52 protein-coding genes and 2 tRNA genes (1 of these 54 only partly in view) are annotated in these 55,111 nt (G+C 73.6%); 27 read left to right on the top strand and 27 right to left on the bottom strand.

Annotated elements, in window-relative coordinates:
- Positions 1-260: the 3' portion of a PadR family transcriptional regulator gene (locus ACF3NH_RS05195; protein WP_232477323.1), read on the top strand. 244 nt of this gene lie to the left of the window's left edge; only the last 260 of its 504 coding nucleotides appear in the window; its start codon lies beyond the left edge, outside the window; it ends in the stop codon at positions 258-260.
- Between the two features lie 109 nt (positions 261-369).
- Complete coding sequence (locus ACF3NH_RS05190) at positions 370-1,128, top strand: HpcH/HpaI aldolase family protein (RefSeq protein WP_422922087.1); 759 nt, start codon at positions 370-372, stop codon at positions 1,126-1,128.
- Between the two features lie 96 nt (positions 1,129-1,224).
- Here ACF3NH_RS05190 and kdgD read toward each other — a convergent pair whose 3' ends face one another.
- The 3 genes from kdgD to ACF3NH_RS05175 all read right to left on the bottom strand — a co-directional run bounded on the left by kdgD (position 1,225) and on the right by ACF3NH_RS05175 (position 4,019).
- A complete protein-coding gene (gene kdgD / locus ACF3NH_RS05185; RefSeq protein ID WP_198367621.1) occupies positions 1,225-2,157 on the bottom strand; it encodes a 5-dehydro-4-deoxyglucarate dehydratase in 933 nt (310 codons plus the stop codon).
- Positions 2,158-2,254: 97 nt separating this feature from the next.
- Entirely contained in the window at positions 2,255-3,196 is a 942-nt protein-coding gene (locus tag ACF3NH_RS05180) for an ROK family protein (RefSeq protein WP_422922086.1), read from the bottom strand.
- Positions 3,180-4,019 carry a shikimate 5-dehydrogenase gene (locus ACF3NH_RS05175; protein ID WP_422922085.1) on the bottom strand — a complete coding sequence of 280 codons (840 nt, stop codon included), beginning with the start codon at positions 4,017-4,019 and terminating at the stop codon, positions 3,180-3,182. The genes ACF3NH_RS05180 and ACF3NH_RS05175 overlap by 17 nt, the downstream gene beginning before the upstream one ends.
- Positions 4,020-4,221: 202 nt before the next feature.
- On the opposite strand from ACF3NH_RS05175, the gene ACF3NH_RS05170 reads away from it, so the two are divergent.
- From ACF3NH_RS05170 to ACF3NH_RS05140, 7 genes are read left to right on the top strand one after another with little or no spacing between them, the layout of a single operon-like run.
- Positions 4,222-4,464, top strand: a complete 243-nt coding sequence (locus ACF3NH_RS05170; protein WP_198367618.1) for a sulfurtransferase TusA family protein — start codon at positions 4,222-4,224, stop codon at positions 4,462-4,464.
- Complete coding sequence (locus ACF3NH_RS05165) at positions 4,461-5,390, top strand: histone deacetylase family protein (RefSeq protein WP_422922084.1); 930 nt, start codon at positions 4,461-4,463, stop codon at positions 5,388-5,390. The genes ACF3NH_RS05170 and ACF3NH_RS05165 overlap by 4 nt, the downstream gene beginning before the upstream one ends.
- A gap of 26 nt (positions 5,391-5,416) precedes the next feature.
- On the top strand, positions 5,417-5,665 hold the full coding sequence (locus ACF3NH_RS05160; protein ID WP_198367616.1) for an exodeoxyribonuclease VII small subunit: 249 nt from the start codon (positions 5,417-5,419) through the stop codon (positions 5,663-5,665).
- 4 nt (positions 5,666-5,669) lie between these two features.
- Complete coding sequence (locus ACF3NH_RS05155; RefSeq protein ID WP_422922083.1) at positions 5,670-6,593, top strand: polyprenyl synthetase family protein; 924 nt, start codon at positions 5,670-5,672, stop codon at positions 6,591-6,593.
- On the top strand, positions 6,593-8,563 hold the full coding sequence (gene dxs, locus ACF3NH_RS05150) for a 1-deoxy-D-xylulose-5-phosphate synthase (protein ID WP_422922081.1): 1,971 nt from the start codon (positions 6,593-6,595) through the stop codon (positions 8,561-8,563). The genes ACF3NH_RS05155 and dxs overlap by 1 nt, the downstream gene beginning before the upstream one ends.
- Before the next feature lie 43 nt (positions 8,564-8,606).
- Entirely contained in the window at positions 8,607-11,201 is a 2,595-nt protein-coding gene (locus ACF3NH_RS05145; RefSeq protein ID WP_422922080.1) for an MMPL family transporter, read from the top strand.
- Positions 11,198-11,926 (top strand): MlaA family lipoprotein, encoded by a 729-nt coding sequence (locus ACF3NH_RS05140; RefSeq protein WP_422922079.1) that lies wholly within the window; start codon positions 11,198-11,200, stop codon positions 11,924-11,926. Before ACF3NH_RS05145 ends, ACF3NH_RS05140 begins: the two co-directional genes overlap by 4 nt.
- 27 nt (positions 11,927-11,953) lie before the next feature.
- Here ACF3NH_RS05140 and ACF3NH_RS05135 read toward each other — a convergent pair whose 3' ends face one another.
- Positions 11,954-12,619 (bottom strand): ABC transporter substrate-binding protein, encoded by a 666-nt coding sequence (locus ACF3NH_RS05135; RefSeq protein WP_422922078.1) that lies wholly within the window; start codon positions 12,617-12,619, stop codon positions 11,954-11,956.
- Between the two features lie 198 nt (positions 12,620-12,817).
- Between ACF3NH_RS05135 and hpnA the strand changes: the two genes are divergently transcribed.
- From hpnA to ACF3NH_RS05105, 6 genes are all read left to right on the top strand, one after another.
- Positions 12,818-13,861 (top strand): hopanoid-associated sugar epimerase, encoded by a 1,044-nt coding sequence (hpnA, locus tag ACF3NH_RS05130; RefSeq protein WP_422922077.1) that lies wholly within the window; start codon positions 12,818-12,820, stop codon positions 13,859-13,861.
- Complete coding sequence (locus ACF3NH_RS05125) at positions 13,858-15,036, top strand: glycosyltransferase (RefSeq protein ID WP_422922076.1); 1,179 nt, start codon at positions 13,858-13,860, stop codon at positions 15,034-15,036. The genes hpnA and ACF3NH_RS05125 overlap by 4 nt, the downstream gene beginning before the upstream one ends.
- Positions 15,033-15,920 carry a squalene synthase HpnC gene (gene hpnC / locus ACF3NH_RS05120; protein WP_422922075.1) on the top strand — a complete coding sequence of 296 codons (888 nt, stop codon included), beginning with the start codon at positions 15,033-15,035 and terminating at the stop codon, positions 15,918-15,920. Before ACF3NH_RS05125 ends, hpnC begins: the two co-directional genes overlap by 4 nt.
- A complete protein-coding gene (gene hpnD, locus ACF3NH_RS05115; RefSeq protein ID WP_422922074.1) occupies positions 15,917-16,783 on the top strand; it encodes a presqualene diphosphate synthase HpnD in 867 nt (288 codons plus the stop codon). Before hpnC ends, hpnD begins: the two co-directional genes overlap by 4 nt.
- Positions 16,784-16,869: 86 nt before the next feature.
- Positions 16,870-18,828, top strand: a complete 1,959-nt coding sequence (gene shc, locus ACF3NH_RS05110; protein ID WP_198367606.1) for a squalene--hopene cyclase — start codon at positions 16,870-16,872, stop codon at positions 18,826-18,828.
- Positions 18,829-18,855: 27 nt separating this feature from the next.
- A complete protein-coding gene (locus tag ACF3NH_RS05105) occupies positions 18,856-19,524 on the top strand; it encodes a phosphorylase family protein (RefSeq protein ID WP_422922073.1) in 669 nt (222 codons plus the stop codon).
- On the opposite strand, the gene hpnH is transcribed toward ACF3NH_RS05105, so the two are convergent.
- Both hpnH and ispH read right to left on the bottom strand, forming a co-directional pair.
- Positions 19,465-20,697 carry an adenosyl-hopene transferase HpnH gene (gene hpnH / locus ACF3NH_RS05100; protein ID WP_198367604.1) on the bottom strand — a complete coding sequence of 411 codons (1,233 nt, stop codon included), beginning with the start codon at positions 20,695-20,697 and terminating at the stop codon, positions 19,465-19,467. The genes ACF3NH_RS05105 and hpnH overlap by 60 nt on opposite strands.
- A gap of 83 nt (positions 20,698-20,780) precedes the next feature.
- On the bottom strand, positions 20,781-21,794 hold the full coding sequence (gene ispH / locus ACF3NH_RS05095) for a 4-hydroxy-3-methylbut-2-enyl diphosphate reductase (protein ID WP_198367603.1): 1,014 nt from the start codon (positions 21,792-21,794) through the stop codon (positions 20,781-20,783).
- 276 nt (positions 21,795-22,070) lie between these two features.
- On the opposite strand from ispH, the gene ACF3NH_RS05090 reads away from it, so the two are divergent.
- Positions 22,071-22,811: a TlyA family RNA methyltransferase gene (locus ACF3NH_RS05090; RefSeq protein WP_198367602.1), complete on the top strand. Its 741-nt coding sequence runs from the start codon at positions 22,071-22,073 to the stop codon at positions 22,809-22,811.
- A gap of 126 nt (positions 22,812-22,937) precedes the next feature.
- Here ACF3NH_RS05090 and ACF3NH_RS05085 read toward each other — a convergent pair whose 3' ends face one another.
- From ACF3NH_RS05085 to fabI, 5 genes are all read right to left on the bottom strand, one after another.
- Positions 22,938-23,087, bottom strand: coding sequence for a peptide chain release factor 1 (locus tag ACF3NH_RS05085; RefSeq protein ID WP_198367601.1), 150 nt, complete (start codon positions 23,085-23,087; stop codon positions 22,938-22,940).
- Between the two features lie 145 nt (positions 23,088-23,232).
- Positions 23,233-24,480: a hypothetical protein gene (locus tag ACF3NH_RS05080; RefSeq protein ID WP_198367600.1), complete on the bottom strand. Its 1,248-nt coding sequence runs from the start codon at positions 24,478-24,480 to the stop codon at positions 23,233-23,235.
- 137 nt (positions 24,481-24,617) lie between these two features.
- On the bottom strand, positions 24,618-25,724 hold the full coding sequence (gene aroC / locus ACF3NH_RS05075) for a chorismate synthase (RefSeq protein WP_198367599.1): 1,107 nt from the start codon (positions 25,722-25,724) through the stop codon (positions 24,618-24,620).
- 109 nt (positions 25,725-25,833) lie between these two features.
- Positions 25,834-26,010 (bottom strand): hypothetical protein, encoded by a 177-nt coding sequence (locus ACF3NH_RS05070; protein ID WP_198367598.1) that lies wholly within the window; start codon positions 26,008-26,010, stop codon positions 25,834-25,836.
- Between the two features lie 89 nt (positions 26,011-26,099).
- Positions 26,100-26,948, bottom strand: coding sequence for an enoyl-ACP reductase FabI (gene fabI, locus ACF3NH_RS05065; protein WP_198367597.1), 849 nt, complete (start codon positions 26,946-26,948; stop codon positions 26,100-26,102).
- 119 nt (positions 26,949-27,067) lie between these two features.
- On the opposite strand from fabI, the gene pdxH reads away from it, so the two are divergent.
- The 3 genes from pdxH (at position 27,068) to ACF3NH_RS05050 (ending at position 30,187) form a co-directional block, all read left to right on the top strand.
- On the top strand, positions 27,068-27,676 hold the full coding sequence (gene pdxH / locus ACF3NH_RS05060; RefSeq protein ID WP_198367596.1) for a pyridoxamine 5'-phosphate oxidase: 609 nt from the start codon (positions 27,068-27,070) through the stop codon (positions 27,674-27,676).
- A 42-nt stretch (positions 27,677-27,718) separates the two neighbouring features.
- On the top strand, positions 27,719-29,191 hold the full coding sequence (locus ACF3NH_RS05055) for a bifunctional aminoglycoside phosphotransferase/ATP-binding protein (RefSeq protein ID WP_422922072.1): 1,473 nt from the start codon (positions 27,719-27,721) through the stop codon (positions 29,189-29,191).
- Positions 29,192-29,311: 120 nt separating this feature from the next.
- Positions 29,312-30,187, top strand: a complete 876-nt coding sequence (locus ACF3NH_RS05050; RefSeq protein ID WP_198367594.1) for a universal stress protein — start codon at positions 29,312-29,314, stop codon at positions 30,185-30,187.
- A gap of 49 nt (positions 30,188-30,236) precedes the next feature.
- Here ACF3NH_RS05050 and hpf read toward each other — a convergent pair whose 3' ends face one another.
- From hpf to guaD, 10 genes are all read right to left on the bottom strand, one after another.
- Positions 30,237-30,914 (bottom strand): ribosome hibernation-promoting factor, HPF/YfiA family, encoded by a 678-nt coding sequence (hpf, locus tag ACF3NH_RS05045; RefSeq protein WP_198367593.1) that lies wholly within the window; start codon positions 30,912-30,914, stop codon positions 30,237-30,239.
- Positions 30,915-30,979: 65 nt separating this feature from the next.
- Complete coding sequence (gene rpoN / locus ACF3NH_RS05040) at positions 30,980-32,512, bottom strand: RNA polymerase factor sigma-54 (RefSeq protein WP_422922071.1); 1,533 nt, start codon at positions 32,510-32,512, stop codon at positions 30,980-30,982.
- A 68-nt stretch (positions 32,513-32,580) separates the two neighbouring features.
- Positions 32,581-33,333 (bottom strand): LPS export ABC transporter ATP-binding protein, encoded by a 753-nt coding sequence (gene lptB, locus ACF3NH_RS05035; RefSeq protein WP_198367591.1) that lies wholly within the window; start codon positions 33,331-33,333, stop codon positions 32,581-32,583.
- Positions 33,330-34,325 (bottom strand): LptA/OstA family protein, encoded by a 996-nt coding sequence (locus tag ACF3NH_RS05030; RefSeq protein ID WP_422922070.1) that lies wholly within the window; start codon positions 34,323-34,325, stop codon positions 33,330-33,332. The genes lptB and ACF3NH_RS05030 overlap by 4 nt, the downstream gene beginning before the upstream one ends.
- On the bottom strand, positions 34,325-35,023 hold the full coding sequence (gene lptC, locus ACF3NH_RS05025; RefSeq protein WP_370592061.1) for an LPS export ABC transporter periplasmic protein LptC: 699 nt from the start codon (positions 35,021-35,023) through the stop codon (positions 34,325-34,327). The genes ACF3NH_RS05030 and lptC overlap by 1 nt, the downstream gene beginning before the upstream one ends.
- A 221-nt stretch (positions 35,024-35,244) precedes the next feature.
- Complete coding sequence (locus ACF3NH_RS05020) at positions 35,245-35,904, bottom strand: ribonuclease D (RefSeq protein WP_422922069.1); 660 nt, start codon at positions 35,902-35,904, stop codon at positions 35,245-35,247.
- A 47-nt stretch (positions 35,905-35,951) separates the two neighbouring features.
- Positions 35,952-36,035: transfer RNA gene (locus ACF3NH_RS05015), tRNA-Leu, on the bottom strand.
- Positions 36,036-36,135: 100 nt separating this feature from the next.
- The gene (locus ACF3NH_RS05010; protein WP_422922068.1) at positions 36,136-36,906 is read right to left on the bottom strand and encodes a DUF305 domain-containing protein; all 771 of its coding nucleotides are present in this window, start codon (positions 36,904-36,906) and stop codon (positions 36,136-36,138) included.
- Positions 36,907-37,134: 228 nt separating this feature from the next.
- On the bottom strand, positions 37,135-37,389 hold the full coding sequence (locus tag ACF3NH_RS05005) for a GlsB/YeaQ/YmgE family stress response membrane protein (RefSeq protein WP_198367587.1): 255 nt from the start codon (positions 37,387-37,389) through the stop codon (positions 37,135-37,137).
- Positions 37,390-37,501: 112 nt separating this feature from the next.
- The gene (gene guaD, locus ACF3NH_RS05000) at positions 37,502-38,881 is read right to left on the bottom strand and encodes a guanine deaminase (protein WP_422922067.1); all 1,380 of its coding nucleotides are present in this window, start codon (positions 38,879-38,881) and stop codon (positions 37,502-37,504) included.
- Positions 38,882-39,098: 217 nt separating this feature from the next.
- On the opposite strand from guaD, the gene ACF3NH_RS04995 reads away from it, so the two are divergent.
- The 6 genes from ACF3NH_RS04995 to ACF3NH_RS04970 all read left to right on the top strand — a co-directional run bounded on the left by ACF3NH_RS04995 (position 39,099) and on the right by ACF3NH_RS04970 (position 44,331).
- Positions 39,099-41,651, top strand: coding sequence for a cation:proton antiporter (locus ACF3NH_RS04995; RefSeq protein ID WP_198367585.1), 2,553 nt, complete (start codon positions 39,099-39,101; stop codon positions 41,649-41,651).
- A 62-nt stretch (positions 41,652-41,713) separates the two neighbouring features.
- Positions 41,714-42,214 (top strand): molybdopterin-guanine dinucleotide biosynthesis protein B, encoded by a 501-nt coding sequence (gene mobB, locus ACF3NH_RS04990; protein ID WP_422922065.1) that lies wholly within the window; start codon positions 41,714-41,716, stop codon positions 42,212-42,214.
- The gene (locus tag ACF3NH_RS04985; RefSeq protein ID WP_198367583.1) at positions 42,202-43,470 is read left to right on the top strand and encodes a molybdopterin molybdotransferase MoeA; all 1,269 of its coding nucleotides are present in this window, start codon (positions 42,202-42,204) and stop codon (positions 43,468-43,470) included. The genes mobB and ACF3NH_RS04985 overlap by 13 nt, the downstream gene beginning before the upstream one ends.
- Positions 43,471-43,534: 64 nt before the next feature.
- Complete coding sequence (locus ACF3NH_RS04980; RefSeq protein ID WP_422922064.1) at positions 43,535-43,858, top strand: antibiotic biosynthesis monooxygenase family protein; 324 nt, start codon at positions 43,535-43,537, stop codon at positions 43,856-43,858.
- Positions 43,859-43,934: 76 nt separating this feature from the next.
- Positions 43,935-44,018 (top strand) — tRNA-Thr (locus ACF3NH_RS04975).
- A gap of 166 nt (positions 44,019-44,184) precedes the next feature.
- Positions 44,185-44,331, top strand: a complete 147-nt coding sequence (locus ACF3NH_RS04970) for a hypothetical protein (RefSeq protein ID WP_422922063.1) — start codon at positions 44,185-44,187, stop codon at positions 44,329-44,331.
- 48 nt (positions 44,332-44,379) lie between these two features.
- Here ACF3NH_RS04970 and ACF3NH_RS04965 read toward each other — a convergent pair whose 3' ends face one another.
- Genes ACF3NH_RS04965 through ACF3NH_RS04945 form a run of 5 tightly spaced genes read right to left on the bottom strand, consistent with a single transcriptional unit; the run spans position 44,380 to position 49,178 of the window.
- Positions 44,380-45,159 carry a Crp/Fnr family transcriptional regulator gene (locus tag ACF3NH_RS04965; RefSeq protein ID WP_370592059.1) on the bottom strand — a complete coding sequence of 260 codons (780 nt, stop codon included), beginning with the start codon at positions 45,157-45,159 and terminating at the stop codon, positions 44,380-44,382.
- A gap of 9 nt (positions 45,160-45,168) precedes the next feature.
- Positions 45,169-45,774: a hypothetical protein gene (locus ACF3NH_RS04960; protein WP_198367580.1), complete on the bottom strand. Its 606-nt coding sequence runs from the start codon at positions 45,772-45,774 to the stop codon at positions 45,169-45,171.
- Complete coding sequence (locus ACF3NH_RS04955; RefSeq protein ID WP_198367579.1) at positions 45,771-46,010, bottom strand: hypothetical protein; 240 nt, start codon at positions 46,008-46,010, stop codon at positions 45,771-45,773. Before ACF3NH_RS04955 ends, ACF3NH_RS04960 begins: the two co-directional genes overlap by 4 nt.
- A 16-nt stretch (positions 46,011-46,026) precedes the next feature.
- Complete coding sequence (locus ACF3NH_RS04950) at positions 46,027-47,088, bottom strand: radical SAM protein (protein ID WP_422922061.1); 1,062 nt, start codon at positions 47,086-47,088, stop codon at positions 46,027-46,029.
- On the bottom strand, positions 47,085-49,178 hold the full coding sequence (locus tag ACF3NH_RS04945) for a S8 family serine peptidase (protein WP_422922060.1): 2,094 nt from the start codon (positions 49,176-49,178) through the stop codon (positions 47,085-47,087). Before ACF3NH_RS04945 ends, ACF3NH_RS04950 begins: the two co-directional genes overlap by 4 nt.
- Positions 49,179-49,332: 154 nt before the next feature.
- Between ACF3NH_RS04945 and ACF3NH_RS04940 the strand changes: the two genes are divergently transcribed.
- Positions 49,333-52,674 (top strand): ATP-binding protein, encoded by a 3,342-nt coding sequence (locus ACF3NH_RS04940; RefSeq protein ID WP_422922059.1) that lies wholly within the window; start codon positions 49,333-49,335, stop codon positions 52,672-52,674.
- Between the two features lie 119 nt (positions 52,675-52,793).
- A complete protein-coding gene (locus ACF3NH_RS04935; protein ID WP_422922058.1) occupies positions 52,794-54,431 on the top strand; it encodes a hypothetical protein in 1,638 nt (545 codons plus the stop codon).
- Positions 54,432-54,482: 51 nt separating this feature from the next.
- Here ACF3NH_RS04935 and ACF3NH_RS04930 read toward each other — a convergent pair whose 3' ends face one another.
- Positions 54,483-54,794, bottom strand: coding sequence for a hypothetical protein (locus ACF3NH_RS04930; RefSeq protein WP_198367574.1), 312 nt, complete (start codon positions 54,792-54,794; stop codon positions 54,483-54,485).
- Between the last annotated feature and the right edge of the window lie 317 nt (positions 54,795-55,111).

Raw genomic sequence — 55,111 nt, 5'->3', positions numbered from 1 at the left:
CCCTGACCGAGGCCGGCCGGGCCGAACTGTCCTCGGAGGCGGCGGCCCTGGCGGCGCTGCGCCAGCGGCTGGCCGCGCGCCGGGCCGGCGGACCTCCGGCGCCGCTGCTGCGCGCCATGGAGAACCTGCGCCTGGCGCTGCGCCTGCGCATGGCCCAGGGGGAGTTGTCGGGGGCGCTGCCGGAGACCGAGGTGGCGCGGCTGGTGGCGTTGCTGGACGCGGCGGCGCGGGCGGTGGAAAGCGGCGAAACCCCGGCCTGACCGGTCTCGCGCCCGCCGGCCCGGCGCCGCGTTGACGCTTCCCGGTGAGGGGCCTAGCGTCGATCCTCTCCGCTCGGCGTGAGACAACGGAAAGGAAACGAATCCCAACATGGCGAACAAGTTGAAGGACGCCTGGGCGCAGGGCCGCGCCTTTGTCAACGGATGGCTGGCCATCCCCAACGGCTACAGCGCCGAGGTCATGGCCCAGGCCGGCTTCGACAGCCTCACCGTCGACATGCAGCACGGCGTGCAGGACTATCTCTCCGCCGTGAGCTGCTTCCAGGGCATGCAGCCGCACGGCGTGACGCCCATGGCCCGCGTGCCATGGAACGAGCCCGGCATCGTCGGCAAGATCCTTGATGCCGGCGCCATGGGCGTGATCTGCCCGATGGTCAACACGCCGGAGCAGGCGCGCCAGCTGGTCTCCTCCTGCCGCTACCCGCCGGAGGGCACGCGCTCCTTCGGCCCGATCCGCGCCGGGATCTATGGCGAGGCGGGCACCTATTTCGACACCGCGAACAAGGACATCGCGGTGATCCCGATGATCGAGACCAAGGAGGCGATCGACAACCTCCCGGCGATCCTCGACGTGCCGGGTGTCGATGGCGTCTATATCGGCCCCTCGGACCTCGGCCTGTCCTACGGGCTGGCGCCGCGGCTGGACCGCGAGGAGCCGGAGATCCTCAGGATCTACGAGCGCGTGCTGGAGGAGTGCGGCAAGCGCAACATCGCCGTCGGCCTGCACAACGGCACCGCGGCCTATGCCCGGAAGATGATCGGCATGGGCTTCAAGCTCGTCACCATCTCCAACGACAGCGGCATCCTGCTGACGGCGGCGAAGGCGGCGGTGGCGACGGCGAAGGGCTGAGCGGGGGCCGGGGCCTCTCCCCGGCCATCCTGTCGGCGAAGGCGGCCGCGAGGGGAAGGGCCGCGCCTTTCCCCTTGGGCCATCCCCGGAGCCGCCTCAGGCGGCGCGGGCCAGGCTCTTCGGCAGCCGGGCGATCAGCGCCTCCAGCTTCTCCATCTCCGCCGCGTCGAGATCGGTGAGCGGCGGGCGCACGGGACCGGCGGGGCGGCCCACGGCGGCGCAGCCGGCCTTGACGATGGAGACGGCATAGCCCTTCCGCCGGTTGCGCAGGGCGATGTAGGGCAGCACGAAGTCGCGCAGGCCCTGATACACCGCCGCCGCGTCCTTGCGCCGCACCGCCGCGTAGAAGTCGTTGGCGAAGTCCGGCACGAAGTTGAAGATCGCCGAGGAATAGGTGGTCACGCCCATCTCCAGATAGGGCAGGGCGAAGGTCTCGGCGGTGGGCAGGCCGCCGACATAGGTCAGCCGCTCGCCCATCCTGGCGTAGATGCGCGTCATCAACTCGATGTCGCCGACACCATCCTTGAAACCGACCAGGTTCGGGCAGCGCTCGCAAAGCCGCGCCAGCGTGTCCTCGTTCAGGATGGCATTGTCGCGGTTGTAGACGATGACGCCGAGCCGGGTGCTCCGGCACACCGCCTCGACATGCGCGGCGAGACCATCCTGCTCGGAATTCACCAGATAGTTCGGCAGCAGCAGCAGGCCGTCCGCGCCGGCCGCCTCGGCCGAGGCGGCGAGTTCCTGCGCGATGGCGGTGCCCATGCCGGCCGGCGCGATGACGGGAACCTTGCCGCCCACCTCGCTCACGGCGGCCTTCACCACAGTGGCGATCTCGCCCGGGGAGAGGTTGAAGAACTCGCCCGTGCCCCCGGCGGCGAAGAGCCCGGCCGGGCCATGGCCGAGCATCCAGCCGACATGCGCGCGGTAGGGCGCCTCGTCGAAGGCGAGCTCGGGCGTGAAGTGGGTGACCGGGAAGGACAGCAGGCCGCTGCCGATCCGCTGCGCCATCTCCTGGGGGCTCATGGACATGGAGGATTCCTTCAAAATGCGCTCCTCTCATCATGTCATCGTACATTTAATTGTCGAGAGGAAATCTGCCGTCGCCCGGCCCGGCGGGCCGCCGGCCTCAGCCGGCCCCGTCCCAGAGCCGCGCCGCGCCGAGGACGCCGGAGGAATCGCCATGCCGCGCCGGGACCAGCCGCATCCGCGCGACATCGCCGAAGACATGCGCGGCGGCCCGCGCCGGCACCTCGGCATAGAGCCGCGACAGGCCGGACAGGCCGCCGCCCAGCACGATGACCTCGGGGTCCAGCAGGTTGACCACGGCGGCCAGGCTCCGCGCCAGCCGGCCCACGTAGCGCTCCAGCGCGGCTGCGGCGGCGGCATCGCCCGCGGCGGCGGCGGCCTCGATGCCGGTGGCATCGCGCGCCCCGGCACCCTTCCAGTCGGCGGCGAGGGCGGGGCCGCAGAGCAGCGTCTCCAGGCAGCCCTGCTGGCCGCACCAGCAGCGCGGTCCGGGGAACTCGCCGGGCGTCATCCAGGGCAGGGGGGTGTGGCCCCATTCACCGCCGACCCTGTTGAGCCCTTCCAGCAGGCGCCCGCCCACCACCACCCCGCCGCCGACACCGGTGCCGAGGATGACGGCGAAGACCACCGCGTGCCCGGCCCCGGCGCCATCGGCGGCCTCGCTCAGCGCCAGGCAGTTGGCGTCGTTCGACAGCCGCACCGGGCGGCCGAGCCGCGCCTCCAGGTCGCGATCCAGGGCGCGGCCGTTCAGGCACTGCGTGTTGGCGTTGCGCACCAGGCCGGTGGCCGGGCTGAGGCTGCCGGGGATGCCGAGGCCGAGGCTGGCGCCGCCCTGGTCCAGCTCCGCCTCCGCCGCCCGCACCAGCCCGGCGATGGCGTCGAGGATGCCACCATAATCCGGCGGCGTGGCGATGCGGCGGCGCAGCCGGACCGCGCCACCCGGGTCCAGCGCCACGATCTCCGTCTTGGTGCCGCCGAGGTCGATGCCGAGCCGGTGGCCCGCGCGCGGCCCGCCCGCCACCGGATCAGCCGGCCCGGGCATAGGCCGCCGCCGCCGCCACCTGCTCCGCCTCCGGCGTGACGCCGGTGTAGAGCACGAACTGCCGCAGGGCCTGCAGCACGATCACCTCCGCGCCGGTGATCACCGCCTTGCCCGCCGCGCGGGCGGCGCGGATCAGCGGCGTCTCGGGCGGCAGGGCCACCACGTCGAAGACGATGCGGGCGGCGGCGATGGCCTCCCCGGGGAAGGCCAGGCCTTCGGCCTCCGGGCCGCCCTGCATGCCGATGGGGGTGATGTTGACCAGCATCTCCGCCGGTTCCCCCGACATCCCGTCCGGCCCGGCCCGCCAGTCATAGCCGCAGCCCTCCGCCAGGGCGCGCCCCGCCTCGGCGTTCCGCGCGATGACGGTGCCCTGGCGGAAGCCGCTGTCGCGCAGCGCCGAGACCACCGCCTTGGCCATGCCGCCGCTGCCGCGCGCCGCGAAGCGGGTCTCCGGCGCCACGCCGTGCCGCTGCAGCAGCTCGGCCACCGCCGCGTAGTCGGTGTTGTGCCCGACCAGGTGGCCATCGGTGTTGACGATGGTGTTGACCGACATGATCGCCGCCGCCGAGGGCGCCAGCGCGTCCAGCAGGGGGATGCAGGCCTCCTTGAAGGGCATCGACACGGCGCAGCCGCGGATGCCGAGCGCCCGGATGCCGCCGATGGCCCCCGGCAGGTCGCGGGTGGTGAAGGCCTTGTAGAGGTAGTCGAGTCCCAGCGCCGCGTAGAGGTGGTTGTGGAAGCGGGTGCCGAAATTGCCCGGCCGCGCCGCCAGGGACATGCAGAGCGTGGTATCCTTGCCGATGCGGTTGACGGTGCGGAGCATTGAGGGCCTCCGTGGCGCGTTGCGGCCACGGGACTGCCCCGCCGGCCTATCCCTTCGGCCTTATCACCGGTCGGGCGGCCTGGGGAGGAATCCCGTGTCCGGAGGATGGGCGGCGTTGACAGGGATTTGAAGGCCGGCGGAGGCGTCGGGACTTCACGCGGCGGCGCTTGCTTCCGCCCGGCTCCGGTGGTCCAGTCCCGGCATGAGCGAAACCACCCTCGACGTGCAGGGCCTGACCTGCCCCCTGCCGGTGCTGAAGGCCAACAAGGTGCTGCGCGGCCTGCCGCCCGGGGCGCGGCTGACGGTGCTCGCCTCCGACCCCGCCAGCGTGAAGGATTTCCAGGCCTATAGCCGCGAGACGGGCCATGCCCTGGTCTCCTTCAGCGAGGCGGCCGGGCTCTACCGCTTCACGCTGCGCAAGCGGGAGGATAAGGCATCCGGATGAGCCTCCTGCTCGTCACCCATCGGGCCTGCCTGGACCATTCCAACGGTCCCGACCATCCGGAATGCGCGGACCGGCTACGCGCCGTGCTGACCGCGCTGGAGGCCGAGGAGTTCGCCGGGCTGATCCGCGAGGAGGCGCCCCCCGCGACCGCCGCCCAGCTCGGCCTGGTTCACCCGCAGGACTACATCCGCGCCATCCTGGCCATCCGGCCGGCCGGGGAGGAGATCGTCCCCCTCGACGGCGACACCGGCATGAGCGCTGGCAGCGCCGAGGCCGCGCTGCGCGCCGCCGGGGCCGGGATCGCGGCGGTGGACGCGGTCTGCCGCGGCGAGGTGAAGCGCGCCTTCTGCGCCGTGCGGCCGCCCGGACACCATGCCGAGCCGCGCCGGCCGATGGGCTTCTGCCTCTTCGCCAATGCCGCCATCGCCGCCCGCCACGCCCAGGCCGCGCATGGTGTGGAGCGCGTCGCCATCCTGGATTTCGACGTGCATCACGGCAATGGAACGCAATCGGCGGTGGCGGAGGACCCCAGCATTCTCTTCGCCTCCAGCCACCAGTTCCCCTGCTATCCCGGCAGCGGCGCGGAGGGGGAACGCGGCGTGGGGAACGTCTTCAACGCCGAGCTGGCGCCGGGTTCGGACGGTGCCGCCTTCCGCGCCGCCTGGGCGGAACGGCTGCTGCCGGCGGTGGACGCCTTCCGGCCCGGGCTGATCGTGATCTCCGCCGGCTTCGACGCCCATGCCCGCGATCCGCTGGCGCAACTCCGCGTCCGCGAGGCCGATTTCGCCTGGCTGACCGGGGAAATCTGCCGCCTCGCCGACCGCCATGCCGGTGGGCGGGTCGTCTCGACGCTCGAAGGCGGCTATGATCTGCCGGCGCTGGCCTCCTGCACCGCCGGCCACCTGCGTGCGTTGATGCACGACTGACACCAGTACCCCGAGGTTCCTGCCCCATGTCCGATACGTCGTCTGAGCCGCCGGAGGTCGCCTCCCTGTCCTTCGAGGCCGCCCTGGCCGAGCTGGATGCCATCGTGAAGCGGTTGGAGGGCGGTCAGGCGAGGCTGGAGGAAGCCATCGCCGATTACGAGCGCGGCGCCGCCCTGCGCCGCCATTGCGAGGCCCGGCTGGCCGAGGCGGAGCAGAAGGTGCAGGCCATCGTCGCCGGGCCGAACGGCGCCGCCAGCCTGCGCGACATGGCCTGAGCCCATGTCCTCCGGTCTCTCCGCACCCAATGTCGCCGCCGGCCTGCCCGCGCTCCTGAAGGCCGCCGCCACCGAGATCGAGCACGCGCTGGACACGCTGCTACCGGCCGAGGAGGGGGCGGAGGCCCGCCTCTATGCCGCCATGCGCTATGCCGCGCTCGGCGGCGGCAAACGGATGCGCGGCTTCCTGGTGCTGGAGGGGGCGGCGCAGTTCGGCGTCTCGCGCACCTCGGCGCTGCGCGTCGCCGCCGCCATCGAGATGCTGCACGCCTATTCCCTGGTGCATGACGACCTGCCGGCGATGGACGACGACGACCTGCGCCGCGGCAAGCCCACCACCCACCGCGCCTTCGACGAGGCCACCGCCATCCTGGCCGGCGACGCGCTGCAGGCGCAGGCCTTCGCCGTGCTGGCGCATGAGGACACGCATTCCGACCCCGCCGTGCGCGCCGAGCTCTGCCTGCGCCTGGCCCAGGCCGCCGGCCCGCGCGGCATGTGCGGCGGCCAGATGCTGGACATGCTGGCCGAGGAGAGCCAGGAGCCACCGAGCGAGGCCGCGATCGGCCGGCTGCAGCTGCTGAAGACCGGCAAGCTGATCGAGGTCTCGGCCGAGGCCGGGGCCATCCTCGGCAAGGCGCCGCCGCAGCAGCGGCACGCCCTCTGCGCCTATGGGCGGGAGCTCGGCGCCGCCTTCCAGATCGCCGACGACATCCTGGACGCGACGGCCAGCGCCGAGGAGGCCGGCAAGGCCACCGGCAAGGACGCGGCGGCGGGCAAGGCGACGCTGGTCGGCCTGCTCGGCCTCGACCGCGCCCGCGCCCAGGCCGAGCGCCTGGCCGACCAGGCGCGGGCGCATCTCGACAGCTTCGGCGAGCGCGCCGATTCCCTGCGCTCGCTGGCCAGCTACACCATCGCCCGGAGGTCGTGATGACGAAAGCCCCGGCTTCCCCCGCCGCTCCCGCCGCGAACCAGCCGCCGAAGACGCCGCTGCTGGACCGCGTGCGGGTGCCCGCGGACCTGAAGAACTTCTCGGCCGATCAGCTCCGCCAGGTCGCCGACGAGCTGCGCGCCGAGACCATCCACGCGGTCAGCCAGACGGGCGGCCATCTCGGTGCCAGCCTCGGCGTGGTCGAGCTGACGGTCGCCATCCATGCCATCTTCGACACGCCGCGCGACCGGCTGCTCTGGGATGTCGGCCACCAGGCCTATCCGCACAAGATCCTGACCGGGCGGCGCGACCGCATCCGCACCCTGCGCCAGGGCGGCGGCCTCTCCGGCTTCACCCGCCGCAGCGAGAGCGAATACGATCCCTTCGGCGCGGCGCATTCCTCGACGTCGATCTCCGCCGGCCTCGGCATGGCGGTGGCGCGCGACCTCAAGCGCAAGGGCGGCCAGCGCGACGACCGCCACGTCATCGCGGTGATCGGTGACGGCGCCATGAGCGCCGGCATGGCCTACGAGGCGATGAACAATGCCGGGGCGATCAAGTCCCGCCTGATCGTGGTGCTGAACGACAACGACATGTCGATCGCGCCGCCGGTCGGCGCCATGTCCGCCTATCTGTCGCGGCTGATCTCGTCGCGCCCCTTCCTCAGCCTGCGCGAGGTGATGGCCAAGCTGGCCCGCCGCTTCCCCGCGCCGCTCGAGCGCGCCGCCCGCCGCGCCGACGAGTTCGCCCGCGGCATGCTGACCGGCGGCACCCTCTTCGAGGAGATGGGCTTCTACTATGTCGGCCCGATCGACGGGCACAACATGGACCACCTGCTGCCGCTGCTGCGCAACCTGCGCGATGCGGAGGAGGGCGCGCCGGTGCTGCTGCACGTGGTGACGCAGAAGGGCAAGGGCTACGCCCCGGCCGAGGCGGCCAGCGACAAGTACCACGCCGTCTCCAAGTTCAACGTCGTCACCGGCACCCAGGCCAAGGCGCCGCCCGGCCCACCGACCTATACCAAGGTCTTCGCGCAGTCGCTGATCGCCGAGGCCGAGGCGGACGAGCGCATCCTGGCGATCACCGCCGCCATGCCCTCCGGCACCGGGCTCGACCTGTTCGAGAAGCGCTTCCCGCGCCGCACCTTCGATGTCGGCATCGCCGAGCAGCACGCCGTCACCTTCGCCGCCGGCCTGGCGACGGAGGGCATGAAGCCCTTCTGCGCCATCTACTCGACCTTCCTGCAGCGCGCCTACGACCAGGTGGTGCACGACGTGGCGCTGCAGAACCTGCCGGTGCGCTTCGCGCTCGACCGCGCCGGGCTGGTCGGCGCCGATGGCGCGACCCATGCCGGGGCCTATGACATCGCCTATCTCGGCTGCATCCCGCAGATGGTGCTGATGGCCTCGGCCGACGAGGTGGAGCTGGCGCACATGGTCGCCACCGCCGCCGCCTTCGACGAGGGGCCGATCGCCCTGCGCTTCCCGCGCGGCGAGGGCTTCGGGCTGGAGCCGGTGCCGGCGCGCGGCACGCCGATGGAGATCGGCCGTGGCCGCGTGCTGCGCGAGGGCGGCAAGCTGGCCATCCTGAGCTATGGCGCGCGGTTGCAGGAATGCCTGAGGGCGGCGGAGGATCTGGCCGCGCGCGGGCTGCCCTGCACCGTCGCCGATGCCCGCTTCGCCAAGCCGCTGGACACCGTGCTGGTCGAGCGCCTGGCGCGCGGGCACGAGGTGCTGATCACCATCGAGGAAGGCTCCATCTGCGGCTTCGGGGCGCTGGTGATGCAGCACCTGGCCTGGCGCGGCCTGCTCGATGGCGGGCTGCGCATCCGGCCGATGGCCCTGCCGGATGCCTTCATCGATCATGACAGCCCGAAGAAGCAGTATGAGGGCGTCGGCCTCGCCGCGCGCGACATCGTCGAGACCGCACTCCGGGCGCTGGGCGAGGATCAGGCGGCGGCGCGGGCCTGAGCGCCCCGCCGCGCATCGCATCCGCAGCTGAGGCTTTCCCGCCTTGAGGCACTCCCGCCCCGCCCGGGCCTCGCGCATCGGCCGCGTCGTCGCCGCCAGCGCGCGGCACCCGTGGCTCGTGCTCCTGGCCGCCGTCCTGCTGGCCCTGGCGGCCGCCGCCTATGCCGCGCGGCATTTCGCGCTGACCGCCGACACGGCCGAGCTGATCTCGACCGACCTCGACTGGCGCCAGCGCGAGCTGGACTATGCCGCCGCCTTCCCGCAGCTGCAGAACCTCGTCGTCGTGGTGATCGACGGCGCCACGCCGGAGCTGGCGGAGGCGGCGGCGCGCCGGCTGGAGCCTGCCCTGCGGCGGAACGCGCTGCTGGCCAGCGTCCGCGATCCGGAGGGCGATGACTTCTTCGTCCGCAACGGCGTGCTGCTGCTGCCCCTGCCGGAGGTCGAGGCGGCGATGCAGGGGCTGATCCGGGCCCAGCCCTTCCTCGGGCCGCTGGCGGCGGACCCCACGCTGCACGGCGTGGCCGGCCTGGTCGCCACGCTGGCCCAGGGCCTGCAGCAGGGCGGGATGCCGCAAGGGGCGGCGCTTCCGCTCCTCCGGCGCCTCGCCGCCGCCTTCGAGTCGGTGCTGGCGGGGCGGCCGGCCTTCTTCTCCTGGCGCGCCCTGCTCGACCAAGCGCCGCCCGGCCCGCGCCAGACGCGGCGGGTGCTGCTGGTGCAGCCGGTGCTGGACTATGCGGCGCTGCAGCCCGGCGCCGCGGCGACGGCGGCGATCCGCGACACGGCGCGCGACCTCGGCATCGACGCCGCGCACGGGCTGAGCCTGCGCCTGACCGGCCCGGTCCCGATGGCCGACGAGGAGTTCGCGACCCTCGCCGAGGATGCCTGGCTGCTCACCGGCACCATGCTGGCGGCGCTGGTCGGCATCCTCTGGCTGGCGGTGCGCTCCATCCGCATCGCCGCCGCCATCCTGGGAACCACCCTGCTCGGGCTGGTGATCACCGCCGGGCTCGGCCTGCTGGCGGCGGGGCGCTTCAACCTGATCTCGGTCGCCTTCATCCCCCTCTTCGTCGGGCTGGGGATCGATTTCAGCATCCAGTTCAGCGTCCGCTACCGCGCCGAGCGGCTCGGCCACGCCCGGGACGAGGCGGCGCTGGCGGCGGCGGGGCGCGGCGTGGGCCGCGCGCTGCTGCTCTCGGCGGCCGCCATCGGCGCCGGCTTCTTCGCCTTCCTGCCGACCAGCTACATCGGCCTGGCCGAGCTGGGCCTCATCGCCGGTCTCGGCATGATGATCGCCTTCGCGCTCAGCATCACCCTGCTGCCGGCCCTGCTGGTGCTGCTGCGGCCGCGCCGTGCCGGGCGGGCGGAGGCGGGCTTCGCCAGCCTGGCGCCGGTCGAGGCCTTCCTGCGCCGCCGGCGCCGTGGCGTGCTGGGCGCGGCCCTGGCCCTCGCCGCGCTGTCCCTCGCCCTGCTGCCCCTGCTGCGCTTCGATTTCAACCCGCTGCACCTGCGCAGCGAGCGGGTAGAATCCATGGCGACCCTGCGCGACCTGGAAGCCGACCCGGACCGCACGCCGAACACGATCAGCGTCCTGCGCCCCTCGCTGGCCGAGGCCCGGGCGCTGGGCGAGCGGCTGGCGCGGCTGCCCGAGGTGTCCCGCACCCTGACGCTGGCCGACTTCGTGCCGGCGCGGCAGGACGAGAAGCTGGCGTTGATCGCGGATGCGGCGATGTTCCTGGGGCCAGCGCTGGAGGCCCCGCCGGTGCCGCCGGCGACGGATGCGGCCCTGCGGGCGCGCCTGGAATCGGCCGCGGCGGCCTTGCGGCGGGGAGAGGCCAGTGGCGAGGCGGGCGAGGCCGCGCGCCGCCTCGCCGCCGCGCTGGAGCGCCTGGCGGCGGCCACGCCCGAGATGCGCGGGCGGGCGGAGGCGGCGGTGGCCGGACCGCTGCCCCTCCTGCTGGATCAGATCCGCGGCCTGCTGCAGGCGGGGCCGGTGACGGTGGAAAGCCTGCCGCCCGCCCTGGCCGCCGACTGGATCGCCCGCGACGGGCGCTACCGCGTGGAGGCCCACCCCCGGCCCGGGGTGGAGGACAATGCCGCGCTGATCGCCTTCTCCGACGCGGTCCAGCGCGTCGCGCCGGATGCGACGGGGGTGCCGATCTCGATCCGCGAGGCGGGGGCCAGCATCGTCACGGCCTTCCTCCAGGCCGGGCTCTTCTCCGCCCTGGCGGTGGTGGCGCTGCTGGCGCTGGCGCTGCGGCGCGCGCGCGACGTGACACTGACCATGCTGCCGGTGCTGCTGAGCGGGCTGCTGACCTTCGCCACCTGCGCGGCGCTCGGCCTGCCGCTGAACTTCGCCAACATCATCGCCCTGCCGCTGCTCTTCGGCGTGGGCGTGGCCTTCAACATCTATTTCGTCATGGCCTGGCGCGCCGGCGAGACCGACCTGCTGCAATCGAGCCTGACCCGGGCGGTGGTGTTCAGCGCCCTCACCACGGCGGTCGCCTTCGGCGCGCTCTGGCTGTCGAGCCATCCCGGCACCGCCAGCATGGGGCGGCTGCTGATGATCTCGCTCGGCTGGGAGCTGCTCGTCACCCTCTTCGTCCGCCCGGCGCTGCTGGCCCGGCCGCCCGCCGCATGAGGGCCGGCGCCGCGCTGCTGCTGCTCGGCCTCGGCGCCTGCGCCGCCGGCGGCACCGGGGGCGATCCGCTGGAGGCGACGAACCGTCGGGTCTTCGCGGTCAACGAGGCGGTGGACCGCGCGGCGATCCTACCCCTGGCCGAGGGCTACCGCGCCGTCACGCCGGCGCCGGTCCGGCAGGCGGTGCACAACGCGCTCGGAAACCTGCAGGAGCCGCGTGTCTTCGTGAACACGCTGCTGCAGGCGCGCCTCGCCGATGCCGGCCACACGGCGATGCGCTTCGTCCTCAATTCCACGCTGGGCCTGGTGGGGCTGTTCGAGGTCGCGGCGCCGCTCGGCCTGCCGCGGCGCCAGGGCGATTTCGGGCAGACCCTGCACAGCTGGGGGATAGGCGACGGACCCTATCTGATGCTGCCGCTGCTCGGCCCCTCGAACGCGCGTGACGCGGTGGGGCAGGCGGGCGATGTGCTGACCAATCCGCTGAACTGGCTGGTGCCGCTGGAATGGACCCTGGCGCGCGGTGGCGCCGAGGGGCTCGATCAGCGCGAGCGCAACATCGAGGCGCTGCGGGAGGTGCGCGAAGGCTCGCTCGACCCCTATGCCCGGCTGCGCAGCCTGTGGCAGCAGAACCGCGCCGCCGAACTCGGCGGGGATGGCGCAGGCGAGGGGGCGATGCCGGCGGTGCTGGACGATCCCGGGCTGGACGATCCCGGCGCCGCGCCTTGACGGCGCCGCCGGGGAGGCGGATCCGTTCTACCCGCCCAGCATCCGCGCCGTGCGGGCGCGCAGCTCCGCCGCCAGCCGGTCGGGTCCGCCCTCGGCCAGCAGGGCGCCGAATTCCGAGCGGCGGGAGGCCAGCTCGCTGATGCTGCCGGTGAGATAGACATCGACGATGCGCCAGCCGCCGCCGGATTCGCGCATCAGGTAGCCCAGCTCCACCGGCGCCTCGCGCGGGCGGTCGATGCGGGTGCGCAGCATGCGGTCGCCATTGCGCAGCGCGCTCTCGCCCAGGACCGAGAAGCTTTCGCCCGACCAGCCGTTGAAGCGGCTGGCATAGGTCGCCACCGACCAGTCCGAGAAGGCCTCGGTCAGCGCCGCCTGCTGCGCCGGGGTCATGCGGCTCCAGCCCGGCCCGATGGCGATGCGGGTCATCGCCGGCAGGTCGAAGGCCGCCTCCATCGCCGGCTTCAGCCGGGCCTGGCGGCCCCGCGGGCCCAGCCGGTCGGCCTGCCGCATCACCTCCAGCAGGGCGGCGTGATAGCGCTCGACCACCGCCGCCGGCGATCCTCCCTGCGCCAGGGCCGGCCGGGCCAGGGGCGGGGCCAGGGCCAGGGCCAGGGCCAGGCCCGGCGCGGCGGCCAGCAGCCCCCGGCGGCCAGGGGCGGGGCCGGGAGACATCGGCGGGGCGCGGCGCGGCATGGGCGATCCTTCCGGCGGTCGGGTGGGTTCCCGCCCAGGTGGCGCGGCCGGCCGGCGGCCGCAAGCCGGGCGGCTCGATTGACGAAAGCGGTGGCATGCCGTTTAGAGGTCCTGTCGCGCCTCGCGCCGCCAAGGGGCGACCGGGGGGCGACCCGCCCGCGGCGGCGAAGGCCCTGAAGGCGCCGGAGGTCCGACACGATGCATGCCCCCCCCGCGCCCAACCCTGCCAACCCCATTCTTCTCGCGCCCGGCGACACGGTGCTGGTCACCGGGGCGACCGGCTTCCTCGGCTCGGCGGTGCTGCGCGCGGTGGCCGCGCGGGGCGTCCGGCCCCGCGTCCTGGCCCGCCCCGGCAGCCCGCGGGCCAATCTCGATCAGGTCGATTGCGAGGTGGTGCTGGGCGACCTGGGCGATCCGGCCTCCCTCGCCGCGGCGCTGCGCGGCGTGCGCCACCTGTTCCATGTCGCCGCCGACTACCGCCTCTGGGCACGCGACCCGGCGGAGATCCTGCGCGCCAATGTCGAGGGCACCGGCCACCTGATGCGGATGGCGCTGGCGGCGGGCGTGGAGCGGATCGTCCATACCAGCAGCGTGGCGGCGCTGAAGGTGGCGGGCGCGGCCGCGCCGGTGGACGAGACGGCGCCGCTCCGGCCGGAGGAGGCGATCGGCGCCTACAAGCGCAGCAAGACCCTGGCCGAGCGGCTGGTCGAGACCATGGTGGCGCGGGACGGCCTGCCGGCGGTCATCGTCAATCCCTCCACGCCGATCGGGCCGCGCGACATCCGGCCGACGCCGACCGGCCGCATCATCCTCGACGCCGCGCGCGGGCGCATTCCCGCCTTCGTGGACACCGGGCTGAACTTCGCCCATGTCGACGATATCGCCGAGGGGCACGTGCTGGCGCTGGAGCGGGGGCGGATCGGCGAGCGCTACATCCTGGGCGGCGAGAACCTGTCGCTGCGCGAGTTCCTGGCGGGCGTCGCCGGCCTCACCGGGCGGCGTGCGCCGCGCATCGGCCTGCCGCGCGCGCCGCTCTACCCGCTGGCCCTCGGCGCCGAGGCCATGGCGCGGCTGACCGGCCGGGAGCCGCTGCTGACCCTGGACGGGCTGCGCATGTCGCGCCACCGCATGTTCTTCACCTCGGCCCGGGCGGAGCGGGAGCTGGGCTACCGCCATCGCCCGTGGCGGCAGGGCGTGGCCGATGCCCTGGCCTGGTTCCGCGCCGCCGGCTACCTCGCATGAGCCCCGCCCTCCTCCTCGGCCTGCTGAGCCTGGCGATCTGGATCGGGCTGCTGCTGGCGCGCGGCGGCTTCTGGCGGGCGCGTCAGCGCGACGACCGTGGCGCCGCCGCGCCGCCGCCCGCCTCCTGGCCCGGGGTTGTCGCCGTGGTGCCGGCGCGGGACGAGGCGGATGTCATCGCGCGCGCGGTGGCGGGCCTGCTGCGGCAGGACTACCCGGGACCGTTCCGGGTGGTGCTGGTCGATGACGGCAGCAGCGACGGCACGGCGGCGGTGGCGCGGCAGGCGGCGGCGGCCACGCCCCGGCCGGAGCGGCTCGTCCTGATCGGGGGCGCGCCGCCGCCGCCGGGCTGGACCGGCAAGATCTGGGCCCAGCACCAGGGAATCGCCCAGGGCGTCATGAGGGGCATCGCGGAGACCGGGGAGGCGCCGCGCTATCTCTGGCTGACCGATGCCGATATCGGCCATGCGCCCGACACGCTGCGCGCCCTGGTGGCGCGGGCGGAGCGGGACGGGTTGAGCCTGGTGTCGCTGATGGCGCGGCTGTCCTGCGTCACCCCGGCCGAGCGCTTCCTGATCCCGGCCTTCGTCTTCTTCTTCCAGATGCTCTACCCCTTCGAATGGGTCTCGCGGCCCGGCCGGGTGGCGGCGGCGGCGGGCGGCTGCATGCTGGTGCGGCGCGAGGCGCTGGAGCGCGCGGGCGGCATCGCCGCCATCCGGGGCGAGATCATCGACGACTGCGCGCTCGGCCGGGCGCTGAAGCGGCAGGGGCCCATCTGGCTCGGCCTGACCGACCGCGCGCGCAGCCTCCGCCCCTATGGCGGCATCGGCGAGATCGGGCGGATGGTATCGCGCTCGGCCTATGCCCAACTCGGCTATTCGCCTTGGCTGCTGGCGGCTACGCTGCTCGGCATGGTGCTCACCTATCTGGCGCCGCCGCTGCTGGCGCTGGCCGGGGCGGGGCTGCCCCGCCTGCTGGGCCTGGCCGCCTGGCTGCTCATGGCCCTCGCCTTCCAGCCGATGCTGCGCTTCTACCGCGTCTCGCCGCTCTGGGGCCTGGCCCTGCCGGCGATCGGCGCCGCCTACGCGCTCTTCACCCTGCGATCGGCGATCGACGTCTGGCGCGGCCGGGGCGGCCTGTGGAAGGGGCGGGCGCAGGCCATGGCGGGGCGGGCATGAGCGGCGGCGGCGACTTCGCCTCGGGCAAGGGCAGCGGGGACGAGAACTTCCCCGTCGCCTCCCGGCTGGTGCGGCCGGAGCTGCGCCCGGCGATCCTGGCCTTCTACCGCTTCGCCCGCGCCGCCGACGACATCGCCGACCACCCGGAGGCGGGGGAGGCGGAGAAGCTCGCCGCGCTGGCGCGGATGGAGGCCGGGCTGAGGGGCGAGGAGGCCGCGAGCCCCGAGGGCGCGGCGCTGCGGCGGGCGCTGGCGCCGCGCGGCCTCTCCCCGCAGCACGCGCTGGATCTGCTGGTGGCCTTCCGCCGCGACGTGACGCAGCGGCGCTACGCGGACTGGGCGGAGCTGATGGACTACTGCCGCTGGTCCGCCGCGCCCGTCGGGCGCTTCGTGCTCGATCTGCACGGCGAGTCGCGCCACCTCTGGCCGGCCAACGACGCGCTCTGCGCCGCGCTCCAGGTCATCAACCACCTGCAGGATTGCGGCAAGGATTACCGGACGCTGGACCGCGTCTACCTGCCGGCCGATGCCCTGGCGGCGGCGGGCGCGCCGGTCGGGGATCTCGCGCTGGCCCAGGCCAGCCCGGCGCTGCGCCTGGCCCTCGCCGGGCTGGCGGAGCGCGCGCAGGGCCTGCTGGCCGGCGCGCGCGGCTTCGCCGCCGGCATCGCCGACCGGCGGCTGGCGCTGGAGGTGGGTGTCATCCAGACCCTGGCGGAGGATCTGGCCGCGCGGCTGCGGCGGCGCGATCCGCTGGGCGAGCGGGTGCATCACCGCAAGGCCGAGGCCGCGGCCCTCGCCGCCCGTGGCGCGCTCGGCGTGCTGGCGGGGCGCCTGGCGCGGCGGCTGGGCCCCGCCCTCCCCGGCCCGCGGGCGCGGCCCGAATGAGCGCCGGGGGCGGTGCCCTGCCGCTGCAGGCGGTGCCGGAGGCCGAGGCGTTGCGCGCCCAGGTCAGCGGCAGCTCCTTCTACGCCGCCATGCGGCTGATGCCCCGGCGCGAGCGCGAGGCGATGTTCGCCATCTACGCCTTCTGCCGGCAGGTGGACGACATCGCCGATGACGGCACCCGCCCGCGCGCCCTCCGCGCCAGGGAGCTCGACCGCTGGCGCGCCGATCTGGCGGCGCTCTACGCAGGGGCGCCGGCGGGGCGCGCCGCCTTCCTGACCCCGGCGGTGCGCGACTTCGGGCTGCGGCAGGCCGACTTCCTGGCGGTGATCGATGGCATGGCGATGGATGTCGAGGCCGATCTCCGCGCCCCGGACGAGGCCACGCTCGACCTCTACTGCGACCGCGTGGCCAGCGCCGTCGGCCGCCTCTCCACCCGCGTCTTCGGCATGGAGGAGGCGCCGGGCCTGGCCCTGGCGCGGGATCTCGGCCGGGCGCTGCAGCTCACCAATATCCTGCGCGACCTCGACGAGGACGCCGCCATCGGCCGCCTCTACCTGCCGGCCGAGCTTCTGCGGCAGGCGGGTATCGAGTCGGACGACCCCGCCACGGTGCTCGCCGATGCCCGGGTGGAGGCCGCTTGCCGCGTCCTCGCCGGGCGCGCCGAAGCGTATTTCGCCGCCGCCGACCGGCTGCTGCGCGGCCGCCCGCGCGGCCGGCTGCTGGCGCCGCGGCTGATGCAGGCGGTCTACAGCGCCCTGCTGCGGGACATGCGCGCCGCCGGCTGGGCGCCGCCGCGCCGCCGCGTCCGCATCGGCAAGCCGCGCCTGCTCGCGCTGGTGGCGCGCTGCTGGCTGATGCGGTGACGCGTGCGGAATGACCCGGGCTTGATCGCCAGGCGTGGGCTTCGCCGCTTGCCCGGCGGCGCACAGGGGCGGAGAATGGCGGCACCATGAACGACGCCGTCTTTGCATGTGCCGCCGCCCGGGAGCCGGATGCGCTGGAGGCGGAGATCCAGGACGCGGCGGAGGCCCTGCTGCGGCAGCAGCGCGCCGATGGCCACTGGATCTTCGAGCTGGAGGCCGATGCCACCATCCCCTCGGAGTACGTCCTGCTGCGCCACTACCTCGGCGAGGCGGAGGATCGTGATCTCGAGCGCCGCATCGGCAACTACCTTCGCCGCATCCAGGGCGAGGATGGCGGCTGGCCGCTGTTCCATGGCGGGGCGTTCGATGTCAGCGCCTCGGTGAAGGCCTATTTCTGCCTGAAGATGATCGGCGACAGCCCGGAGGCGCCGCACATGGCGCGCGCGCGCGCGGCGATCCTCGCCGCCGGGGGCGCCGGGGCCAGCAATGTCTTCACCCATATCCTGCTGGCGCAGTACGGCGAGATCCCGTGGTCGCGCGTGCCGGTCATGCCGGTCGAGCTGATCCTGGCGCCACGCTGGTTCCCGGTTCACCTCTCGCGCATGTCCTACTGGGCGCGCACCGTCGTCGCGCCGCTGCTGGTGCTGGCGGCGCTGCGCCGGAAGGCGCGCAATCCCCGCGGCGTGCATGTGCCGGAGCTCTTCGCCGAGGGGCGGGCGGCGCGGCGCTGGGTGGCGGAGCACCAGCACCGGGGCTGGGCGCTGTTCTTCAACGGGCTCGACCGCGCGCTGCGCTCGGCCGAGCCGCTCTGGCCCCGGGTGCTGCGCCGCCGGGCCATCGCCCGCTGCCTGGACTTCGTGCGCGAGCGACTGAACGGCGAGGACGGGCTGGGCGCCATCTACCCCGCCATGGCCAACGCGGTGATGATGTACGACGCGCTGGGCTATCCGCCGGAGCACCCCGAGCGCGCCACCGCCCGCCGCGCCATCGAGAAGCTGCTCGTGATCCGCGGGGAGGAGGCCTATTGCCAGCCCTGCGTCTCGCCGGTCTGGGACACCGCCCTGGCCAGCCACGCGCTGATGGAGGTCGGCGGCCCGGCCGCCGAGGCCGCCGCCACGCGGGGCCTCGCCTGGCTGAAGCCGCTGCAGGAGCTGGAGGTGAGGGGGGACTGGGCCGAGCGGAGGCCGGGGGTCCGGCCCGGCGGCTGGGCCTTCCAGTACCGCAACGCCCATTATCCCGACCTCGACGACACCGCCGTGGTCGTCATGGCGCTCGACCGGGCCCGCCGGCGGGACGGCACGGCGGCGCATGACACGGCGATCGAGCGCGCCGTCGAGTGGACGGCGGGGCTGCAGAGCCGCAATGGCGGCTGGGGCGCCTTCGATGCCGACAACACGCACCACCACCTGAACAACATCCCCTTCGCCGACCACGGCGCCCTGCTCGACCCGCCCACGGCCGATGTCACCGCCCGCTGCGTCAGCATGCTGGCGCAACTCGGCGAGCCGGCCGACAGCCCGCGGATGCGCGCCGCCCTGGCCTGCCTGGAGGGCGAGCAGGAGGCGGATGGCAGCTGGTTCGGGCGCTGGGGCGTGAACTACATCTACGGCACCTGGTCGGCGCTCTGCGCCCTGAACGCCGCCGGCCTGGCGCCGGAGGCCGCGCCCGTGCGGCGCGCGGCGGACTGGCTGGCCGCCATCCAGAATCCGGATGGCGGCTGGGGCGAGGATTGCCGCAGCTACAGGCTGGACTATCGGGGCTACGAGCCGGCGCCCTCGGCGGCCTCGCAGACGGCCTGGGCCCTGCTGGGCCTGATGGCGGCGGGGCGGGTGGACGATCCGGCGGTGGCGCGCGGCATCGGCTGGCTGCAGCGGAACCGCGACGCCGGCGGGCTCTGGCCGGAGGAGAGCTACACCGGCGGCGGCTTTCCGCGGGTCTTCTACCTGCGCTACCACGGCTACCCGAAGTTCTTCCCCCTCTGGGCCCTGGCGCGCTACCGCAACCTGCGCGGCAGCAACACGCGGCGCGTGGCGCAGGGCATGTAGGGGCGCGCCCGCGCATCCCTGACCGCCATGACCCTGCTCATCCTCACCGGCCTGCGGCGTGAGGCGCGCATCCTGGCGGCGCCCGGCCACCTCGTCCTGACCGGCGGCGGCGACGCGGTGGCACTGGAGGCGGCGGCGGAACGCGGGGCGGCGGCGGCGGGCGGCGTCATCAGCATCGGCATCGCCGGCGCGCTGGCGCCGGGTCTGGCGCCGGGCGACTGGGTGGTGGGCCGGGCGGTGCGCGAGGCGGCGCGGGAGACGGGGACCGACCCCGCCTGGGCCGACCGGCTGCTGGGCCGGCTGCCCGGGGCGGTGGCGGGGATGGTGCTGGGGCGGGACGCCATGGTGGCCGAGGCGGCGGAGAAGGCCGCGCTGCATGCGGCGACCGGCGCGCTGGCGGTGGACATGGAATCGCATGTCGCGGCGCGGGTCGCGGCGCGACATGGCCTGCCGCTGGCGGTGGCGCGGGTGGTGTCGGACGCGGCCGGGCGGAGCCTGCCGCCGGCGGCGCGGGTCGGGATGCGGCCGGATGGCGGGACCGACCTGCCGGCTGTGCTGCGCGCCCTCGCCGCCGCGCCGTGGCAGCTGCCGGCGCTGATCCGCACCGGCTGGGAGGCGGAGCGCGCCTTCCGCGCGCTACTGCGCGGCCACCGCCGGGCCGGCGCCGGCCTCGCCGCCGGCTTCCCCAGCCCCTGAGGCATCCCCTGAGGCGGCGCGGCGCGTGACGCGCGGGCGGTTGCCGCCCGCCGCCGGCCGCGTGGTGCGGATCTCGGCCAGCTTGCGCTCGACATGGCCGGAGAAGACGTATTCGGCCGGGCGCTGGTGGTCGATCGGGATGTCGGCCGCCATCGGCCCCTCGGTGCGGATGCCGCCCAGCGTCACCGCCAGCGCCTTCACCGGATTGGTCACCATGTGCTTGACCGCCGAGGCCTCGAAGCCGGAATGGACCATGCAGTCGGCGCATTTCTCGTAGTTGCCGACGCCGTACCTGTCCCAGGCCGTGTCCTCCATCAGCTCCCGGAAGGTCGCGGCATAGCCCTCGCCCAGCAGGTAGCAGGGCTTCTGCCAGCCGAAGACGGTGCGCGTCGGGTTGCCCCAGGGCGTGCAGTGGTAGCTCTCGTTGCCGGCCAGGAAGTTCAGGAACATGCGCGACTGGGTGAAGGGCCAGGCCTTGCCGCCGCGGCCGCGCGCCAGGATGCCGCGGAACAGCTCCTTGGTCTTCTGCCGGTTCAGGAAGTGCTGCTGGTCCGGCGCGCGCTCATAGGCGTAGCCGGGCGAGACGGTGATGCCGTTCAGCCCCAGCGCCGTCATCTCGTCGAAGAAGGCAGCCGTCTCGGCCGGGTCGGCGTCGTTGAAGAGCGTGCAGTTGATGCTGACCTGGAAGCCCTTCGACTTCGCCAGCCGGATCGCTTCCACGGCCTTGTCGTAGACGCCCGCCTGGCAGACCGACTTGTCGTGCATCGCCTCGTTGCCATCCAGGTGGATGGACCAGGTGAAGGCCTCGCTGGGCTCGTAGTCGTCGATCTTCTTGGCCAGCAGCAGCGCGTTGGTGCACAGGATGACGAACTTCTTCCGCTCCAGGAAGCCGCGCACGATCTGCGGCATCTCCTTGTGCAGCAGCGGCTCGCCGCCGGCGATGGAGACGACGGGCGCGCCGCATTCGTCGATCGCCTGCATGCAGTCCTCGTAGGAGAGGCGCTGGTTCAGGATCTCGGCCGGATAGTCGATCTTGCCGCAGCCGGCACAGGCGAGGTTGCAGCGGAACAGCGGCTCCAGCATCAGCACCAGCGGGTAGCGCCTGCGGCCCGAGAGGTGCTGGCGCATCAGGTAGGTGCCGATCCGGGCGGCCTGACGCAGTGGAATTCCCAAAGACTCTCTCCTTCGGCGCGAACCGGCGATTGGCAGGCCGGGACGCCAGGGGCTGATTTCAGTGTCCTGCCGGCCCGTCCGGCTCACCGGACGTCCGGCCGGACCCGCGGGCCGGTCACGGGCGGACCGGTCACGGGCGGGGCCGACCGTCCCGGCGCCGCCCCAGCCGGCTTCCGCAACGCGGAGGGCAGACGGAACTCGACATCCTCACGGATACCAGACATCGGCACGACTTCAACCTCGACATGGCGGCGCAACGCGTCCAGCACATCCAGCACCTGCGCCTCCGGCGCCGAGGCGCCAGCGGTCAGCCCCACCGTCGCCACGCCCTCCAGCCAGGCCGGGTCGAGCGCCGCGCCGTCGGGCAGGAGGTGGCTGGGCAGGCCCAGCTCCAGGCCGATCTCGCGCAGCCGGTTGGAATTGGAACTGCTCGGGCTGCCGACGACCAGCAGCAGGTCGATCTCGCGGCAGAGATCCCGGACCGCGCTCTGCCGATGCTGCGTGGCATAGCAGATGTCGCTCACGTCCGGGCCTTCCAGCCGCGGGAAGCGGGCGGCGAGCACCTCGATGATGCCGCGCGTGTCATCGACGCTCAGCGTAGTCTGGGTAACATAGGCGAGCGGCGTGTCGCGCGGCAGATCGAGCCGCGCCGCCTCGCCGGCGTCCTGCACCAGGTGGATGCGCTCCCCCGCCCCGGCCTGCCCGAGCGTGCCCTCCACCTCGGCATGGCCGGCATGGCCGATCAGCACGACCACCCGCCCCAGGGCCAGGTAGCGCCGCGCCTGGACATGCACCTTGGCGACCAGCGGGCAGGTCGCGTCCAGCACCGGCAGGCCGCGCGCCGCCGCCGCCGCGGTGACCGAACGGGCGACGCCATGGGCGCTGAAGATGGTGACGGCGCCGTCCGGCACCGCGTCGAGGCTGTCCACGAAGACCGCGCCCTTGCGCCGCAGGTCCTCGACCACGTGCCGGTTGTGCACGATCTCATGCCGCACATAGACCGGCGCCCCGAAGCGCTCCAGCGCGCGCTCGACAATGTCGATGGCGCGGACGACCCCCGCGCAGAATCCTCTCGGTTGGGCCAGCAAGACACGCATGCGGTATCCTTCGTCCCCAGTAGGCGTCCCCAGTAGGCGTCCCCAGTGGGCGTCCCCAGTGGGCGTTCCCAGTAGGCGTCCCAAGGGGCGTTCCGGTGGGCGGTCCTGACGGGCAGCGACGCCCGGGGACACTATGGAGCATCCGCCGGATCGCCCAATGGCAGTTTCGCGAGGTGAAGCTTGCCTGACGCGCCGTCCCGTCGGAAACCCCCTCCGCCGGAGATTCCCGGAAGCGCGCCGCGGCCGGGCGCGCGCCGGCCAGGAGAGGAAGCCATCATGCCGAAGCAGCGAGCCGACGTCGCCCTGGTCGAGCGCGGGCTGGTCGAATCGCGCGCCCGGGCGCAGGCGCTGATCATGGCGGGCAAGGTGTTCTCGCAGACGCGGCGGATCGACAAGCCGGGCCAGCCGGTGGCGGAGGACACGCCGCTGGAGGTGAAGGGGCAGGAGCACCCCTGGGTCAGCCGCGGCGGCATGAAGCTGGCCCATGCCCTGTCCCATTTCGCGCTCGACCCCGCCGGGCGCGTCGCGGTCGATGTCGGCGCCTCGACCGGCGGCTTCACGGACGTGCTGCTGCAGGGCGGCGCGGCACGGGTCTACGCGGTCGATGTCGGGCACGGCCAGCTGGCCTGGAAGCTGCGCAGCGACCCGCGCGTCGTGGTGCTGGAGAAGACCAATGCCCGGCGACTCGACGCCGGGCTGGTGCCGGAGGCGCCGGGAATCGTGGTCTGCGACGCCAGCTTCATCGGCCTGTCCACCGTGCTGCCGGCGGCGCTCGGCCTGGCGGCGCCGGAGGCCTGGGCGGTGGCGCTGATCAAGCCGCAGTTCGAGGCCGGGCCGGAGAAGGTCGGCAAAGGCGGCGTGGTGCGGGACCCGGCGGTGCACCAGGAGGTCTGCGACCGGGTACGGGGCTGGTGGGAGGGCCTGCCGGGCTGGCGGGTACTGGGCGTGGAGCCGAGTCCCATCCTGGGCCCGGAGGGAAACCGTGAGTTCCTGATCGCGGCGCGCCGGGACGCGTGAGGCCGCGTCCTGCGCTGCCCTTCTCGAGCGTCTGCCGTTCGCACCGGCTCACGGCAAACGATTCGGCCATTTGTCTCTGCGAGCATCTTCGCCCGCTCCGGTGATTCCACCGGATCGGGATCTGCTCTAGGCCGCGGCCCGGGCGGTCTTGCCCTTCTGCGCGCCGGAAATCTCCTGCAACAGCGACCATACCCGATGCGGGTCCATCTGGACCTCGGGGTCGTTCAGCAGGCGGTCAAGCTCCGCCAGCTTGGCATCCATGTCACGTTCCGACATCGGGCCTTGATCCTGGGGCGCGGCTGTTACGGGACTTCTGCAACGCAGCATGCCTCCAAAAGTGTCAGCACTGCGACAAAACTTTTCCGCGCGGCCCGCGGCGGCGCTCACGATGCTGTCAGCTGGGTGAGGAATCGACGGAATTCTAGACGGTGGAGCGGATGGCCGGCAGCAGCGCCTCGCAGCGGGCGGCGAGATGCGCCGGGTTGCGGAAGCGGAGTTCCCCCTCATCCTCCTCATCCGGCCGCGACGGCCCGAACAGCTCCATCCGGGTGGCGCAACTGGCGGCGACCAGGCGGGCGCTGACATCGGGCCGGGTGAAGATCCGCCGGACCGCGCTCTCCAGCGCCAGGCTCTGCCGCAGCTCCAGCCAGCGATGCCGCTCGATATCGTCCAGGAAGAGCGCCAGGATGCCCGGGCGGCGGCCTTCCAGCCGCTCGGCCACGGCACGCTCCAGGGCGGCGGCGGCGGCGGCGGCCACGCCGTCCTCCTGCCCCGCCCGGGCGGCCATGACGAAGACGCTGCCGCCGCCGGGATCGGCGGTGACGGCCAGATGCGCCTCCGGGCCGAAGAGGCTGCGCAGCCGCTCCGGCAGCCCCTGCGCGCTGGCCCGGGCGCCGGCCAGGACCAGCGGGTCGAGCTTCAGCACCGCCGCTTCGGAATGGTCCTGCCGTTTCTGCGCCGCCAGCAGGGCGCTGACCTGCCGCTGCAGGCCGGCCACGTCCTCCGGCCCGCGCAGCCCCGAGGGCAGGGTCATCTTCAGCAGGTAGCGGCCGGGATGCGCCGCCAGCCAGGTCTGCAGGTCCGGGTTGATGCCGTCCATCAGGGCGCACCAATGGCCATGCTGCACCGGCTGCCCGGCCTCGGCCGAGAGGGTGAGGCAGGCGAGTTCCGCCTCGGCGCCGTCACGCCGCAGCAGCAGGTCGTGCGGCGTCCCGTCGATCAGGCCGGAGAAGCGCACCTCGAAGCCGCGCGCGCGCTGCCGCCCCGCCTCGCGCAGCAGGTGGAACAGGGGGATCAGCGTGGCCTCGCCGGCCAGGCCGGCCAGCAGCCGGTCGCGCAGGCGGCCCCGCGCGGCCCTGGGCAGGCTGTCGGCCAGCCGCACCGCCTCGCGTGCCAGGGCGAGGACCGCCTGCTCCGCCTGGTTCGGAGCGGGGGCCTCACCGGGGCCGGAGAGACGGTCCAGGAGCAGTTCCAGCGCGTGCCGTCGCTGCGCCGCGCGGGCCGTCCAGGAGCGCGGGCGGGCCAGCCCGGCCAGATCCGCCATGCGTCGGGACCAGTGTTCGGCGCCAGCCAGGTCCCGCAGATCCCGGCAGAGTTCGGCGGCGGTCGCCTCCGGATGCTGGCCCGCCTCGGCGATCACCGCGTCGGTCAGGGCGGCGGCAAGCGGCATCGATGGGATTCCGGTCTGTTGATCTGGCCGGATGGTAACGTCCCGGACGGCACCCGGAGGACAGGGAGCAGACCGCCGGCCGCCCCGCGCACGCGATTGTGAGCGGCGGGCCCGGGTGGCGCCGGGAGGAGCCCGCCCTAGTTGCGCGGCAGGCGGGGGCGGCCGGGCGCGTCGGGATTCTGCGCGCGGTGGCGCAGCAGGTGGTCGGCCAGGACGCAGGCCAGCATGGCCTCGCCCACCGGCACGGCGCGGATGCCGACGCAGGGATCGTGCCGGCCCTTCGTCAGCACCTCCACCTCCTCCCCGAACCGGTCCACCGAGCGGCGCGGCGTCAGGATCGACGAGGTCGGCTTGACGGCGAAGCGGGCGACGACGGGCTGGCCGGTGGAAATGCCGCCCAGGATGCCGCCGGCATGGTTGGAGAGAAACGCCACCTCGCCGTCCGCGCCCATGCGCATCTCGTCCGCATTCGCCTCGCCATCCAGCGCGGCGCTGGCGAAGCCCTCGCCGATCTCGACGCCCTTCACCGCGTTGATGCTCATCAGCGCCGCCGCGATCTCGGCATCGAGCTTGCCGTAGAGCGGCGCGCCGAGGCCCGGCGGCAGCCCCTCGGCCACCACCTCGATCATCGCGCCCAGGCTGCTGCCGGCCTTGCGGACGGCGGAGAGCTTCTCCTCCCACAGGGGCACGGCGGCCGGATCGGGGCAGAAGAAGGGGTTGCGCCCGACCTCGGCCCAGTCGAAGCGGGCGCGGTCGATGCCGAGCGGCCCCAGGCCCACCAACGCGCCCCGGATGCTCACTCCGGACCCCAGCACCTTGCGGGCGATGGCCCCGGCGGCGACGCGCACCGCCGTCTCCCGCGCCGAGGCGCGGCCGCCGCCGCGATAGTCCCGCACGCCGTATTTGAGGTGGTAGGCGAGGTCGGCATGGCCCGGCCGGAAGCGGTCGCGGATCTCGCCGTAATCCTTGCTGCGCTGATCGGTGTTCTCGATCAGCAGGCTGATCGGCGTGCCGGTGGTCAGCCCCTCGAAGACGCCGGAGAGAATGCGGACCTGATCCGCCTCCTGCCGCTGGGTGACGAACTTCGACTGGCCGGGGCGGCGGCGGTCGAGGAAGGGCTGGATATCGGCCTCGCTCAGCGGCAGGCCGGGCGGGCAGCCATCCACCACGCCGCCGATCGCCGGACCATGGCTCTCGCCCCAGCTCGTGACGCGGAAGAGATGGCCGAAGCTGTTGTGCGACATGGGTAGGGACACCGGCAGTTGGCGGGAAGCCGCCGGTTATGCGGGATCGGGACCCGGCCGAGAAGATGCCGCCGCTCAGACGGTGGCGGAGGGTCCGCCCCGCGCGGCCCTACTCGCCCGATTGCCGAGGCTTGCGCGGCTTGCCGGGAAAGACGTCCACGGGACCGCCCAGGTTGGAGCCCAGCTCATTGGCGTCGCCGGGTTGCGCCTCGCCCGGCGGGATCGGGTTCTCGACGCTGCCGCTGGCGGGCTCGGGCGGCGCGGGATCGGGCTTCTTCCGGTCCATCGGCTTCTCCTGGTGCTGCGGCGGCCGGCTGGCCGCCCTCCGGGAGGGTCAACGGTTCGGGCCGCGAAGGGTTGGCGTGCCGCGTTCCCTCAGGCGACGGTGATGTCGGGCGCGTCCTCGGCCTTCATGCCGACCACGTGATAGCCGCTGTCGACATGCAGCACCTCGCCGGTGACGCCGGCGCCGAGATCGGACAGCAGGTAGACGCCGGCGCCGCCGACATCCTCGATCGTCGTGTTGCGCTTCAGCGGCGCGTTGTACTGGTTCCATTTCAGGATGTAGCGGAAATCGCCGATCCCGCTCGCCGCCAGGGTCTTGATCGGTCCGGCGGAGATGGCGTTCACCCGGATGCCCCGGCCCCCGACATCGACCGCCATGTAGCGCACGCTGGCCTCCAGCGCCGCCTTGGCCACGCCCATGACGTTGTAATGCGGCGTCACCCGCTCGGCACCGAGATAGGTGAGGGTGAGCAGGCTGCCGCCTTCCGCCATCAGCGCCGCGGCACGGCGGCTGACCGAGACGAAGGAATAGCAGGAGATGTCCAGCGCCTGCAGGAAGGCGTCGCGCGGCGTGTCCATGTAGCGGCCGCGCAGGAACTGCTTGTCGGCGAAGCCGATGGCGTGGACCAGGAAGTCGAGCCGGCCCCAGCGCGCCTCGATCGCGGCGAAGGCGGCGTCGATATTCGCATCATCCGCCACGTCGCAGGGCAGGACGAGGTCGCTGCCGACACTGGCGGCCAGGGGGCGGACGCGCTTCTCCAGCGCCTCGCCCTGATAGGTGAAGGCCAGCTCGGCGCCCTGTGCCGCCACGGCGCGGGCGATGCCCCAGGCGATGGACTTGTCGTTCGCCACGCCCATGATCAGGCCGCGCTTGCCGGACATCAGCTGGCCCTGGGGAGGGCCGTTGGCAGGAGTCGCTTGAGGGGCGGCAGATTCCATCTGGGGCAGGACCGCTTCGATCGGGGTTGCAGGGCAGGGCTGCGGGAGTGGGGGCATCCCCCGTTGCAAGGGTCTGGCCCTGGTGGCACACCCCCGAGGCCTGGGCAAGGGGGAGCCGCATGTCCGTATCCGTTTCGTTCACCGATCCCGCGGCCGATCCCTTCGCGGTTTTCGCCGCCTGGCTGGACGAAGCGAGGGCGGCCGAGCCGAACGATCCCAATGCCATGACGCTGGCCACCGCCACGCCGGATGGCCTGCCCTCCGCCCGCATGGTGCTGCTGAAGGGCCTCGATGCCCGCGGCTTCGTTTTCTTCACCAACCGCGAGAGCCGCAAGGGTGTCGAGCTGGCGGCCAATCCCCACGCCGCACTGCTGTTCCACTGGAAGTCGCTGCGCCGGCAGGTGCGGGTGGAGGGGCGGGTGGAGCACACCGGCGAGGCGGAATCGGACGAGTACTACGCCTCCCGCGCCCGCATCTCCCGCCTCGGCGCCTGGGCCTCGCGGCAGTCGCGCCCGCTCTCCGGCCGCGAGGAGCTGGAGGCCGGGTTGCGCGAGGCCGAGGCCCGTTACCCCGGGGAGGAAATCCCCCGGCCGCCCTACTGGGGCGGCTTCCGGGTCATCCCCACGCGCATCGAATTCTGGCACGACCAGCCCTTCCGCCTGCACGACCGTCGCGTCTTCCAGGCCCGGCCGGAGGGCGGCTGGCGGGTCGAGATCCTGGCGCCCTGAGCCGGCGTCCGGCCGCCGCGCGCGCCCCGTGAGACCTGGCCGATGAGCATCCCCTTCCCGCAGCGCGAGGTGATGGCGCAGCTCTCCCGCCTGACCGGCGCCGCGCCGCTGGAGACGCATATCTCCGCCGTCTTCATCGGCCGCGACCGGGTGCTGAAGCTCAAGAAGGCGGTCTCGCTCGGCTTCCTCGACTTCACGCCGCTGGCCGCGCGCGAGTGCTTCTGCCGCCGCGAGCTGGAGCTGAACGCCGCCGCGGCGCCCGGCCTCTACCGTGCCGTGCTGCCGGTGGTGCGGCGGGCCGGCGGCCTCGTCCTGGGCGGCGCCCCGGACGAGGGGGAGGTGGTGGACTGGGTGGTGGAGATGGCGCCGGTGCCGTCAGGGGATTTCCTCGACGCCGTGGCGCGGCGGGGCGGGCTCGATGACGCCCTGCAGGACGCGCTGGGCGATGCGGTGGCCGCGCTGCACGCCGCCCTGCCGCCGGTCGCGGGATGGGATTCGCCGGGGCGGATGGCGGCGGTGCTCGACGGCAACGTGGCGGCGGCCCGGGCGGCCGGACTGCCGCCGGAGCGCGTCGCCGCCTGGGAGGCCGCCGCGCGGACCGAGCTGGCACGGCGCGCCCCGGCGCTGGCGGCCCGCGCCGCCGCCGGCGCGGTGCGGCGCTGCCATGGCGACCTGCATCTCGGCAACCTGCTGCTCTGGCGGGGGCGGCCGGCGGCCTTCGACGCGCTGGAGTTCGACGAGGTCCTGGCCACCATCGACACCGGCTACGACCTGGCCTTCCTGCTGATGGACCTGGGCTTCCGGCTGGGGGCGGGCGCCGCCAACCGCGTGCTCAACCGCTACGTCGCGCGCCGCGGCGATGCCGGCCTGGTGGCGGGGCTTCCCTTCTGGATCTCGATGCGGGCGATGATCCGCGCCCATGTCCAGGCGGCGGCCGGGGGCGGGCGGCTCGGCGAGGGTCTCGGCCTGCTGGACCTGGCCCAGGCGGCGCTGCGCCCGGCGCCCGGCGGGATCCTGGCGATCGGCGGCCTGCCGGGCAGCGGCAAGTCGCATCTGGCGCGGCGCGTGGCGCCGGACCTCGGGGCCATGCCCGGCGCGCTGATCCTGCGCAGCGACGAGATCCGCAAGCGGCGCCATGGTGTCGCGCCCGAGGTCCGGCTGCCGCCCGGGGCCTATGCGCCGGAGGTCAGCGCCGCCGTCCATGACGAGCTTTTCGCCGCGGCCGAGACGGCGGCGCGCGCCGGGCACGCGGTGATCGCCGATGCCGCCTTCCTCGACCCGGCGCTGCGGGCCGGCATCGCGGCGGCGGCGGTGCGGGCCGGGGTGCCCTTCCGCGGGATCTGGCTCGAGGCCCCGCTGCCGGTGCTGCGGGCGCGCGTGGCGGCGCGGCGCGGCGATGCCTCGGATGCCGACCTGGCGGTGCTGGAGCGCGCCGCGCGCCGGGACCCCGGGCCGCTCGACTGGACCAGGGTCGCGGCCGGTGGCGGCGAGGTGGTGCTGCCGCCGCTGTTCTGAGCCATCCGGGCCGGATCGGCCTCCGGCGCCCGCCGCGCGCGAGCGGGGACTTGGCGCGGCGTCCGTGCTATTCTGCACGTCCCCCGGCCTCCGGGGGCCTGGACTGAAGGAGATCCTTCCATGGCCTATCGCCGGCTGCTGCTGCCGCTGACGGGAACCGCCGCCGGTGAGGCGGCGCTGAGCACCGCCCTGATGGTGGCGCGCATGTGGAACGCGCATGTGCATTGCCTGCATGTCCGCGTCGATGCCCGCGACGTCGCGCCCCTGGCGGGTGAGGGGCTCTCGGGCGCCATGATCGAGGAGATGATGGCCGCGACCGAGCGGGAGAGCGGCGAGCGCGCCGGCCGGGTCCGCGCGCTGTTCGAGAAGTTCGTGCAGGGCCGCGACGTCACCATCGCGCTCTCGGCCGAGAGCGCGCTGAAGGCCGATGGCCCGACGCTCTCCTTCGAATCCATCGCCGGCCGCGAGGAGGACATCGTCGCCCAGCAGTCGCGCCTCTACGACATGGCGGTGGTCCCGCATCCCGAGGCGGATGAGGATGTCTCCTCCTCCGACGCGCTGCATGCGGTGCTCTTCGATTCCGGCCGGCCGGTGCTGATCGCGCCGCGCCAGGCGCCCACCAGCATCGGCACCCGCGTCTGCTGCGCCTGGAACGGCACGGCGGAGAGCGCGGCCGCGGTGGCGGCGGCGCTGCCCTGGCTGCACCATGCCGAGGCGGTGCGCATCCTCTACAGCGATGACTACCAGCGGCGCGGCCCGACGGCGGAAGGCCTCCAGGCCTATCTGCGATGGCACAACATCACCGCCGAGGCCGAGCCCTTCAAGCCGCAGACGCGCGAGGTCGGCGCCGGCCTGCTGGGCGCGGCGCGCGACTTCAATGCCGACCTGCTCTGCATGGGGGCCTACAGCCACTCCCGCCTGCGCCAGCTGATCCTGGGCGGGGTGACGCGGCATGTGCTGGAGAACGCGGACATCCCCGTCCTGATGTGCCGCTGAGCGGCGGCGCGGCGATCCGGGGCGCGACCCGGACCGCCGCTTCGTCCGTTCAGGCGGTCGAGGTGGGGTCGATCCAGCCGACATGGCCGTCCTGCCGGCGATAGACGACGTTCAACTGGCCGCTGGCGCGGTTGCGGAACATCATCACCGGCATCTGGCCGAGATCGAGGCGCATCACCGCCTCGCTGACGGTCAGCCGCGCGATCTCGGTGGGCGTCTCGGCGATGATGGCGCCGTGGTCCTGCCCGTCATGACCATTGGCCTGGGGGCTGGCGGCGCGCAGGGCCTCCGGCTCGCCCTCGGCCTCCCCATCGAGCCCGTCCAGCAGCACGGCGGCGTCGATCGGCTCCTCCGGCTCCTCCACCGGCTGCGCCAGCACGACCTGGCGGGCCGTCTCGGCCGTGACCGGCAGGCGTTCATCCGCGAGATGGCGGGAATGCTCGTTCATCCGGCGGCGGTAGCGGCGCAGCCGCTTGGCGATATGCGCCGCCGCTTCATCGAAGGCACGGTGGGCATCGGCGCCCTCACCCTCGCCGCGCAGGGACAGCCCGCGCCCGGCGTGGATATCGATCGCACAGGTGAAGAAAGCGCGATTCTTGCCAAAGGTCACATGCGCTTCCAGAGCATGGTCGAAGTATTTTCTGGTGACGGTCTGGAGCCCCTCGGCCACATGGACCTTCAGGGCATCCCCGGTTTCGACCTGCTTCCCTGCCACTACGATATGCATGGTGGGCTAACCCCTCCTTCTTGCATGGGGAAGGGGCCGTCCCGGAGGGCGGCGGCGCGGGCGGGTCACGCCCGCTCCGGGGCGGACCGGGCCGGCCCTCTCCCGTTTTGAGAGAAGACCATGCCGGCCTTCTCCCTTTTGCGCTGCACAGACGACGGAATGCGCAACGCTTCGCGATATTTGGCCACCGTCCGGCGGGCGATGTCCACTCCTTCTCCGCGCAGCGTGGCGACGATCGCGTCGTCACTGAGGATATTGTCAGCCGTCTCGGCCGATACCATGGCCCGGATGCGATAACGGATGGCCTCGGCGCTGAAAGTTTCGCCCGCCATGCCGCCGATCGCGGTGGTGAAGAAGTACTTCAACTCGAAATTGCCGCGCGGGGTTGCGATGTATTTGTTGGCCGTGACGCGGCTGACGGTGGATTCGTGCATCTCCACCGCCTCGGCCACGTCACGCAGGATCAGGGGGCGCAGATGCGCGACGCCCAGGCGGAAGAAGGCGTCCTGCCGGCGCACGATCTCCGCCGCCACCTTCAGGATGGTGTTGGCGCGCTGCTCCAGGCTCTTCACCAGCCAGTTGGCCGCCTGGAACTTCTCCGACAGGAAGGCGCGCTCCTCGCGCGTCGCGCCCACCTGGGCACGCGCGTGGAAGCCGCGGTTGACCAGCAGGCGCGGCAGCGTCTCCGGGTTCAGCTCGAGCACCCATTCGGCGTCCGCCGCCGCGCCGGGCGCGCCCTGTGCCGGGCGCATCAGCACGTCGGGCACCACCACCGGCGGCGGGTCGTCGTCGAAGCCGGCGCCGGGCTTCGGGTCGAGCTGCCGGATCTCGGCCACCATCTCCGCGAGATCCTCGGCATCGACGCCGCAGAGCCGCATCAGGCCGCGCATGTCACGCTGCGCCAGCAGGTCGAGATGCTCGAGCAGGGCGGCCATGGCGGGATCGAGGCGGTTGCGCTCGGCCAGCTGCACGCCCAGGCATTCGCCGAGCGAGCGGCAGAACATGCCGGTCGGCTCGAAGCGCTGCATGCGGGCGCGGATGGCCGCGACGCGCGCCGGCTCGGCGCCCAGCGCGGCGGCGATGGCGGCATCCTCCGCCAGCAGCCGGCCGGAGGGATGCAGCAGGGCGATGAGCTGCGCCGCGATCCTGCGGTCCTGCGGCTCATCGAAGGCGAGGCGCGCCTGCTCGCCCAGCTCCTCGCGCAGGCTGCGGCGCCGCTCCACCGCCAGTTCGTCGATGCCGCGCGGATCCTCGTCGAAATCGGCGCGGCCGCCGCGCGCCGGCGGATCGCTGTCATAGACGTTCGACCAGTCGCGGATGTCGAGCGGCGCCTCGGCCTCGCCGGGCAGGGTGGCGGCCGCCACGGTCTCGAAACTGTCCGCCGGCGGCGGCGCGGCGGCGGGTTCGCGCGCGGTCTGCGCATCCTCTGGCGTGGGGCGCTCGTCGCGCTCCAGCAGCGGGTTGCGCTCCAGCTCCTCCTCGACGAAGGCGATGACCTCCATGTTGGAGGATTGCAGAAGCTTGATGGCCTGCCGCAACTGCGGCGTCATCACCAGGGACTGGGTGTGGCGGAGGTCCAGCCGCGGGCCGATGGCCATGGCTCAGCCCGGAATCGGCCGGGCCGGAGGCGGGGCGGCGGGCGGGCGCGGCCGGCGGGGCGACATGGTCAGAGGCTGAACCGGTCGCCGAGATAGACGCGCCGCACGTCCTCGTTGGCGACGATGTCCTGCGGCGTGCCTTCCATCAGGACCTGCCCATCGTGCAGGATGTAGGCCCGGTCGATGATCTCGAGCGTCTCGCGCACGTTGTGATCGGTGATCAGCACACCGATGCCGCGGTCCTTCAGGTGCTTCACCAGGTCCCGGATCTCGCCCACCGCGATCGGGTCGATGCCGGCCAGCGGCTCGTCGAGCAGGATGTAGGCGGGGTGGGTGGCCAGGGCGCGCGCGATCTCGCAGCGCCGCCGCTCGCCGCCCGAGAGCGCCAGCGCCGGGGAGCGGCGCAGGTGCGCGATGCCGAACTCCGCCAGCAGGGCGTCGAGCATCTGCTCGCGCCGGTCGCGCTGCGGCTCGACCACCTCCAGCGCGGCGCGGATATTGTCCTCGAGCGACAGGCCCCGGAAGATCGATGCTTCCTGGGGCAGGTAGCCCAGGCCCATCCGCGCGCGGCGGTACATCGGCATCAGGGTGACGTCGTGCCCGTCCATGAAGACCTGGCCCTGGTCGGGGCGAACCAGGCCGGTGATCATGTAGAAGGTGGTGGTCTTGCCGGCGCCGTTCGGGCCGAGCAGCCCGACCGCCTCGCCACGCCGCACGCCGAGCGAGACGCCGCGCACCACGGGGCGCTTCTTGTAGCGCTTGCCGAGATCCTTCGCGACCAGCCCGCCCTGGCCGGGGATCACCTTGAGCGAGGCGCTCACCGGCCGCGCCCCCCCTGGCCCTGGGATTGCCCTTGCGGCTGCCCCTGGGGCTGCCCCTGGGGCTGCAGCGCCTCCTGGCCCTGCTGCGGGATGATCAGGCCCCTGACCCGCTGGCCCGGCGTCGAGACCAGCCGCGCGACGCCGGTGCGCATGTTCACGATGGCCTCCTGGCCGTTCAGCTGGTTGTCGCCCCGGGTGATCCGCACGCTGCCGAGCAGGCGGGCCATGCCGGTCAGTTCCGAATAGACGCCGCGATCCCCCCGGACCACCTCCTGGGGCGTGCGGATCTCGACATTGCCGAAGGCCTCGACGCGCTCGAGCTGGCTGCCCTGGCCCGGCTGACCGGGCTGGGCCGCCGGCCGTGCCGGCTGCGCGGCCGCGCCCTGCTCCTGGAAGTAGCCGACCAGCGTGTCGGCGGCGATGCGCCGCTGGTCCTGCGTCACCACCACGGCGGCGCCGCGGGCCACGGCCATGCGGCGCTGCGGCCAGTATTCCATGCTGTCGCGCGAGGTCAGCACCTCGTTCGGCGTGGTCAGCTTCAGCGCCTGCCCGGTCATGACCAGCACGGCCTGGTCCAGGTCATAGATGGCGCGGTCGCCCTCGGCATGGTCGGTGGCGCTGTCGATGCGGACATTGCCCTCCGCCTCCAGGCGCCAGATCTCGCCGCCGGACATCGGCGTCTCGCCGGCCGCCGGCGGCGCGGCGGGCGCGGCGGCCGGGCCGGTCGCTCCCGCCTGGCCGGCGCGGGGCCTGTAGCGGGCGATCAGCCGATCGGCGGTGACGGTCACGCCGGCGCGCACCGCGCGGGCATTGCCCCGCGCGATCACCACCTGCTCCTGCTGCCGCCACTCGATGCCATTGCTGGCGGTCACCTCGACCGGCCCGCCCTGGGTCAGGTCGAGCGACTGGGCCCGCGCGGCCCCCGGCGCGGCGGCCCCGGCCAGCATCGCCCCCAGCACCAGGGCGGCGGCGAAGCGGGGGAGGGGGCGCATCACCGGCCGCCCTCCAGCACCGCCCTGGCCTGGCCGGTGAAGAGCACCACCTGCCCCCGGTCGCGCAGGCGGAAGCCTTCGCTGACCAGCGTGCCGAAGGGCCCCTGGGCGGCCACCGGGCGGTCGCCCGCGGCGCTGCCGGCGCCGATGTCGATCGTCGCCGCCGCGGTTCTCAAGGTGCTGCCGTCGTCGTGCCAGAGAGTGACGTCACCGTTCAGGTCCAGCATGTTGCGTGCCTTGTCGTAGCGGCCCTCGCGGGATTCCAGCAACACCCAGGCGCCATCGTTCATGAGCAGGTCGGCGCGCGGCCGGGTCAGGTCGATCAGCTCGGTCTGCTCCTGCTGCACCGCCGTGTCGGCGGTCACGTTGTAGGGGCGGTTCTGCTCGTCCAGCCCCTGATAGCGGGCATTGGAGATGCGCATCGCCTCGGCGCTGGTCTGCGCCGCGCGGCGGAAGGCGAGGCGGCCCCGATCCTCGGCGCCCTCGAATTCCGGCCAGAGCGCCACCGCCGCCAGCAGGGCCAGGGCGGCGAGCGGCAGCAGCCAGCGGGCCAGCCGGACCAGGATCCGCCGCCGCGCCAGGCTGCGGGCGGTCATCGCCACCCGCGCGCGCGAGGGCTCGAGCGCCCGGCTGCGGCTCGCGCCAGGCTCACGGCGCGGGCCCGCGAGGCTGTCGCGCGGGGAATTCGACGGGGTCACGGGCCGGCTTCGCCTGTCTGCCAGCCACGCATAGCCCTGCCGCCAAAGGCGGCCGGGAGGGCCAGGAACGCGGTGGACAAGGGCAGGGACGACGTCACCCCGCCTGTATGGGGCTGGCTCCGGGTCGGGTCAACGCGTCAGGCGGCCTCCCCCAAACAAAAACCATGCCAAACTTTTGCTGCGATTGCGCAGCGCGCGCCGTGCCTGCTGAGCGGGTGAACTCAGTGGGCGAAGATATCGGGCTCGTCATAACCGAGCAGGTCCAGCGCGCCGCGAGCCGGCAGGAAGCGGAAGCAGGCCTCGGCAAGATCCAGCCGGCCCTCCCGCCGCAGCAGCCCCTCCAGCTTGGCCCAGAGCGCGTGCAGGTGCAGCACGTCCGAGGCGGCATAGGCGAGCTGCTCGGGCGTCAGCTCCGGCGCGCCCCAGTCGGAGGATTGCTGCTGCTTGGAGATCTCGACGCCGAGCAGCTCGCGGCAGAGATCCTTCAGCCCATGCCGGTCGGTGAAGGTGCGGACCAGCTTGGCGGCGATCTTGGTGCAGCGCACCGGAGCGCATTCCACGCCGAGCGCGGCGCGCAGGATGGCGACGTCGAAGCGGGCGAAGTGGAACAGCTTGACCGTGCCGGGATCGCTCAGCAGGGCCTTGAGATGGGGGCAGTCCGCGCCGCGGCCGCCCAGGGCGGGGGGGATGATCTGCACGCAGTGCGCCGTGCCGTCGCCGGCCGAGAGCTGTACGAGGCAGAGGCGGTCACGCCGGGGGTCGAGGCCCATGGTCTCGGTGTCGATCGCGACGACCGGGCCCAGGCGAAGATCGGGCGGCAGGTCATGCCTGTGCAGCTTGATCATGGCGTTCGGCGCGAACAGGGTGCTTCCCTTCGCCATTCCGTCACCGGCCTTTCCGGAACCGGCCAGGAGCCGGAGAGGAGATATGCCCAGGAAAGGACTCGAACCTTCACGACCTTGCGGTCACTGGCACCTGAAGCCAGCGCGTCTACCAATTCCACCACCTGGGCAAGGAGGCGAAACGCCGAACGGCGTGGACGGGCTTTTATGGGGGGCGTCGCATCTCGTCAACAGGGAGAATGGCGGTTTTCTGACAAGACGCCCGCGGCCTCAGCCATGGCTGGCATGCCGCTGCATGTGTTGCATTCCGGGGATCCCGTCGGGGTCGATCGTGATGGCCGAGGCATCGCCCGGATAGGCGTCGATGACACCTCGCATCACGGCGATCTCCTGCGTCTGGTCGCGCAGGATGTTGACGTTCAGCAGGCGCAGGAAGTCGTTCCGCGCCTCGGGCTGGTCATTGTACGCCCGTGCCATCCGCACGGCGGCCTGGTGATGGACGGACATCTCCTTGGCGAAGCGCACGTCCCGGGCCGAGATCGGCGCCCCGCCGTTCAGCGCCGCCAAGGGGCCGGGCGCGGGCGCGTGCATATGGTGGTTGTAGGGGCCCAGCCCCTCGACGCCGACGGGACGGATCACGAGCCCGGCGAAGAGGTCGGTGGGCGGATGCCGCAGCTGCTCTGCCACCGTGTCGAGCAGCAGGATCTCGAAGCCCTGGTTGGTGATGATGGCCTGCGCCAGGTGCTTCAGCACCGGGCTGGCGGCGTCGGGATCGGCGAGATAGTCCCGCGCCAGGGTCAGGGCGCCGGCGTGATGCGGCCGCATGCCCTCGACATAGTCGCGGTCGGCGGCGATCGCGGCCGCGGCCGCCTCGCGCGGCAGGATGTCCCACCAGGTGGTCGGCACCGGCGCGGCCTGGGCCTCCTGCTCCGGATCGTAGGTGCGGCCCACCCCGCCGGCCTGCTGCGCCGTGGCCAGGGCCGGCATCAGCAACAGGAGTCCCGCCAGGAAGGCAGCGGTCCGGTGATGCGGTCGGGGCATGGGCGGAGTTCCTTGCCGGCTGTTCGGTCCTGCGCGGGTCCTGGCATGGCCGGCCGTTCCGGCGGCCCGCGCCTTGTCCAAAAGGGCCGGCGCGGAAAGGTTCCATCACGTGGCTGCGAGCGCTTCTCCCCTCGAAACGCGCTGCGCCGCCGCGGGGCGGACAGGAAAAAGGCTCCGGGACAGTCCTCCCGGAGCCTTCCGCAATCCGCCAGCGGGCGGCGAGCGCCGTCAGACGGCGCGACGGCCCGCCACGGCCCGGTAGATCGCCAGCAGGATGACGGCGCCGACCACCGCGCCGATGAATCCTGCCCCTTCCCCCGCCCGGTACCAGCCGACCGCCTGCCCCAGATAGGTGGCGACCACGGCGCCGATGATGCCGAGCAGGGTGGTGATGATGAAGCCGCCGGGATCGCGGCCCGGCATCAGGAATTTCGCGACGATACCGGCCAGGAAGCCGATGATGATGGTCCAGATGATGCCCATGTGCCGGGTCTCCGCCGTTGGGGTGGGGCTGGCGCGGCCAAGGCCCAGCCGACGGCGGAACAACATCCGGGCCACGTGACGGTTGCGGCGGCGGCGTGGAAAATGTCGCGGCTCAGCCGGCCCCGCCGGCGGCCAGGGTCCCGGATACGAGGGTCCCGGACACGTAGGTGGCGCGCACCAGCCGCTCGTCGCCCAGCGTCATCAGCACGAAGAGCACCTCCTCGATTCCGTCGCAGAAGCCGAGGCGGAAGTCCAGCAGCGGCGTGGCCTTGAGGTCGAGCACGACGAGATCGGCCTCCATCCCCGGCGCCAGGCTGCCGATCCGGTCCTCCAGGTACAGTGCCTCGGCGCCGCCGCGCGTCGCCAGGTAGAAGGCCTGCAGGGCGGTGAGGTCATGGCCGCCGAGGCGGGCGACCTTGTAGGCCTCGCCCATGCTGCGCAGCTGGCACGGGCTGGTGCCGGCGCCGATGTCGGTGCCGAGGCCGAGCCGCACCGGCCGCGCCGGACGCCTGGCCTCGAAGGCCCGGAACAGCCCGCTGCCGAGGAAGGTGTTGGAGGTCGGGCAATGGGCCAGGGCCGTGCCGCTGCGGTGGCAATGGCAGAACTCGGCCTCGGAGAGATGGATTCCGTGGCCGAAGATGGCGCGCGGGCCGGTCAGCCCGGCCTGGCGATAGACGTCGAGATAGTTGGCGGCCTCGGGGAAGAGCTCGCGCACCCAGGCGACCTCGGCCGGGCTCTCGGCGATATGCGTCTGCATGTAGGTGCCCGGATGCGCCTGCCAGAGCCGCCCGGCCGCGGCGAGCTGCGCCGGGCTCGAGGTCGGCGCGAAGCGCGGCGTCACGGCATAGAGCTGGCGCCCCCGCCCGTGCCAGCGGGCGAGCAGCGCCGCCGAATCCGCCACGCCGCCCTCCGCCGTGTCGCGCAGCGCCTCCGGCGCGTTGCGGTCCATCAGCACCTTGCCGGCGATCATGCGGGTGCCGCGCCGCTCCGAGGCGGCGAAGAAGGCCTCGACCGATTGCGGATGCACCGTGCAGTAGACCGCCGCCGTGGTGGTTCCGGCGGCCAGCAGCGCGTCGAGGAAGGCCTCTGCCACCCGCGCGGCATGCGCCGGATCGGCGAAGGCGGCCTCGGTCGGGAAGGTGTGGCGCTCCAGCCAGCCGAGCAGCTGCTCGCCATGCGCGCCGATCATCGGCAGTTGCGGGTAATGCACATGGGCGTCGATGAAGCCCGGGCAGATCAGCGCGTCGCGGTGGTGGGTGACGGGCACGCCCTCCGCCGCCAGCGCCGCCGCCGCCGCGGCCGACCATTCGCCCACCGAGCGGATGCGGCCCGCTTCGAGGACGATGAGCGCATCCGTCCAGTGCCGCAGCGCGGTCCCAGGGGCGGTACCGGGGGCGGTACCGGGGGCGGTACCCGGGGCGGTACCGGGGGCGGCCAGGAACGGATCGGCCTCGAAGCTGATCGCCGCGCCGCGCAGCGCCTGTGTTCCCATGATCCGCTCCTTGACCCGCTCCCTGGGTCCGGCCCCGGGTCCGGCCGGCGCGGTCATCCGCCCCGGCGCGGCAGGATGTCATATTGCATCGCGACACAAAACGTGCCGGACGGCGGCACCGCGGCGCCTTATACCCGCCACAACCCGCCACCATGCCGGTCCGCCGGACGTGGCGCCGACCCTTCGGGGGCGCGCGGCGGGCAAGACGAGTGGACCGATGCTGAACGACCTGCCCCATACCCTGCTGGCCATCGCCATGCTGCTGATCGTGGTCAGCGCCATCCAGCCGCTGGCGAACCGGCTGATGCTGTCCAGCACGGTGCTGCTGGCGGTGGTGGGCGTGCTGCTGGGGGGCGGGGCGACGCTGGTGCTGAACAGCCCGACCGTCACCGCTCCGCTCGACGAGGCGGCGCTGGCCGTGGCCCGCTTCCCGGTGAGCGCCGAGGTCTTCCTCTACATCTTCCTGCCGCTCCTGGTGTTCCATGGCGCCCTGTCGATCGACGTCCGCCGCCTGGCGCGGGACTGGGCGCCGGTGCTGGTGATGGCGGTGGTGGCGGTGGTGGTGACCACGGCGGCCATCGGCTACGCCCTGGCGCCGCTGGCCGGCGTCCCGCTCACCGCCTGCCTGATGCTCGGCGCCATTGTCGCCACCACCGACCCCTCGGCCGTGGTCGGCATCTTTCACGAGATCGGCGCCAACAGCCGGCTGACGCGGCTGGTCGAGGGCGAGAGCCTGCTGAACGACGCCGCCGCCATCTCGATCTTCACCATCCTGCTGTCGCAGCTCACCGGCCAGCACCCGATGTCCTTCGCGGCGGCGACGCTGACCTTCGTCTCCTCCTTCGCCGGCGGGCTGGCGGTGGGCTTCGTGCTGGCGCGGGCCATGCTCGCGGCGCTGCCTTTCCTCGGCAACAACCGCACCGCCGAGGTCACGCTCACCCTGGCGCTGCCCTACATCGCCTACCTGCTCTGCGACGAGTACCTCGACTTCTCCGGCGTGGTCGCCGCGGCGGCGGCGGGCCTCACGGTCAGCGCCGTCGGCCCTTCCACGGTGCGGCCGCAGAGCTGGCAGTACCTGCAGGATGTCTGGGGCCAGCTCGCCTTCTGGGCCAGCTCGCTGGTCTTCGTGATGGCCTCGATGCTGGTGCCGCGCCTGATGCTCGGCATGCAGCAATGGGACCTGGTGCTGATCGGCGTGGTCATCGCCTCGGCCATGGCGGCGCGCGCCGCCGTGCTGTTCGGCGCCCTGCCCCTGCTGGAATGGGGCCGGCTGGCGCAACGCGTGCCCAACCCCTTCAAGGTCACCATGCTCTGGGGCGGGCTGCGCGGCGCCATCACCCTGGCGCTCGCCCTCTCCGTCACCGAGAACCGCGCCGTCCCGCGCGAGGTGCAGCAGTTCGTCGCCATCCTGGCCACCGGCTACGTGCTGTCCACCCTGCTGGTGAACGGCACCACGCTGCGCTTCCTGGTGCATGCGCTGAAGCTGGACCGCCTCTCCCCGGCCGATCAGGCGCTGCGCAACCAGGTCGTCGCCATCGGGCTTGGCGAGGTGCGCGACAAGCTGCGCGGCACCGCCGTGGAGCTCGGCTTCTCGGCCCCGGCGACGGCGCATGTGGTCGATCTCTACGACCGCCGCGTGAAGGTCGAAACCGCCGCCAACACCTTCGACACCGCGATCGGCGACCGCGACCGCGTCATCCTCGGCCTGATCACCTTCGCCAGCCAGGAGCGCTCGCTGCTGGCGGAGATGTTCCAGGACCAGGGCCTGTCGCGCCGCGTCATGGAGAACCTGCTCTGGAACGCCGAGAGCATGATCGACGGCGCCCGCAGCGAGGGCCGCTTCGGCTACCTCCAGGCGGCGCGCAAGCGGCTGCAGCCGAGCCTGCGCTTCCATCTGGCGCAGGCGCTGCACCGACGCTTCCGCATCGACACGCCGCTGATGCACTGCATGGCCGAGCGTTTCGAGATGCTGCTGCTGACGCATCTCGTCTCCCGCTCCATGACCCGCTTCATGCGCCGCCGCATGGAGCCGGTGCTGGGCCACCGCGTCACCGAGGTGGTCTCCGACATCGTCGGCCGGCGCGAGGATCTGCTGGAGGATGCGATGGAGACGCTGCGCATCCAGTATCCCGGCTATGCCGAGGCGCTGGAGACCCGCATCCTGCGCCAGGTCGGACTGCGGCTGGAGGCGGAGGAATACAGCCAGCTCCGCCACGAATCGCTGGTCGGCGAGGAACTGTACGACGAGCTGGTGCGCGGGCTCGAGCTGCTGCGGCGGCAGGTGGCGCGGCCGCTGCAGTTCAACATCCAGGCCGGGCTCGACAAGCGGATCGAGGAATTCCCCCTCTTCGCCGGGCTGCAGGACGCGCTGCTGCACGACCTGGCGATGAGCGTGACCATCCGCTTCGCCGTGCCGGGGGAATGGATCTACCGCCGCCGCCAGCGCGCCGGCTCGGTCTTCTTCATCAGCCGCGGCGAGGTCGAGCTGCAGATGGAGGGCCTCTCCCTTGCGCTCAGCCATGGCGACGTGCTGGGCGAGGCGGAGCTGCTGCGCCCCTCGCGCCGGCGCGGCCGCGCCCGGGCCACCAGCTTCTGCCACCTGCTGGAGCTGGATGCGGGGAGCTTCCATCGCCTGCTGATGGAGGCGCCGGAGCTGGCGGCGCGCCTGGAGCGGATCTCCGCCGCGCGGCAGCCGCCGCCCGAGCCGCAGCCCGCCCCCGCGCAGCCGGAGCCGGTGGAACTCGGGGACGAGGCGCGACGTCCGGCATGAAGCGCCCCGCCGCCGCCGAGCCGCCGCTTTGCGCGGCGCGCATCCTGCGATAAGCCGGCGGTATGCGCCTGATCGGACTGGCCGGCTGGAGCGGCGCCGGCAAGACCACCCTGCTGACCCGCCTGATCCCGCACCTGACCGGGCAGGGGCTCCGCGTCTCCACCCTTAAGCACGCGCATCACGAGTTCGACCTGGACCAGCCGGGCAAGGACAGCCACAGCCACCGCCAGGCCGGGGCGCATCAGGTGCTGGTCGCCTCGGCGCGGCGCTGGGCGCTGCTGACCGAGCTGCGCGGCGCCCCCGAGCCGCCCCTGGCCGCGCTCCTCGCCCGGCTCGACCCGGTCGATCTGGTGCTGATCGAGGGCTTCAAGCGCGAGCGGCATCCCAAGATCGAGGTGTTCCGGGCCGCCAACGGCAAGCCCTGGCTGCATCCCGAGGACCCGGCCATCCGTGCCGTGGCCGCCGATGCGCCGCCGCCGGGCAGCCTGCCGCATGCCGCGCTCGACGATATCGCGGGCGCCGCCGCCCTGGTCCTGCGCTACGCGGCGCCATGGCCGGGCTGACGGACGACTGCTTCGCCGCCGACGACAGGCTCCTGGCCCCGGAGGCCGCGGCGGCGATGATCCTCGCCCGGGTGCCGGCACCGGGCGGCTCGGAGCGGGTGCCGCTCCTGGCGGCGCAGGGGCGGGTGCTGGCCGGCGATCTCCACGCCCCGCGCCCGCTGCCGCCGTTCCGCAACAGCGCCGTGGACGGCTACGCCTTCCGCCATGCCGACCTGGCCGCCATCGGTGGCACCCGTCTGGCGCTGGACGGGCGCACCGCCGCCGGCCAGCCGGCGGGGGCGCCGCTGCCGCCCGGCGGGGCGCGGCGCATCCTGACCGGCGCGCCGATGCCGGCCGGCGCCGACACGGTGCTGATGCAGGAGGATGCGCGGCTGGAGGGCGATGCCCTGCTGCTGCCGCCCGGCGCGTCCCGCGGCCTCGCCGCCGGCGCCCATTGCCGCGCGGCGGGGGAGGATGTGGCGGGTGGCGCGCTGGCGCTTGCGGACGGCACCCGGCTCGGGCCCGCGGCCATCGCCCTGGCGGCGGCGCTGGGCCTGCCGGAGCTTCCCGTCCGGCCGCGGCCGCGCATCGGCGTCTTCAGCACCGGCGACGAGCTGGTGCCGCCCGGCGCGCCGCTCGGGCCGGCGCAGACCTATGACAGCAACCGCTTCGCCCTGCTGGCCCTGCTCGCCGGGCTGCCGGTCGAGCCGGTCGATCTCGGCATCCTGCCCGACGACCGGGCGGCGACACGGCGGGCCCTGCGGGCGGCGGCGGAGGGGCATGACATGCTGCTGACCTCCGGCGGCGTCAGCGCCGGGGAGGAGGATCATGTCCGCGCCGCCATCGCCGCTGAGGGGCGGCTGGTATTCTGGCGTCTGGCGGTGAAGCCGGGCCGGCCGGCGGCCATGGGGGTGGTCGCGGGCGTGCCGGTGCTGGGACTGCCGGGCAATCCGGTGGCCGCCTTCGTCGCCTTCCTGAACCTGGCGCGGCCGCTGGCCCTGCGGCTCTGCGGCGCCGCGCAGGAGCCGCCGCCGCGCTTCCTGGCCGAGGCCGGCTTCCACCACCGCAAGAAGGCCGGGCGGCGGGAGTATCTGCGCGTCGCGCTGGAGCGGCGCGAGGGCCTGCTGCCTCCCCTGGCCCATGCCTTCCCGCGCGAGGGCTCCGGCCTGCTGACCTCGCTGACCCGCAGCCACGCCTTCGCCGAGATCCCCGAGGCGGCCACCGAGGTCGCCCCGGGCGAGCGGCTGGCGGTGCTGCCCTTCGCGGCGCTCTTCTGATCGGCCGGCGGCACCCCATCTTCGCCGGAAGGACAGCGCCAGGGCAGCAGGAAGGACAACGTCGATGTTCATCGCCATGAACCGCTTCAAGGTCGCGCCGGGAGCGGAGGCCGATTTCGAGACGATGTGGACGCAGCGGGAATCGCACCTGCACGAGGTGCCGGGCTTCGTCTCCTTCCACCTGCTGCGCGGCCCGGTGCGCGAGGACCACGTGCTCTATGCCTCGCACACCATCTGGCACGACAAGGCCGCGTTCGAGGCCTGGACGCGCTCGGATGCCTTCCGCCGCGCGCATGCGGGGGCAGGCGGCAGCAAGCCGCTCTATCTCGGCCCGCCGCAGTTCGAGGGCTTCGAGGCGATCCAGAGCATCGGGCGCCCGCTGGGCTGAAGGGTGCCTCCCGGGGGAGCCGGGAGGGCCGCCATTGTGCCGGCTTCCCTCTTGCTGTTAAGAACCCGGCCCCTTCGCTGGGGTGGCAGAGCGGTTGAATGCACCGGATTTGTAATCCGGTTGGGTAACCACGTCGCAGGTTCGAATCCTGTCCCCAGCAGGGCTCCCGCCCGTATGGCACCGCCGGCGGCCACCCTCGATCCCGGCCTCATCGACGCCGCGCCTTCTGTGAGCGCGCGCACAGCCGCATTCCCCGCCTCAAGGGCATTCTGAGCGCCGGCCGCCGCATCCCGTGACGGCCCTCACGCCCGGACCCGGAGGCGAGGATGTCCTGCCAGCCCGTCATGCCGCGATCCCGCACGCTGCTCTCCGCCCTGCTCGCCACGGCGCCGCGGATGGCGCGGCTCCTGCACCATTGGTGGTTCTACCGGCCGGAGCGCCGCTACATGCGGGGCGGGCGCTCCACCGGCTGAGGCCTGCGCCGTGCCCCTCCGCGCGCCCGGAGGGCGGGACGGACCCGCTCAGGGCTTCTCCCGGCGCGGATCGGGGGCCTCGGCGCCGCGCAGCAGGGCCTCGATCTCGCGCCGCAGGGCCTCGGGGTGGTGCAGCACGATGGCCTGCCGCCCGACCGTCAGCAGCCCGGCGCGCGACATCCGCGCCAGCTCGCGCGAGACCGTCTCGCGGCGCAGCCCGATGCGGGCGGCCAGGACATGCTGCGGTGGCGGCGGGCTCAACACCTTCTCGCCGCCGCCGCGGGGGCGGGAGAGGCGGAGCAGCTCCGCCGACAGCCGCTGCCGCACCGGCAGGGCGGTAGCCTCCAGCAGCCGCTCGTCCTTGTCGCGCAGCCGCGCCGTCAGCAGCCGCAGCAGCCGCCGCCCGACGGCCGGGCATTGCAGCACCAGCTCCATCAGCGCGGCGCCGCGCACGGCGCAGAGCCGGGTGCGCAGCAGGGCGGTGACATTGGCCGAGCGGCGGACGCCATCGATCGCCGCCAGCTCGCCGAAGAAATCGCCGGGGCCGAGGTCGTTCAGGATGGCCTCATGCCCGAAGGCGGTGCGCACCACCACGCGCACCGAGCCCTCCAGCACGAAATAGACGTCGTCGCTGGCATCCCCGGAATCGACCACGACCGCGCCGGCCTGGAGCTGGTGCCAGCGCGTGCTGGGCACCATCCGCGCCAGGGCCTCCTCCGGCGCGCCCTCCAGGAAGGGGATGCGCCGCAGCGCCGCCAGCGCCGCCGGGCCGCTGGGGCCACCGGTGGGGCCGGGCGGAAGGCCGGGAGGGCCGGCCGCGCCAGGCACGGCCCCGGCTCAGCCGCGCCCGGTGCGGCGCGGCGCGCGCTTCCCTGGCGCCGGCGCGGGATCGCCGGCGGGGGAGAGGCTGCGGCCGGCGGCGGCGGGCAGGAGCAGCTGCTCCTCGTAATGGGCCGGATCGCGCAGATCGACGTAGTCCTGCATCTCCCGCAGCCGCTCGCCGAGTGGCGTGTCGAGGCGCGCCACGGCGATGGAGAACTTCTGGATGGCCTCGAAGGAGGAATAGCCCCAGAGCGTGACATAGCTGCCCAGCCGGCCGAAGGCGCCATAGGTGCCGCGGTAGAGCACGCCCTCGCGCGCCGCGAGCGTCCGCAGGTCCGGCTCGTGGCGGCGCAGCCAGGCATGGAAGGCGTCGGCCTTCTCGGGCGCCACGCGGAACCGCACCTCGCGGACCATCATGCCGAGGAGGAAGCCCTCCTCGATCCCCTTCGCGATATCCTGTCCGGCCGGCCCGGCCGGCCCGCCGGCGGCCGCCGTGTCGGTGATGTGCCAGAGACCGGCGGACCGGATCTCGGGCCGGATCTCGCGCACCTCCGGCGCCGCCAGCGCGGCGCCCGCCCGCATCCGCGCCTTCAGGCGCTCCAGATCGTTCTCGGCCTTCATGGCATCGCCTCCTCCGGGTTCTTCTCCAGCAGCAGGCCCTGGCGCAGCAGCAGCGCCAGCCCCTGGTCCAGCGACTCCGCCGCCGCCGCCGCGTCGAGCGGCGGCACCACCGCCTCGCGATAGGCCTCCCGCAGCGCCGTCGCCATCATCCCCGCCCGGCAGAGCTCCAGCAGCAGCCAGGCATGGGCGTTCAGCCGCAGCAGGCGCGGCCCGCCACCCTCTCCGGGCGCGAGCACCACGCAGCTGTCCAGCTCAGGAACCGGACGGAGGCGCAGATTGGGGGCGAGGATGTAGCGCATGCTCCGGCAGGACCCGCAGGTCCACTCCCTGGTTGAGCGGCAGGTCGAAAGGGTCGGGCGCCGTCCAGCGGCCATGGAAGGCATAGGCGGTGGCGCGGCACCCGCCATGCGAGCCCTGGCTCGCCGCGCAGTCGCCGCAACTGGCCTCCACCTCGCCCGAGCGCAGCAGTCGGTGCAGCGGCGCGTTCCACGTGTCGAGGAAGGCGACCTCGCGCAGATCGCCCAGATCGACATACTCGCGCAGATAGGCGCAGCCGATGGAGTGGCCGCGCGGATCGACCGCCGCCGTCTGCCAGCAGCAATTGCCGTCGCGCGGGTGCCAGGACTGCATCAGCCGCATCCCCGGCGGCAGGCGCAGCGCGCCGAGCGCGCGCATCATCACCTCGAGCGGCAGCGAGGCCTCGTCCCAGGCGCGGCGCATGCGGCCGATCGGATAGGGCCGCAGGATGCCGATGGTCTCGAGCCCGAGCCGCGCCGCGAGATCGACGCAGCCCTGCAGGTGATCGACGTTGAGCCGCGTCATGATGACCAGCATCTGCGTCTCGATGCCCGCCGCGCGGGCGGCCCGAATGCCGCCGAGGGTGCGCTCGAAGCTGCCGGGCGCGCGCGTGGCGTGGTCGTGCACCGCGGCGTCCGGGCCGTGCAGATCGACCAGCAGGGTGGCGATCCGGCAGTCCTCGTGCAGGATGCGCGCCATCTCCGGCGTGACCAGCGTGGCGTTGCTGCGGAGCTGGACATGGAAGCGTCCGGCGGCGTGGCGCAGCACGTCGAGGAAATCGGCGCGATGCAGCGGCTCGCCGCCCTCGATGTAGAGGCCGATGACGCCATCCTCCTCCAGCCGGTCGATCAGCCGCATCCAGTCGGTGGCCGGCATCTCCTCCGCGCGCGGGACGCGGCTGCAATCGGCGTAGCAATGGCGGCAGTCGAGGTTGCAGCTGGCGGTGAAGCTCAGCGTCACCTTCAGCGGGCGCTCCAGCACCGGGTTGCGGAGCGGAAGGGTGGGCGGCGTGCTCATGACGCCTCCCCGAGAGCCGCCAGCGCGGCGCGCAGGTCGAGCCGGCCGCAGCCGGCATGCGCGTCCCAGGCCTCGACCGGGGTCAGGCTGTCGCGCCGGCCGGTGCGGCGAAGGGTGTCGCGCAGCCGCGCCGCGTCGGGCAGCGGTCCGCCGGCCTCGCGCGCCCGCTCCAGCATCAGCGCGACGGCGCCCGCGACATGCGGCGCCGCCTGGCTGGTGCCGCTCAGCACCATGCCGGCCTCGGGCGAGAGGCCGCCGCCCCAGCCGGGGGTGCAGCGGCCCTTGGAGCGCGCGGCGTAGATGCCGACGCCGGGGGCGATCAGGTCCGGCTTCTGGCGCCCGTCGCGGGTCGGGCCCTCGGCGCTGAACTGCGCCGCCGGGCGCCGGCGCTGCGCCAGGGCGTTGTAGGCGCCGACGACGATGGCGCTCTCGCCGCAGGCCAGCGAGCCCAGCGTCATGGCGCGGTCGGCGTCGGCCGGGTCGAAACGGGACTGCGAGGGGTCGTCGCGCTCGATCCAGGCATCGAAGCGCACCGGCCGTTCCTCTGGCCGTTCCTCTGGCCGTTCCCCTGGCCGTTCCCCCGCCCGCAGCAGCAGCGTCCAGCTCTGGGTCTCCGGCGCCCCGGAGGGGGGCAGGGTGATGCGGATCTGGCGGAGCGGCGGCCGCCCGCCCGCGGCGCCGCCGTCATCCTGCCCGAGCCCCACCGTGCCGAGCAGCGCGCCGTCGCCGCGCCGCAGGGCGAAGGCGCCGTGCCGGCCCTGGCCGGGCGGCGGCAGGGGAATCTCGCGGCCGGCCGGATCGAGCAGGGAGACGGAGAGCGGCGCATCCGCCGCGTGGCAGAGCAGCAGGCGGTTGGCCAGATGGTCGCCCGGCGGCAGCAGCCAGCGCAGCGGCCGGGCCTCCCCGGGCGGCACCGTGCCGCCGGCATGGATGCCGCTGGTCCGGGCATTGCCGGCGCAGACCACGATGGCGCGGCCCGGGCGGCGCAGCAGCGCCTCCAGCGCCTGCTCGACGAGATTGCTGCCGTCATGCGGGCCGGTGTTGGTGGTGAGGCTGAGATTGACCACCGCCGGGCGGTCGCCGGCCTTGTGGAAGATATAGGCGGCGGCCTCGTAGACCCAGGCGCCCTGCGCCAGGTCGGCGGCATTGTTCCAGTCGAAGCGCGGCAACTGGACGAAGACCAGCTCCGCCTCCGGCGCCAGGCCCGGCAGGCCGGTGCCGCGCCCGTTCCCCGCCGCCACGTCCAGCACATGCGTCCCGTGCGCGCCCTGGCCCGGGGCCACCGTGGCGGCCTCGGTGTAGTAGTTGGCGTGCGGGTCGTAGCCGAGCCGGTCATAGGGGCAGCCGCCCCCGGAGGCGGCGTGGTCGAGGGCGGCGTCGATCGCGGCGGCCGCGTGCTCGCGGCCCTGCGGCAGGCCTTCGGCCGGCGCCCCGGCCGGGTTCTGGTCCCACAGGGCCAGCAGCCGGGTGCGGCCATCGGCGTGGCGAAAATTGGCGTGGGCGATATCGCAGCCGTAATCGGCGACGCCGATCACCACGCCGCGGCCGCCGCGTGGTGGCGCGGCCGCGGCCGTGGCCGCGCCGGCGGGGCGTGGCGTGGCGCCGATCTCCGGCATCGACCAGTCGAGCTGCGGCCGCAGCCGCGGCGCGGCGCCAACCCAGAGGATGCCCTCCTGCCGCAGCAGCGCCGGCAGGGCGATCGGCCCGCCGGGCGGGGGCGGCTGGCGCGGATCGATCCAGACGCGGGCGGTGAACAGGTAGGGGCCCGGCCCGGGCGGCGCCTCGGGCCGCATCCCGGCGGCGAGGATGCGGCCCTCCGCATCGGTGACGAAACCGGGTTCCAGCCCCGGGATGGCGGGGGAGAGGCCTTCGGGGCCGGTGTGGAAGGGCAGGCGGGAGGCGCGGATGAACACCCGCGCCACCGGGCTCGTGCGCATCTCGCACTGAACGCGGAGCGCCAGATTGCCCAGGCGCGGGTCCAGCCTCTCGCAGCCATCGGTATCCAGCAGGCCGGTCTCGACCCGCTGGCAGTGACATTCGGTCTGCCGCTCCTGGCTGGGCATCTCCTGGCTGGGCATCTGCGGTGACAAGGACGGTCTCCCTCACGGCCTCAGGGTGGCGAAAGGCGGCCCGGTGACCGAATCTTGCGTTGTCCCGGACGCCTCCGCAACGACATTGTCAGCCGACCGGGCCGCCGGTACTGTGACGGGGCGCACAGACAGCTGCGCCGGAATGGAACTGCGGATGCCACAGAACGTCGCATGCGCGGCCTGCGGTGGGTGGAACCCTGCCGAGGGGCGAGCCTGCTCCCGCTGCGGCCGGCCGCTCTCGCTCCATTGCCTGGCCTGCGGCAGCCCGGCCGGTCCCGGCGCGCGCTTCTGCGGCCAGTGCGGCCAGCCCCTGGCCCAGGCGCCCGACGCCGCGGCCGCCGCGCCGCAGGCCGAGCTGCGTCTGGTCACGCTGCTGTTCTGCGACATCGTCGATTCGGTGGGCCTGTCGAGCCGCCTCGACGCGGAGGCCTATGGCGCGGTCATCCTCGCCTATCGCCAGGCCTGCGCCAGCGAGGTCGGCAGCCGCGGCGGCCGCATCCTGCAATACGCCGGCGACGGCGTGTTGGCCTGCTTCGGCTTTCCGCTCGCGCATGAGGATGACGCGGTTTGCGCGCTGGAGGCGGGGCTTGGCGTGCTGCGAGCGGTGCGGGCGCTGAGCGAGCGGCTGAGCCGGGATGGCGCGCCCGCCCTGGCCGTCCGCCTCGCCGCCCATACCGATCAGGTGATGGCCGGCGACCTCGGCGACGGGCCGGCGCGCGAGGCCATGGCGGTAATCGGGGCGGCCACCAACGTGGCCGGCCGGCTGCATCAGGCGGCCGCGCCGGGCCAGCTGGTGGCGAGCGGCGCCACCTGGCGCGCGGCGAGCGGCTTCTTCATCGGCGAGCCGCTCGGCGCCTTCCCCCTGCGCGGCCTGCCGCTGCCGGTCGAGGCCTATGCGGTGCTCGGGCGGAGCGGCGCCTCCAGCCGCCTGGAGGCGCGGCCCGTGCTGGCCCCCTTCTGCGGCCGCCGGCGCGAGCTGGAGATGATGGGCCGCCTCTGGAGGGCGGCGCGGCAGGGGCGGGGCGGGGCCGTGCTGCTGCATGGCGAGGCCGGCGTCGGCAAGTCCCGGCTCCTGCGCGAGTTCCGCGACGGCCTGTCCGACGACGCGCCCCTGGTGCTCACCTGCCAGTGCCTGCCGGAGCATCGCACCAGCGCCCTGCAACCCCTGGCCCGCCCGCTGGCCGTCCTGCTCGGCCTGCCGGAGGGCGCCACGCCGGAGATGGTCCGTGACGGGATCGCCGCCGCCGTGCCCGAGGGGCTCGATGACGCCGGCCGGCAGGCGCTGCTGGACGGGCTGACCGGCATCCTGGCGCCGCAGGCCCTGCCGGTGGCGGCCGGAGAGGCGGCCTCCCCCCGGCTGCGGCGCGAGCGGGGCCTGGCGGCGGTGGCGGAATGCCTGCTGGCCCGCGCCGCGCCGCGCGGCCTGCTGCTGCTGGTCGAGGACCTGCACTGGGCGGATGATTCGACGCTGAGCCTGCTGGAGGGCGTGCTGTCGCGGCTGGAGGCGGCGCCGCAGGATGCCCCGGTGCTGGTGGCGATGACGACCCGGCCCGAATTCGCCGATCCCCTGCTGGACCATCCCGGCATCGCCAGGGTCGAGCTGCATCCCCTGCCGGCGGCCGAGACCGAGGCGCTGGTCACGGCGGTGGCGGGCGGCAAGCGCCTGCCGGTGGCGGTGCAGTGGGAGATCGTGCGGCGCACCGAGGGCATTCCCCTCTTTGTCGAGGAACTGACCAGCACGGTGCTGGAATCCGGCCAGCTGCGCGAGCGGGCGGGGCATTACGAGCTGGCGGGCCCGTTGCAGCCGCTGAGCATGCCCAAGACCCTGCAGGGCTCGCTGATGGCGCGGCTCGACCGCATGGCGGCGGACAAGCCGGTGGCCCAGCTCTGCGCCGCGCTCGGCCGCAGCTTCAGCCTGGGCCTGGCGCAGGCGGTGGCGCAGCGCCCGGCGGCGGAGATCGCGGCGGCGCTGCGGCGGCTGGCCGAGGAGCGCTTCCTGGATCATCTCGGCCACGGCCCGAATGGTGCCGTCTACAGCTTCCGCCACGCGCTGATCCAGGAGGCCGCCTATGAATCGCTGCTGCACGGCCACCGGCGCGTCATCCACCGGCGCATCGCCGATGCGCTGCGCGGCGAGTTCGCGGCCGAGGTGGCCGGGCGGCCGGAGATCCTGGCCAACCATCTGGGCCTGGCGGGGCTCCGGGCCGAGGCGGTGGCGGCCTGGGAGCGCGCCGGCCGCGCCGCCGCCGAGCGCTCGGCCAGCACCGAGGCGGTGGCGCATTTCCGCCATGCGCTGGATCTGCTGGGCGAGCCGCCGCGCGGCCCCGCCGCCGAGACGGCGCTGCGGCTGCACATCGCCCTGGGCACCCAGTATCTGATCACGCGGGGCAACGGCGCGCCCGAGGTGCAGCAGGCCTTCGACGCCGCCCTGGCGCTGAGCCAGGACATCGCCGGCACGCCCGCCGCCTATCGCGCGCTCTATGGCCTGCAGACCTTCTATATCGTGCGCGGCCAGCTCGCCGTGGCGCAGCCGCTGGGCCGGCGCATGCTGGAGCTGGCGAACCGGCTCGACGAGCCCGGGCTGGTGGTGCAGGCGCGGCGGCTGGCGGGGCTGGTGGCGCTCTACCAGGGCGACTTCGCCGTGGCCGAGGCCGAGCTGGAGGCGGCCTGGGCGCTGTACCGGCCGCAGCGCGACGCGGCGCAGCGCTTCGAATTCGGCTCCGATCCGGGCACCCTCACGCTCTGCGCCCTGGGCTGGACCCGGTGGTTCCGCGGCCGTGCCGCCGAGGCGCTGGCGCTGGATGCCCAGGCGCTCGAGCTTGGCGGGCGGCTGCGCCATCCCCACAGCCGGGCCTTCGCGCTGAGCTTCTCCGCCTCCCTGCGGCAGAGCCTGGGGCAGCCGGCGGAGACCCTGCGGCAGGCCGAGACGGTCATCGCCCTGGCCCATGGCCAGGGCTTTCCCTACTGGGCGGCCTGGGGCGAGACCCTGGCCGGCTGGGCGCAGGTGGCCCGCGCCACCGACGCGGCGGCACCGGAGGCGGGCAAGGCCGGCCTGCGGCGGCTGCGGCAGGGGCTGCGCGACTTCGCGGCGATCGGCGGCGACATGGTCCGCTCCTATGGCCTGATGCTGCTGGCGGATGCGCAGCTGCGGCTCGGCCAAGTCGAGGACGCCGCCGCTACCGCCGCCGCGGGGCTGGCCGAGGTGGAGCGGAACGGTGTGCGCTTCCTGGCGGCCGAGCTGCACCGCCTGCATGGGCTCGCCCTGCTGGCCTTGGGGGCCGGGGTGGAGGCGGCACTGGACAGCCTGCGGGCGGCGGTCGCGCTGGCGGCGGAGCAGGGCGCGCCGGTGCTGGAGCGGCGCGCGCTGGAGAGCCTGCTCGCCACGCTGCCGCCGGCCGATCCGCGCCGGCCGGCGCTGGAGGCCCGGCGGCGGCGGCTCGCCCGGCCTGACGGCGAGGGGGCCGAGACGGTCGGGCCGGGCGAACTGGCCGGCTGAGGCAGCCCCCCGCGCCGCGCCGCCGTCCCGCCAGGGCGGCCTGGACCGGCCGCGATGGCGGTGGCATTGCCCCGCCACCAGGGGCCGGAGCGGTGGATGGCGGCGTGCTGAGCGGCGGGTTGGATCGAGGGCGGAAGCCGCCGGGGCCACGCCGGCGCTGCTGGCCGTGGTGCCGCCTCCCGGCATGGGCCCTCCTGCCGCTGCTGGCCCTGCTGGCCCTGCTGGCGCCGGCGGGCGGCCGGGCGGAGCCGGTGGAGCCTCCGGCATCGACCGCCGAGCAACTGGCCCGCTGCGGCCCGACCGTCACCCCGCCCCCCGGCGCGGCGCGGGATCTGCGCCTGTCCTTCACCGACCTGGTGCCCTTCGCGAGCGAGATCCTGGCGCGGCACGACATCCGCGCCAGGATCGACCGCGCCGACCGGCAATTGCGGCTGGAGCTGCATCTGGGGCAGGTGCGGGACCTGCGGGCGCCGGAGGGAAATCCCGCCACCCTCTACCTGCCCGGCCAGACCGCCGAACGCGCCCTGCGAGACCCGCGCTCGCGCCTCAGCCCGCTGTCACAGGTGGATGAGGCCACGGTGAAGGCCGCCGACCTCGCCTACGATATCCGCCAGCCGGAGGCCTCCGGCGCGGGCGGCCTTTCGCTCGACACCACGCCCCTGCTGCGCGACCTGCCGGACTACCGCCTCGCCGCCCTCCATACCGATGCCTATACGGGATTCGCGGCCGCCGTCCTGGAGGCCAGGCCGGAGTCGGGCCTGGCACCGCACCGGATCTACGCCGTCGCCGGCACGCATGTCTTCGAGCATCGCGACTTCCGCGGCTGGGCCTCGGGTCTGACCTTCGGCCGGGCGCAGTTCTCGTCGAACGCGGCGCTGCGGCTGGTGCGCGACGCAGCGGACTATGCGCGCGGCGGTGGCGAGGTGGTGCTGACGGGGCAGAGCCAGGGCGGGCTGACGGCCCAGGGGCTCGGCTTCCTGCTGCAGGCCTATCTCGATGCCGGAGGCGGGCCGCACCATCTCGTGCATGTCGTCTCCTGGGGCGGGGTGGGGGCGCAGGAGACGCTGGAGCGTGTGGTGCGGGACGCGAAGGCGGGCGAGGCGCGCGGCTTCAGCGCCGCGCTGGAGCGCCACTGGGCCGCGACGGAGGATGACTACGCGACGGTCTCCGAGGTCTGGAGCACCCTGGGCCGGGCCTGGGCCGGCCTGTCGCCGGACGCCGTCCCCGGTCATGTCGCCGCGACCATGCGGCGGATGCGCGTGGTCGGCTACTTCTTCGAGATCGACCTCTTCGCCCGCGCCGGCACCTTTCCCGGCACGCTGCTGGCCTTTCCCACGGCGCTGATCCTGCCCGATGCCTGCGACCTGACCGTGGCGGAGGCGCTGATCGGCTATGGCGGGGGGCGATTCGGCGTGCGGCTGGAATCGCATTTCCTGAAAGGCTACAGGCGCGCGGTCGGGCGCGGCGCGATCGCCGTGGCGCGGCCGGCGCTGCCCGCCAAATGGGCCTGGGTCACGGACACGCTGCCGCTCTTCGAGCGGCTGGGCTATCTCTGGCTGGAGACGCTGTCCTTCAACGCCGCCTCGGCCAGCCCGGACTGGTGGCGGCAATGTCAGGCCGCCCCGCGCTGGATGACGCCGGCCAACCTCTCCTGCCGGCAGAGCTGGTGGCCGGGCTGCGGCCCGGCGCCGGACGAGCTCCGCTGGTGCCTGGTGCGCGAGGCACCGCAGGGCCGGCCGCCACCCCTGCTGCCATGAGCCGGGCGGCGCGGGCTGCAACCGCAGGCTGCGCCCTTGGCGGCCCCGCGTTCAGGGCTTCGTCGTCCGGCCCCACCCCGGCTCCGGGGATGGATTGAGCAGCGACCGGATCAGCTGCGCCTCCTGCTCCAATTGCCAGATCTTGCGATGCGCGGCCATGAGGTCGGGTTTGTTGCGCCTCTGGTCGGACGGCAAGACATTCTGGCTGGCGATGACTTCAAGGGAATAGAGGAGGACTTTGGCGACCTCGATCTCACCTTGATCGCAGGCCTGATGGAAGGCCTGGAAGATCTTGTCCGAGACCCGACGGCTCTGGCGAGGTCTTGCGCGGCCCGGAAAGTTCTGGGGGAAATTCTGTGACATGCTGGTCTCGCGGCGTGAGGATCTGCGATGGGTAAGGCAACCATACATCCATTTTACGAGATGAATAATATTTTTTGGTATGAGGGTGCCGCCTTTCTCCCTGCCGGGTTGCCGCACGCCGGGGGATACCCGGCCGACTTTCCGGCCCCGCCCGGGTAAGTCTGGAATCTTTCTCGGCAGTCGCCGAGGCGGACCGGGGGCTTTGGCGGGGGCACTGTATTTTAATTGAGACGAACTGACAATATGTGACAAAGCTGGCGGGGTTGTGGGTGGAGGCGGTGCAAGAATTCGTCGTTACTTCACTTATCGAACAATTA

Origin of the sequence: Pseudoroseomonas sp. WGS1072 (genome assembly GCF_049340465.1) — a bacterium.
Taxonomy (GTDB): Bacteria; Pseudomonadota; Alphaproteobacteria; order Acetobacterales; family Acetobacteraceae; genus Pseudoroseomonas.
The sequence above is the reverse complement of the archived record's forward strand: the minus strand, read 5'-3'. Positions and strand labels throughout refer to the sequence as shown.

Excerpts from the sequence above, each read along its gene's own strand:
- ACF3NH_RS05190 (WP_422922087.1), top strand. The coding sequence starts at position 370 with ATGGCGAACAAGTTGAAGGACGCCTGGGCGCAGGGCCGCGCCTTTGTC.
- kdgD (WP_198367621.1), bottom strand. The coding sequence starts at position 2,157 with ATGTCCATGAGCCCCCAGGAGATGGCGCAGCGGATCGGCAGCGGCCTG.
- ACF3NH_RS05180 (WP_422922086.1), bottom strand. The coding sequence starts at position 3,196 with ATGCCCGGGCCGGCTGATCCGGTGGCGGGCGGGCCGCGCGCGGGCCAC.
- ACF3NH_RS05175 (WP_422922085.1), bottom strand. The coding sequence starts at position 4,019 with ATGCTCCGCACCGTCAACCGCATCGGCAAGGATACCACGCTCTGCATG.
- ACF3NH_RS05170 (WP_198367618.1), top strand. The coding sequence starts at position 4,222 with ATGAGCGAAACCACCCTCGACGTGCAGGGCCTGACCTGCCCCCTGCCG.
- ACF3NH_RS05165 (WP_422922084.1), top strand. The coding sequence starts at position 4,461 with ATGAGCCTCCTGCTCGTCACCCATCGGGCCTGCCTGGACCATTCCAAC.
- ACF3NH_RS05160 (WP_198367616.1), top strand. The coding sequence starts at position 5,417 with ATGTCCGATACGTCGTCTGAGCCGCCGGAGGTCGCCTCCCTGTCCTTC.
- ACF3NH_RS05155 (WP_422922083.1), top strand. The coding sequence starts at position 5,670 with ATGTCCTCCGGTCTCTCCGCACCCAATGTCGCCGCCGGCCTGCCCGCG.
- dxs (WP_422922081.1), top strand. The coding sequence starts at position 6,593 with ATGACGAAAGCCCCGGCTTCCCCCGCCGCTCCCGCCGCGAACCAGCCG.
- ACF3NH_RS05140 (WP_422922079.1), top strand. The coding sequence starts at position 11,198 with ATGAGGGCCGGCGCCGCGCTGCTGCTGCTCGGCCTCGGCGCCTGCGCC.
- ACF3NH_RS05135 (WP_422922078.1), bottom strand. The coding sequence starts at position 12,619 with ATGCCGCGCCGCGCCCCGCCGATGTCTCCCGGCCCCGCCCCTGGCCGC.
- hpnA (WP_422922077.1), top strand. The coding sequence starts at position 12,818 with ATGCATGCCCCCCCCGCGCCCAACCCTGCCAACCCCATTCTTCTCGCG.
- ACF3NH_RS05125 (WP_422922076.1), top strand. The coding sequence starts at position 13,858 with ATGAGCCCCGCCCTCCTCCTCGGCCTGCTGAGCCTGGCGATCTGGATC.
- hpnC (WP_422922075.1), top strand. The coding sequence starts at position 15,033 with ATGAGCGGCGGCGGCGACTTCGCCTCGGGCAAGGGCAGCGGGGACGAG.
- hpnD (WP_422922074.1), top strand. The coding sequence starts at position 15,917 with ATGAGCGCCGGGGGCGGTGCCCTGCCGCTGCAGGCGGTGCCGGAGGCC.
- shc (WP_198367606.1), top strand. The coding sequence starts at position 16,870 with ATGAACGACGCCGTCTTTGCATGTGCCGCCGCCCGGGAGCCGGATGCG.
- ACF3NH_RS05105 (WP_422922073.1), top strand. The coding sequence starts at position 18,856 with ATGACCCTGCTCATCCTCACCGGCCTGCGGCGTGAGGCGCGCATCCTG.
- ispH (WP_198367603.1), bottom strand. The coding sequence starts at position 21,794 with ATGCGTGTCTTGCTGGCCCAACCGAGAGGATTCTGCGCGGGGGTCGTC.
- ACF3NH_RS05090 (WP_198367602.1), top strand. The coding sequence starts at position 22,071 with ATGCCGAAGCAGCGAGCCGACGTCGCCCTGGTCGAGCGCGGGCTGGTC.
- ACF3NH_RS05085 (WP_198367601.1), bottom strand. The coding sequence starts at position 23,087 with ATGTCGGAACGTGACATGGATGCCAAGCTGGCGGAGCTTGACCGCCTG.
- ACF3NH_RS05080 (WP_198367600.1), bottom strand. The coding sequence starts at position 24,480 with ATGCCGCTTGCCGCCGCCCTGACCGACGCGGTGATCGCCGAGGCGGGC.
- aroC (WP_198367599.1), bottom strand. The coding sequence starts at position 25,724 with ATGTCGCACAACAGCTTCGGCCATCTCTTCCGCGTCACGAGCTGGGGC.
- ACF3NH_RS05070 (WP_198367598.1), bottom strand. The coding sequence starts at position 26,010 with ATGGACCGGAAGAAGCCCGATCCCGCGCCGCCCGAGCCCGCCAGCGGC.
- fabI (WP_198367597.1), bottom strand. The coding sequence starts at position 26,948 with ATGGAATCTGCCGCCCCTCAAGCGACTCCTGCCAACGGCCCTCCCCAG.
- pdxH (WP_198367596.1), top strand. The coding sequence starts at position 27,068 with ATGTCCGTATCCGTTTCGTTCACCGATCCCGCGGCCGATCCCTTCGCG.
- ACF3NH_RS05055 (WP_422922072.1), top strand. The coding sequence starts at position 27,719 with ATGAGCATCCCCTTCCCGCAGCGCGAGGTGATGGCGCAGCTCTCCCGC.
- ACF3NH_RS05050 (WP_198367594.1), top strand. The coding sequence starts at position 29,312 with ATGGCCTATCGCCGGCTGCTGCTGCCGCTGACGGGAACCGCCGCCGGT.
- hpf (WP_198367593.1), bottom strand. The coding sequence starts at position 30,914 with ATGCATATCGTAGTGGCAGGGAAGCAGGTCGAAACCGGGGATGCCCTG.
- rpoN (WP_422922071.1), bottom strand. The coding sequence starts at position 32,512 with ATGGCCATCGGCCCGCGGCTGGACCTCCGCCACACCCAGTCCCTGGTG.
- ACF3NH_RS05030 (WP_422922070.1), bottom strand. The coding sequence starts at position 34,325 with ATGCGCCCCCTCCCCCGCTTCGCCGCCGCCCTGGTGCTGGGGGCGATG.
- ACF3NH_RS05020 (WP_422922069.1), bottom strand. The coding sequence starts at position 35,904 with ATGGCGAAGGGAAGCACCCTGTTCGCGCCGAACGCCATGATCAAGCTG.
- ACF3NH_RS05010 (WP_422922068.1), bottom strand. The coding sequence starts at position 36,906 with ATGCCCCGACCGCATCACCGGACCGCTGCCTTCCTGGCGGGACTCCTG.
- ACF3NH_RS05005 (WP_198367587.1), bottom strand. The coding sequence starts at position 37,389 with ATGGGCATCATCTGGACCATCATCATCGGCTTCCTGGCCGGTATCGTC.
- guaD (WP_422922067.1), bottom strand. The coding sequence starts at position 38,881 with ATGGGAACACAGGCGCTGCGCGGCGCGGCGATCAGCTTCGAGGCCGAT.
- ACF3NH_RS04995 (WP_198367585.1), top strand. The coding sequence starts at position 39,099 with ATGCTGAACGACCTGCCCCATACCCTGCTGGCCATCGCCATGCTGCTG.
- mobB (WP_422922065.1), top strand. The coding sequence starts at position 41,714 with ATGCGCCTGATCGGACTGGCCGGCTGGAGCGGCGCCGGCAAGACCACC.
- ACF3NH_RS04985 (WP_198367583.1), top strand. The coding sequence starts at position 42,202 with ATGGCCGGGCTGACGGACGACTGCTTCGCCGCCGACGACAGGCTCCTG.
- ACF3NH_RS04980 (WP_422922064.1), top strand. The coding sequence starts at position 43,535 with ATGTTCATCGCCATGAACCGCTTCAAGGTCGCGCCGGGAGCGGAGGCC.
- ACF3NH_RS04970 (WP_422922063.1), top strand. The coding sequence starts at position 44,185 with ATGTCCTGCCAGCCCGTCATGCCGCGATCCCGCACGCTGCTCTCCGCC.
- ACF3NH_RS04960 (WP_198367580.1), bottom strand. The coding sequence starts at position 45,774 with ATGAAGGCCGAGAACGATCTGGAGCGCCTGAAGGCGCGGATGCGGGCG.
- ACF3NH_RS04950 (WP_422922061.1), bottom strand. The coding sequence starts at position 47,088 with ATGAGCACGCCGCCCACCCTTCCGCTCCGCAACCCGGTGCTGGAGCGC.
- ACF3NH_RS04940 (WP_422922059.1), top strand. The coding sequence starts at position 49,333 with ATGCCACAGAACGTCGCATGCGCGGCCTGCGGTGGGTGGAACCCTGCC.
- ACF3NH_RS04930 (WP_198367574.1), bottom strand. The coding sequence starts at position 54,794 with ATGTCACAGAATTTCCCCCAGAACTTTCCGGGCCGCGCAAGACCTCGC.